Consider the following 57,671-nt stretch of genomic DNA (forward strand, 5'->3'; position numbering starts at 1 on the left):
CTCGCGGGAGAATCGCGTGTGCGGTGATCCTGGGTTCAGGCGCGCTTACGGCCTGTGGCACTGGGGAAGGGGTAACGGGAGAGGATGCTTCCGCTCAGGCGGAGGCGTCCGTGGCGTCTGCTACGGCGCAGCGCACCGAGGAGGAGAAACGAGGGGCAGAGACCTCGGCCACGGCGGCGTCGGTGGACACTGCGGGGAGCGGGACGGCTGAGCGGAACAACGCGGATGTGTGCGGAGAATTGGCTTCTTTGAGCGATACTGGCCGTATCGCTTGGAGCAGCAGCGATGCTCGAGTGGGAGACATCTTAGTGGAATACTGCGACGGGCAGTGGGCGCACCCGATGAAACCCAACACAAGCAGGGATTCCTCGCCGCGGCGTTGGGATGGCTCTGCATGGCAACCGGTGCCGAGCGCGGGTACGCAACAAACCACGGGTTGGTCCTGCTGGGATACGCGAGACCTTGCCGCTCAAGGCGCTCCCCAGGAGATCATCGACTCTGTCATCCCTTGCTCTGGGGAGCACAGCGCGCAGGAAAATGCGTCTCAATCCCGAAGGTCGAACCCTCTAGCCGGGGTGGAGAACCTGGCCGCCTACGAGCAGCCGCAGTGCGATGGCCGGTACATCACGATCGTGGACAGCGTGGTTCTCTCCGAGCGCCTTCCGGGCGAGGATCAGGTGGTGCAGCAACGCCTCGATAATTACCCGGGAGCCAAGACCACCACGCCGGGGGCATGCCCGTCCCTGCGCGCCACCAAGCCGGACAGCCAGGGGCGTTCCCTCGTCGATGCCGGGTACGACGGTGGGTACATTATCCCCATCTACTACGACTACGGCGCGGACCGCGCCGCGGCGTGCAGCGCGGCCCAGAGGTCCTCGGGCGCTTATGCGCGCCAGCTCACCCAGGTAGAGGGGGACTACAACAACCCCTGCGCCTGAGCCAGCCAGCGAACCAAGTCCGTGCAGCGGCCCCTACACCCGCACCGCCCCTGGCTGCCCGGCGAGCGCCTGGTAGCCGGGCCCGTCGAAGAAGGGGGCGTCGGGGGTGAGCACGTCGGCGGTAAAACGCCAGTCCGCCCGCACCCGCTCGGGGGTGACGTCGATGGTCATGTAGCCGTGATGCTCGAAGTCGATCATCTTGTACCAGGGGTCCATGAGCTTCAGCGCCTCCTGCGCCCCGCCCACCACGGCGCGCATGGGCTCCGCAAGCTCGGGGGAGGAGGCCACGCTCTCGAAGAATCCGGGGGCGCTGATGGAGGGGGCTACAAACTCGGTGGCGGCGGCCTGCCCGCCGCGCTGGGCGCGGTAGGAGAAGATGTCGCGGGGGATGTCGCTGGCCCAGGAGGAGTGGATGTCCCCGGTGAGCAGCACCACGTTGCGCATGTCGTTGCCCGCGATCAGGTCGATGATGCGCTGGCGCTCCGCCATGAAGCCGTCCCACTGATCCACGTTGAGGGGGAAGCCCTGGTCGGGCACCCCGAGCTTGTCCACGAGCCAGGAGTGGACGCGCGGGTCGATGCTGTCGGGCAGGGTCATGGGGGCGAACATCACCTCGTTGGCCACGATCTGCCACTGGGCCTGGGAGGCGGTGAGGGAGTCGGAGAACCACTGGAACTGCTCGGAGCCCATCATGGAGCGCTCGGGGTTGGCGGCCTGGCGCAGGAAGTCCGGGTTGGTGTTCTGCCGGTTGGCGTCGCCGTACTGGAGGAGCTGCACGTCGCGGTAGGAGCGCAGGTCGGGGATGATGAACTCGAAGAGGCTGCCGTAGCGCAGGGTGCGGTAGAGGCGCTGGCTGAGCCCGGAGGAGTCGGGGCCGCCGTCGCGCACCGGCATCCACTCGAAGTAGGCGCGGCTGGCCTCGGCCTTGATGGCGGAGAAGGCGTCGTCCTTCTCGGCGGAGTTGCCGCCCAGGCCCTCGCGCCAGGCGTTATCGCCAAACTCGTGGTCGTCCCAGATGGCGATCATGGGCTTGGCGGCGTGCAGGTCCGCCAGGTCCGGGTCCAGGTGGTACACGCCCTGGCGGATGCGGTAGTCGGTCAGGGTGCGGGTGCGGTTGGCGGGCTGCACCGTGCGCACCTGGGTGTCGTAGAGCCCGTTGTAGCCGCCGGCCTCGTACTCGTAGGTGTAGTCGCCCAGGTGGAGCACGAACTGGATGTCCTCGCGCTCGGCCATGTCGCGGTAGCCGCGGAAGTACCCGGACTCGAAGTTGGAGCAGCTCGCCACGCCAAAGCGCGCGTGGGCGGCGGGGGCGCCGTCGGCGGGCATGGTGCGGGTGCGGCCGGTGCGGGAGAGCGCGCCGGCGGCGGGGCCGTCGAGGACGCGGAAGCGGTAGAAGTAGGCGGTGTCGGGCTGGAGGCCCTGCACGTCGATCTTGACGGTGTGGTCCGTATCCGTGGTGGCCAGGTGCTCGCCGCGCTGGGCGAGGTGGGAGAACTCGGGGTCGGTGGAGACCTCCCAGGCCACGCGGGTGGCGGGGCCGAGGCCGGAACCGGGCAGCGCCTCCGGCGTGGGGGTGACGCGCGTCCAGATGATGACGGCCTGGGGCAGGGGGTCGCCGGAGGCCACGGAGTGCTGGAAGGGGCCGCCGGGCTCCTGGGCGAGGGCGCGGGGGAAGTTGCGGCCCACGGTGGCGGTGCCGAGGGTGGCCACGCCCAGCAGGCTTGCGCTTTTGAGGAAGGTGCGGCGACCGAGGTGCGTGCTCACGTGGCTCTCCTGGGAGGGGTTGAACGGGAAATAGCGAGAAAATAACGCCGGTAGAATAACCGCGCGCCGGACGCGCCGCCGGGAGATACGCGGCAATACCCCTCAATGTTCACGCAGATTTCATTCTCCCGTTATTCGCCATTTTCCTGGGCGGCCGGGGTTGGCCCGGGGTGGTCGGCATGGCTGGGGCCTGGTGTATCGTCGGGGCGGCAGTTGTGTAGAGAGAAAGGCGCATAAAACGCATATGGCACGCTTGGTTTCCCTTCTTCGACGCGCGGCCTCGGCCGTGGCGGCCCTCGGCGTGGCCGCCGGTGCCACTCTGGGCGCGGGCCCGGCCGTGGCGGCCCCGTCCTCCGGCCCCACCATCGACGTCCTGGTGCTCTACCCCGGGGAGGTGGTCGCCGATCGCGGTGGCGAGGCGGCCACTAAGGGGGCCATCGAGAAGTCGATGGCGTTGATGACGGACACGCTCAACCGCAGCGGTATCCCGGGGCGGATGAACGTTGCGCACGCCATGCGCGTGGACGCGCCGGGCAAGGACTACAAGAACCACCCGGACATGCTCTCCTGGGTGACGCAGAGCGAGCAGGTGCGGGAGCTGCGCGATCGCTACCGCGCGGACCTCGTCTCCTACGTGGTGCCGGGCGCCGCCGGTTACGCGCAGATCCCCTCGCTGCCGGTGGGCACCGGCACGCAGGACGCCGCCTTCTCCGTGGTGGGCAACGAGTGGCTGGTGCCGCGGGACGATCAGCCGGGCGAGGCCGGGGTGTTCGCGCACGAGCTGGGCCACAACCTGGGCGCGCAGCACGACTGGGCCACGGCCCCCAAGGTGACGAACAACCGCCCCGATCGTCACGGCTACGCCTCCGCCAGCGGGATGGTGGACATCATGGGCTACGGCAACTCCGCGATCTGCCCGCAGAGCCAGTGCGAGCGGCAGCGCTACTACTCCAACCCGGACCTGAAGGTCAAGGGCGAGGCCTTCGGGCAGCGCGGGGGCGAGCACCCCTCGGACCTGGCATCCCTGTTCAAGGAGACGATGCCCGTGGTGGCGCAGTACCGCTAGCGGCGGAACCGGGACGCGCCCCGGTTGATAGACAGATGAGTCTATAGCATTTATATTCACGCGCCCCTGCCGGGCAAAAGAGCCGGGCAGGGGCGCTTTTTGCTACCCGAAGAAGGGTAGGCAGAACCGATCTTTGTTTATAGACCGATCTGTATGTGTATGGTGGGCGTCACACACGAGCCGAGGGCCGGGGAACCGGCCCCGTCTCCCCCGACGCCGTCACACCAGAGGAGCCGCGCACCATGGCACCGACCACCGCCACCCGCCCCGCCCGACGCCGCCAGCCCAAGCCGGAGGGCCAGTGGAAGATCGACGGCCGCGCCCCCCTCAACGACGACGAGCGCATCAAGCAGGAGGAGGAAGCCCTCGCGGTGCGCCAGCGCGTCATCGACGTCTACTCCAAGCAGGGCTTTGACTCCATCGCCCCGGAGGACATCGCACCGCGCTTCAAGTGGCTGGGCATCTACACCCAGCGCCGCCAGGACCTGGGCGGGGAGCACACCGGGCAACTGGACAACTCCGAGCTGCAGGACAGGTACTTCATGATGCGGGTGCGCTTCGACGGCGGACAGGCCACGCCGGAGCGCCTGCGCGCCGTGGGCGAGATCTCCCGCGACTACGCCCGGGGCACCGCGGACTTCACCGACCGGCAGAACATCCAGTTGCACTGGGTCCGCATCGAGGACGTGCCCGCCATCTGGGACAGGCTCGACGCGGTGGGGCTGTCCACGCTCATGGGGTGTGGGGACGTGCCGCGCGTGATCCTCGGCTCCCCCGTGGCCGGGGTGGCCGCCGAGGAGATCATCGACGCCACCCCGGCGATCGAGGAGATCGTGCGGCGCTACGTGCGCAGCGAGGAGTTCTCCAACCTGCCGCGCAAGTTCAAGACGGCCATCTCCGGGCACGCCCGCCAGGACGTCACCCACGAGATCCAGGACGTCTCCTTCGTGGCCTCCGTGCACCCGGAGCACGGCCCCGGCTTCGAGTGCTTCGTGGGTGGCGGGCTGTCCACCAACCCCATGCTCGCGCAGCCGCTCGGGGCCTGGATTCCCCTCGAGGAGGTGCCGCAGGTGTGGGCCGGGGTGGCCCGGATCTTCCGGGACTACGGCTTCCGCCGCCTGCGCAACCGGGCCCGCCTGAAGTTCCTGGTGGCCTCCTGTGGCGTGGAGAAGTTCCGCGAGGTGCTGGAGCGGGAATACCTGGGGTACCGGCTCATCGACGGCCCCGAGGTGGTAACCAACCCCGGCAACCGGGACCACATCGGGGCGCACCCGCAGAAGGACGGCCTGTTCTACCTGGGCGTCAAGCCCACCGTGGGGCACACCACCGGCGAGCAGCTCATCGCCGTGGCCGAGGTGGCGGAGCGCTTTGGCATCCGCCGCATCCGCACCACCGTGGACAAGGAGCTGCTCTTCCTGGACGTGCCGCGCGAGAAGCTGGCGGACCTGGCCGCCGCCCTGGATGAGGTGGGCCTGTACTCCGCGCCCAGCGAGTTCCGCCGGGGGATCATCTCCTGCACCGGCCTTGAGTTCTGCAAGCTCGCGCACGTGACCACCAAGGCCCGCGCGATCGCCCTGGTGGACGAGCTGGAGGAGCGCCTGGGGGACGTGGACGTGCCGCTGAAGATCTCCTTAAACGGCTGCCCCAACTCGTGTGCCCGCACCCAGGTGTCCGACATCGGGCTCAAGGGCCAGACCGTGACGGACGCCGAGGGCAACCGCGTGGAGGGCTTCCAGGTGCACCTGGGCGGCTCCATGTCCCTGGACCCGAACTTTGGCCGCAAGCTCAAGGGCCACAAGGTGCTGGCCGAGGAGGTGGGCGACTACGTGGTGCGCGTGGTCACCGCCTTCAAGGAGCAGCGCCGCGAGGGCGAGCAGTTCCGGCACTGGGTGGTCCGAGCGGACGAGGAGGCCCTGAAGTGAGCCTGCGCCGCCCGCCCAACCCCAACCGCAACCACCCGCTGTACTGCCCGTACTGCGCGGGCGAGCAGCTCTTCCCCGACGAGCACACGGACTTTGCCTGGCTGTGCGCCGAGTGCACCCGCGTGTTCGAGGTCAAGTACCACGGGCAGGACGACCCCCCGCGTCGCCCGGCCCCCGCCCCGTCCACCGCCGAGGCGCTGCGCGCGTCGCTGCGGCGCCACAAGGAGGCACGATGAACGCACAAGTCAATCTCCTCGGCGGCCCCCGCCGAGCCCTGCGGGACCCCGAGGTCTCCCCCGAGGGACCGCGCACCACCCGGCCCCTGCCCGAGGCCGTGGCCCGCGCCAACGCGGAGCTGGTGGAGCGCCACGCCGCCGACCTCTACGAGGCGGACGCCCCCACCATCATGCGGTGGGCGCGCGAGCACGCCCCCGGCGCGGTGGCGGTCACCCTCTCGATGGAAAACACCGTGCTCGCGGAGCTGGCCGCCCGCCACTTCCCCGAGGCGGACCTGCTGTTCCTGGACACCGGCTACCACTTCCCGGAGACCCTGGAGGTGGCCCGCGCGGTGGATCAGCGCTACCCGCAGCGCCTGGTCACCGCCCGCCCGCTGCTGGATCGCGCGCAGCAGGACGCCGCCTACGGGCGCGACCTCTACCGCACCCGCCCCACGGCCTGCTGCCGGATGCGCAAGGTCGAGCCGCTGGCCCGCGCCCTGTCCCCCTACGCCGGGTGGGTGACGGGGCTGCGCCGCGCCGACGGCCCCACCAGGGCCCAGGCCCCGGCGCTCTCGCTGGATGACACCGGGCGGCTGAAGATCTCCCCGATCGTCACCTGGACGCTGGAGGGCACGCGGGACTACGCCGAGGAGCACGGGCTCATCGAGCACCCGCTGACCCGCCGGGGCTACCCCTCCATCGGCTGCGCCACCTGCACGCTGCCCGTGGCCGAGGGGCAGGACCCCCGGGCCGGACGCTGGGCACACTCCACCAAGACAGAATGCGGACTTCACTCATGAGCCTTTCCCCACACCTGCACGACCTGGAAGACGAATCCATCCACATCCTGCGCGAGGTCGCCGGGCAGTTCGACAAGCCCGCCCTGCTCTTTTCCGGGGGAAAGGACTCCGTGGTGGTCTTTGAGCTGGCCCGCCGCGCCTTCGCCCCCGCCGTGGTGCCCTTCGAGCTGCTCCACGTGGACACCGGGCATAACTTCCCGGAGGTCCTAGACTTCCGCGACGCCCTCGTGGAGCGCACCGGCGCGCGGCTGCGCGTGGCCCGCGTGCAGGACTGGATCGACCGAGGCGAGCTGAGGGAGCGGCCCGACGGCACCCGCAACCCCCTGCAGACCGTGCCTTTGGTGGAGACCATCGCCGCCCAGGGCTACGACGCCGTGCTGGGCGGCGCGCGCCGCGACGAGGAGCGCGCCCGGGCCAAGGAGCGCGTGTTCTCCGTGCGGGATTCCTTCGGCGGCTGGGACCCACGCCGCCAGCGCCCCGAGCTGTGGTCCCTGTACAACGGGGCGCACCTGCCCGGGGAGAACATCCGGGTCTTTCCCATCTCCAACTGGACGGAGAGCGACGTCTGGGAATACATCGGCGCGCGCGGCATCGCGCTGCCGCCCATCTACTTCTCCCACGAGCGCGAGGTCTTTCTCCGCGACGGCATGTGGCTGACCCCCGGGGACTGGGGCGGGCCGCGCGCCGGGGAGGCGCTGGAGCGCCGCCGGGTGCGCTACCGCACGGTGGGGGACATGTCCTGCACCGGGGCGGTGGAGTCCACCGCCGCCACCGTGGAGGACGTGCTGGCGGAGATCGCCACCTCCACCCTCACCGAGCGCGGGGCCACCCGCGCGGACGATCGCTTGAGCGAATCCGCCATGGAGGATCGCAAGAAGGAAGGGTACTTCTGATGAGCACCGCTACCGAGACCACCCCGGGCGTCGGCTCGCCGGACGTTGCGGGCGCCCTCGCCCGGAGGCAGACGCTGCGGCTGTGCACCGCAGGCTCCGTGGACGACGGCAAGTCCACCTTCGTGGGACGCCTGCTGCACGACACCAAGTCCGTGCTGGCCGACCAGCTCGCCGCCGTGGAGCGCACCTCCGCCGACCGGGGCTTCGAGGGCCTCGACCTCTCCCTGCTGGTGGACGGCCTGCGCGCCGAGCGCGAGCAGGGCATCACCATCGACGTCGCCTACCGCTACTTTGCCACCCCGCGCCGCACCTTCATCCTGGCCGATACCCCCGGCCACGTGCAGTACACCCGCAACACGGTCACTGGGATGTCCACCTCGCAGGCCGTGGTGCTGCTGGTGGACGCCCGCCACGGGGTGATGGAGCAGACCCGCCGCCACCTCACCGTGGCCGGGCTGCTGGGCATCCGGTACGTGGTGCTGGCGGTGAACAAGATCGACCTCGTGGGGTACTCCGAGGAGGCCTTCCGCGCCATCGAGGCGGAGTTCACCGGGCTTGCCGCCGGACTCGGCATCACCGACACCCGCGTGGTGCCCATCTCCGCGCTGCACGGGGACAACGTGGTGGAGCCCTCCGAGCGGATGGGCTGGTACCGGGGCCCCACTGTGCTGAGCGTCCTGGAGTCCCTCCCCGTGGGGGCCGGGCGCGCCCGGGAGCTGCCGCTGCGCTTTCCCGTGCAGTACGTGATCCGCGAGCACGCCCGGGACTACCGGGGCTACGCGGGCCGCGTGGAGGCCGGAACCGTGGCGGTGGGCGATACCGTGTCCACCCCCGGCGGGCGGCTCACCCGGGTCAGCCACATCGACACCGCCGACGGCCCCGCCGAGCGCGCCGCCGCCGGGCAGTCCGTGGTGCTGCGCCTGGCCGACGAGATCGACCTCGTGCGCGGCGACCTCGTGGCCGCCGCCGAGCACCCGGGCGATACCCGATCCTTTACCGCCACGGCGGTGGGGCTCTCGGAGATCCCGCTGCGGCCGGGCGCCCTGGTGAAGCTGCGCTACGGCACCGCCCTGGTCAAGGCCCGGGTCATCGCGGAGAAGCCCGTGGGCCTCAACGACATCGCCCGCGTGACCGTGGAGGTGGCCCGGCCCCTGCCGGTGGAGGCCTACGCCGCCCGGGGCGCGGTGGGGGCCTTCCTGCTTATCGACGCCTCCTCCGGGGACACCCTGGCGGCGGGATTGGTGGAGCAACCATGACGCTGATCACCCTGGCCCACGGCTCCCGCCACCCCGCCGCCGCGCGGGCCATCGAGGACCTCACCGCCGCGGCGGGCGCGCTGCTCGGCGTGCCCGCGCGCGCCGCCTACCTCGAACTCGCGGAGCCCGACCTGCCCACGGCGGCCCGGGAGGCTCCCCGCGCGGTGGTGGTTCCGCTGCTGTTCACCCGCGCCTACCACGCCCGCCACGACGTCCCCGCCGCCGCGCGCGCCGCGCGCGAGTCCGGCGCCAGCCTCGCCGTGGCCGAGCCGCTGGGGCTGGGCCCGGACATGGAGGAGGCGCTGGTCCGGGTGGTGGCCTCGGACGCGGAGCCCGGAGCGCACCTGGTGGTGTACGCCGTGGGCTCCTCCCGGCCCGGAGCCAACGCCGAGGTGGCGGCCCTGTGCTCGCGGGTGGCGCGGCGCGCCGGGCGCGGCCACTCGGTGGTGTTTGCCACCGGAAAGGGGCGCAGGGTGGGCGTGGCGGGGCTCGACGAGGCCGCCCGCCACCACCGGCGCCTGCACCTGGTGCCGCTCTTCGTGGCACCGGGGCTGCTGCTGGAGAGGGCCCTGGACGCGCTGCCTCAGATCGCGGCGCGCCGGGGCGCGGTCGTGGGGGCGTCGGCACCGCTGGGCGCGAGGCTGGCTCCCCTGGTGGCGGGCCGCTACCACGCCGCGCGAGCGTCCGGGGCCAGGGAGCGGAGGGCCGCCTGATGAGGACCCTCATCCTGGTGTGCCTGGGCGGGCTGGCCGCGCAGCTCGTGGACGGCGGCCTGGGCATGGGATTCGGGGCCACCTCCACCACCATCCTCATCGCGCTGGCCGGGATCGGCCCCGCCCAGGCCTCCGCCGTGGTGCACACCGCGGAGCTGGGTACCACCCTGGCCTCAGGGGTGGCCCACTGGCGCTTCGGCAACGTGGACTGGCGCGTGGTGGGACTCCTCGCCGTGCCCGGCGCGGTGGGGGCCTTCGCGGGGGCCACGCTGCTGACCTCGATGTCCACGGCGGCCGCCCGCCCCGTCACCGCCGCGATCCTGCTGCTCATCGGGCTCAACCTGCTCTGGCGCTTCTCCCGGGGCCGGGTGCGGGGCGCGCGGGCGGACCGGCCGCACCACCCCGGCTTCCTCGCCGGGCTGGGTCTCTTCGGCGGCCTCATCGACGCCTCCGGGGGCGGCGGCTGGGGTCCGGTGACCACCTCCACCCTGCTGGGGCTCGGGCGCACCGAGCCGCGCCGGGTGGTGGGCACGGTGAACACGGCGGAGTTCCTGGTCACCCTCGCCGCCGTCGCGGGCTTCGCCCTGGGCCTGTGGGAGGACCTGGCGGCCAACGCGGTGCTGGTGCTGGCGCTCCTGATCGGCGGCGTGATCGCCGCGCCGATTGCGGCCTGGATGGTCAGCCGCCTCAACCCCGCCGCCCTGGGGGCGGTGGTGGGCACGCTGCTGGTTGTGCTCAACGCGCCCACGGTCCTGGGCCTGGTGGGCGCAGGCGGGGCGGCGGTGCTCGTGGTGCAGGCGCTGGTGCTGTTGGGTGGGGTGGCGCTGGCGCTGCGCGGGTGGCGCCGGGCCGCCCGGGAACGCGGCCCCGCCGCGCGCGTGGTGGCCGAGCAGGAACCCGTGCGGGCGGAGGGCGTGCCCCAGCCCGCGCGGTAGGGGGCTAGTCCTCTGCCTCGCCCTGCTCCGCAGCACTGGACCGGCGGCGCGTGATGGAACTCAGCCGCTCGCGCACGGCGGTGAAGCCCTCGCTGGCGGTCAGCGCCTCCCCCTTGGCGGTGGCGATGTGGATGTCGTCGATGGTGATCTCCCCGGCGCGCAGCGCCACCATCTCCGAGTGGTAGCGGAACCACACGGCGAACACGGCCGCCACGGGCACCGCAAGGAAGGCGCCGATGATGCCAAAGAGCGTGGAGCCCACCGTCACGGAGAGCAGCACCACGGCGGCGTGCAGGTTCATGGCCTTGGACTGGATGATGGGCTGGAGGATGTTGCCCTCGAGCTGCTGCACCGCGATGATGAGCGCGAGCACCAGCACGGCGTTGGTCACGCCGTTGGACACCAGGGCGATAATCACGGCCAGCGCGCCCGCCGTGAAGGCGCCCACGATGGGGATGAACCCGGCGAAGAACGTCACGATGGCCAGCGCCAGGGCCAGCGGCACGTGCAGCAGCACCAGCCCCAGGCCGATGAAGAAGGCGTCCACGAAGGAGACCAGCGCCTGCGCGCGCACGAACCCGGCCAGGGTGTTCCAGGAGCGGGAGAGAACCTCGGTGAGGTGCCAGCCGACGTTGCCGCCGGTGTACTTGCGCATCCAGGGCAGGAAGCGGGTGCCGTCCTTGAGGAAGAAGAACGTGAGCACGAGCGCCACCACCATCGTGACCAGCGCGGAGGAGGCGGAGGACAGCCCGGAGAACACCCCCGAGGCGATCTTGGACCCCTGGGACTGGATCATCGAGGTGACCTCCTGGATCACGCCGTCGAACTCCCCGAGCTCCAGGTTCAGCGGCGGGCCCTGAATCCAATCCTCCAACCGGGTGATGCCGTCCGAGGCGCGGTTGACCAGCTCGGGTATCTGCTTGGCCACCGAGGGCGCGATGGCGGCAAAGACGCCAGCCACGAGCGCGCCCGAGCCCACCATCGTGAGGACGGTGGCAAGGGCCGCGGGCACGCGGCGCTTGCGCAGGAAGGACACGGGCGGCCACAGCACGGTGCACACGATGAGCGCCAGGATCACCGGGAGCAGGCCCACCCAGATGAAGCCCAGGCCCTGCCACACGATCCACCCGGCGGCCACGAGCACGATGAACCGCATCGCCCACCCGGCGAGCCAGCGGCCGTCCCTGCCCAGGATCACGGAGCGGTCGGTGACCTGCTCCTGGGGGGCCTCGTCCGGGGCCTCGCCGGAGAGGCGCTCCATGACGGCGGGCAGTTCCTCCATGGCCTGCGCGGAGGCGGTCTTGTCGGGCTGCTGCGCGGGAGACACCCGGGCCGCGTGGGCCGCCCCGGGCGTTGCGCTCTCATTGCTCTTGCTCATAGTGTGATTAGGTTACGGCAATGAATCGCTTTTGGATAGGAGCGTAGCCACACCGGCCGCGAGGCAGCCCAGCGCCGCTGCCGCGATGGGCGCGGCCCACCACAGGCCCGGGGCGAGGATGCCGCCGGGATCGCGGAGGAAGGCCGCGTCCTGGGTGCCCAGGGCCCCCGCGAGGGACCCCGTTACGAGGGCGAGCGCCCACGGACCCACGGTGGGGAAGAGGAGGGCGACCACCGGATAGCCGCCCGCGTGGGAGTCGGACAATACCCGCCGCAGCGGGCGCTGCTGCTGGCGGCGCAGCACCACCAGGGCGGCCAGGGCCACGAGCGCTATGCCGCTGGCGGCGAGCGGGTGCATGATCTGTTCCGTGCGCAGCGCCTGCACCTGCGGGCCGTGAGCCTGGGCGAGGTTGCTATAGCTGGCCTGGCCGATGAGCACCGCCTTGAACTCCCGCTGTTGATCCGGGGAAAAAGAGGAGAACTCGGGGATAATCACCCTGGCGAGGGCGGAGGGCACCAGGCCCAGCGCGCGGGCTTCGGGGGAGTCGAGGCCCAGCACGATGTTGGGGGTGAGATCGCTATCTAATAGCGGGGCGCCGGTCAGCCCCGGTATCGCGGCGGCGCCCTCAAGGGTGCCGGTGGTGGAGCGAAAGAACACGAGGCCCCCGCCGCCGGAGGTAATGTATTGCTCCCCCGCGTGGTTGATGAGTTCCGCCGCGCGGGGAGAGGCCGCCAGCCCCAGCAGGCCCAGCGGGGCATCGCCGCACAGCGGACCCTCGATGGGCTCCCCGGCGTGCCGGGGGAGGCATTCCGCCCCCTTGCCGTTGGTGGCGCGCGGGTAGTCCTCCGGGTGGCCGGGAGCGATGGGGTCGAGAAAGACGAGGGCCGTGGACATGATCTCGGGGAAGCGCTCGGTGAGCATGCCCACCTTGTTGGAATCCACGTGGCTGGCCGCCAGGTACCCCTCCGCGCCGGGGATGGCGTTTTTGATGTGGCTGATGTGCACGCCGGCGGCGGCGCTGGTCAGCGCCGCGTGGCCCACCATCCCCGTGAGGATCGCCGTGGAGAAGAACGCGAGCGCTGGCCTGGGCAGGCGGGCGCGGTAGCGCAACTCGCTGCGCGACCAGCGCAGCCCGAGGGCGAGCGCCCCGGCGGACATGGCCGCGCAGCCGAGGGCATAGCGGTGCCCGGAGAGGAGGACGAGGCCCCAGCGCAGGTACAGGAAGAATCCGCAGAGGCCCAGGGCGGTGAGCCCTACCGCGAGCCAGGCTATCCGAGCGCGGAGGGAAAGCGGATGGGGGCGGTGCGTGCGGCCCCGGGGCCGTCGTGCGCGCAGCAGGAGGACCGCGCCCAGGGCGGTGAGCCCGCCGACCAGGCACAGGAGAACAAACCCCAGCGCCGGGCCGGGGTGCGGAGGCTCCCACCGCTGGTTCCACCACCGGCCCATTTCCGCCGACCAGCGGCGGAACGTCAGGAGGGAGGCGGCCATGCCACCGGCGATCCCCGCCGAGGAGAGCGCCAGGGCGGGCAGCCCTAGCCACAGAATCCCCGCGGCGGTGCTCCCGCCGCTGGCGCGATAGGCCCGGAGCCCGGCGGCGTGCCGATGCAGGTAGGCCAGCCCCAGGGCGGCTGTCCCCGCCACCACGATCGCGGCGAGGACCCTGTGCAGCGCGCTGAGGCGGCCAAGATCGGCGGCCTGTGCCTCCTCGAGCAGGCCCCGGCTGGCCAGGTCCTCCGTGCCCGCGCGGATCGCTCCCGTGGCGCTGGCCTGGGAGAAGAAGGGCTCGTTTTCCACGTCGCTAGAGACGAGCCACGCCACGGCCTCCTCGTGGGCGGCGGCAACGTCGCGGGGCGCCACGGCGTCGATAAGCATCTCCGCGGTGTCCGCGGGGTTGGTGGTCAGGCCGGTGATGAGGAGGGAAAGCGGGGCGAACTCGGAGCCTTGCGGGGTGAGCGTGACGGTATCCCCGGGCGAGGCGCCAAGCGCCTCGGCCAGCGCGGCGGAGACCGTGGCCTCGCCGGGCCGCCGGGGATACGCGCCGGAGGTGAGCGCGCCGAGGTCGGCGGGCCCGGAACTTAGGCGAGCCTGCGCCTCGGCGCCGCGATCCTCGGCGTCGCGCACCACGGATTGGGCGGTGGCGATCCCCACCGCCCTGCCCTGCTCCACCATCTCGCGCAGGCTGTGCTCCACCTCGGGAAAGGCGGCGGTGACCTGCTCGTGGTAGCGGCCAAAGTGCGTCTGCGTGGAGGCGGCGGTGGCCTCCCGATAGGTGCTGAGGCACAGGCCCAGGGAGAGCAGGCAAAACGAGGACATCGCGCTCAACAGCATGAGGCTTGCGGCCAGTCCCGGCGCGGAGCGCAGCGCGCCGAGCCCGAAGCGCAGGCGGATCATGCGGCGGCCTCCACGCTCACGGAGCCGTCGCCGCGCAGCCGCCACAGGGTATCCGCGCGTCCTGCCACGGCGGGATCGTGCGTGGCCACGATCACGGCCGCGTCGTTGCTCCTGGCCAGGCGCAGAAAAATGTCCATGACCAACGCGGAGTTGGCGGAGTCCAGCGCGCCGGTGGGCTCGTCAGCCAGCACCAGGCGCGGGTGGTTCACCAGCGCGCGGGCGATGGCCACCCGCTGCCGCTCGCCGCCGGAGAGACGGTGCGCCGGGGAACCCATGCGCGGCCCCAGGCCCACCTCCTCCAGCAGTTCCGTCGCGCGGTGCGGCTCCGCGCGCAGTGTTCCCGCGATGTCCTGCGCCAGCCGCACGTTGTCCAGGGCGCTGAGGTACGGCACCAGGTGGTAGTCCTGGTACACGCGCGTGATGATCCCGCCGCGTAACTCCCGCGCGGGAATCTCCGCCACGGGGCGCTCGCCCAGGGCAACGGCGCCCGAGGTGGGGGTGAGCCGCCCGCTCAGTAGGCCGAAGAAGGTGGTCTTTCCGCTGCCGCTGGGTCCCATGAGGGCGCAGACCGATCCCGGGGCGGCGGTGAGGCTTATCGACGACAACAGCGGATGCCCGGCCTCCTGGCCGGGGTAGGAGAAGCTGAGTTGGGATACCTGTAGGTGCATGGTGGTGGCCTCGAGTAACGATGAAAGGAGGGGCCTGACTGTTCTCAGGCCCCTCGGAGAGACGGATAAAGGCTGTGGTGTATCTATCGCGGGGCGAGGTCCACGCGGGCGGAACGGGGCCAGCCGTTGGGTGGGTAATTGGGGTTGAGGGACCACTTGCGGGTGGAGTGGTGGACGCCGATGTCGTAGAACCAGTTGGAGTGGTAATCCGGGCCGCCCTCAAGATCGAGGGTGACGCGTGCTTTGGTGTCCCGGCCGAGCGAGTGGCAGACGCCCACCGCGTGTGTGCTGCCGACGTTGTTCACCAGCCATGCGTTGCAGTTGCCGGAGAGGGCCGTGGCGGTGGTGGGGGCCGCGATGGCGATGCCGAGCGCCACGGCGGCGGAGCCAAGGAGGGCGAGGGGCCTTCCGGTGGAGAGTTTTACCTTACTCATTTTCCATCCTGTGATTTGAGATACTTAAAAACGGGTAAGGGTAGGGTAACTGCCCCCTTGCGGTCTGGTTGGAAAATCCGCAAAAAGTGCTATAGATCACATGTAACGGGTGTGGCCTCTGCCGGAAAGCGATCCGGGTGCGTATCCGGGTTGTGGGGCAAGCCCGCTAAATACAGCAATGGCCCCCGCCGGCGACAAAGCCAACGGGGGCCACGAGTGTTTCTTTTGGCCTCCTACACGGCGGCGACCTTCATCTCCGCGAGGTCGTTGCCGTCCGCGTCGTCGAGGTCGATGTCCCACTCCAGGGAGCCGTCCTCCTCGTCCAGGGAGAGGCTGTCGATCACGCCGCCCTCGTGCGCGTCGAGGGCCTGCTGGGCGGCCTCCAGGGCGGTGATGGTGGCGGCCTTGGCCTCCGCGATGTCGTCGGCGTCGTCGTCGCTCTCGCGCTCCGTCTCGGTGACCTTGCCCTTGGCGTCCACCGTCAGCTCCACGTGGTCCTCGCCCTCCACGAGGTCGATCTCGTAGGAGTCGCCCTCGCGGTCCAGGTCGGTGACGATGCCCTCCGGGTGCGCGGCCAGGGCGTCCTGGATGGCGGCCAGCGCTCCGTCGGTGGTGGCGGCCGCCGGGGCGTCGTCCTTATCGTCGCGGTCGTCCGTGGCGGAGGCCTCCGAGGAGGCCGCCGGGGTTTCCTTCTCCACGGTGACAAACTCGGTGGTCACCGGGTTGTCGTCCTGGTCGCTGCCGCAGGCGGTCAGGGCGAGGGCGGCGCAGGCGGCGGGGATGAGTGCAAGGCGGCGGTACATGGGGCTCCTTTAGTCGTCAGGGTCAAGGAGCCCCAGCCTACCTTAACGCTCGATGTGGCCCACCTGGGTCGGAATGCCAAAGCGGTGCATGGTCACGGACACCGCCTGCTCCAGCAGGAAGGGCAGCAGCTCGCGGCGGCCGTCGGCCACCACCGGGTGATCCAGCACCACGGACTGCGACTCCGCGGCGGCCACGTACAGCCCCGGGTCCACCTCGCCCAGGGTGCGCACCCGCGCCGAGGAGGCGCGGGCGATGCCCCGGGCGTAGGCGTCGTCGCTGGCCACCCGCACCTCGGCCCCGGCGCGGCGCAGCTCGTCGGCCAGCTCGCTGGGGGCGGAGACGTCCAGGGCCACGCCCGTCACGGCGGAGGCCAGGAGCAGGCGCACCACGTCGCGCAGCGCGTAACCCCTGCCCACGCGCAGGCGCAGCGGCTCCAGCAGGCGGCGGTAGCGGAAGATGTTGGCCTCGGAGACCAGGCCGGTGGGGTCGTGCTGCACGCCGAACTCCTCGCGCCAGGCCACGGCGTCCAGCTCGGCGGCGCGCCACAGCCAGGCACGATCGGCCTCGGAGAGGTCGTCGAACTGGTCCAGCAGCGCCACCACGGCGGGGGAGACGCTGACGTTGCGCGCGAGCAGCGGGGTCTCCGGGTCGGACCAGGTGCCAAACTGCGCCACGTAGTTGGGGCCGCCGGCCTTGGCACCCGGGCCCACCACGGAGTTCTTCCAGCCGCCAAAGGGCTGGCGCTGCACGATGGCGCCGGTGATGCCGCGGTTGACGTAGGCGTTGCCCACCTCCACGTGCTCCATCCAGTACTCGATCTCGTCGTCGTCCAGCGAGTGGATGCCGCCGGTGAGGCCAAAGCCGGTGGAGTTCTGCCACTCCACGGCCTCCTCCAGGGTGTCCGCGTACATGATTCCCAGCACGGGGCCGAAGCACTCGTGGGTGTGGTACCAGGAGCCGGGCTTGACGTTATCGCGGATGCCGGGGGACCACAGCAGGCCCTCCTCGTCGAGCTGCCGGGGCTTGACCAGCCAGGTCTCGCCCGGCTCGAGCTGGGTGAGGCCGCGGCGCAGCTTCTCGCTCGGCGGCTCGATGAGCCCGTTCATGGTGGTAGAGACGTCGGTGCCGTGCCCGACCTGGAGCGTCTCCACCGCGTCCACGAGCTGCCCCAGGAAGCGCTGGGAGCGCCCCTGCGGCCCCACCAGGATCACTAGCGACGCCGCCGAGCACTTCTGCCCGGAGTGCTTGAAGGCGGACTGGTAGAGGTCGGCCACCGCCAGGTCCGGGTCTGCCGAGGGGGTCACGATGATGGAGTTCTTGCCCGAGGTCTCCGCCGAGATCGCCATGCGCGGGTTCCAGGAGCGGAACAGCGCGGCGGTATCGGAGGCGCCCGTGAGGATCACCTGATCCACCTGGTCGTGGCTGATGAGGGCCTTGCCCGCCGCGCCCTCGTCCGTGCGCAGGAGCTGCACCAGGTCCGGGTCCTGCCCGGCGGCCTCCAGCCCGCGCCGGATCGCCGCCACCGCCACCTCGGAGCAGCGCACCACCTGCGGGGCGGGCTTGATGATGACGGCGGAGCCCGCCGCCAGCGCGGAGAGCATGCCGCCCACGGGGATGGCCACGGGGAAGTTCCACGGCGGCACCACCACGGTCACCTTGTGCGGCGTGAACACCCCCGCGTAATCGTCCAGGGCCGCCGCGCTGTGCCCGTAGAAGGAGGCGAAGTCGATGGCCTCGGAGATCTCCGGGTCGCACTGGTCGATGGTCTTGCGGGCCTCGTGGGTCATGGTGGCCAGCAGCTCGCCGCGGGCGTCGGCCAGCGAGTCCGCGATGCGGTAGAGCACCTCGGCGCGCTCCCGGCCGGTCAGGCGGCCCCAGGGGGCTGCGAGCTCGGCGGCGCGCGCCACGGCGCCGTCCACCTCGGCGGGGTCGGTGATCTCGGGCGCCTGGATGGGCTCGGCGCCGCGCTGCAGGGCCTCCAGCGCCCACCGGCGGTTGGCGGACATCGCGGGGTCCGTGTCCGGCTCGTTGACGAAGCGCCCGATCCTGGGGGCCTGCGTGCCGCTTTCCTCCAGGCGGTTCTGGGTGCGGCGCTCCCCGGCGAAGGTGGTCCAGCGCTCCGCCACCGCGCGGCGGAAGCGCTGCTCCTGCGAGCCCATCGGGGTGAGGTGGTCGGGCCCCTCCACCTCGGGGGCGAACAGGGAGTAGAGGAAGTTCTGCTTCTCGCTGTTCTCCTCCAGGCGGCGCACCAGGTAACTGATGGCCACGTCGAAGTCCTCCGCGTGCACCACGGGGGTGTAGAGGATGAGGTCGCCAAAGACCTTGCGCACCGCGCGCGACTGCGCCGGGGCCATGCCCTGCAGCATCTCCGCGTCGAGCTGGCGCTCCACGCCGCGCGCGGCGGCCAGCTCCCAGGCCAGGGCCAGGGTGTAGAGGTTGTGGCTGGCCACGCCGATGCGGATGGCGTCCGCGTACTCGGGCTGCAGCACGTAGTCGAGCAGGCGCAGGTAGTTGGCGTCCACCTCGTCCTTGGTGCGGTAGGGGGCCTGCTTCCAGCCGTGGCTCTCCGCGGCCACCCGCTCCATGGAGAGGTTGGCGCCCTTGACCAGGCGCACCTTGATGGGGGCGCCCCCGGCGGCCCGGCGGCGCAGGGCGAACTCGGTGAGCTCCTCGAGCGCGGCGAGGGTGTCCGGGAGGTAGGCCTGCAGCACGATGCCGGCCTCCAGGTCGGTGAACTCCTCCTCGCTGATCAGCTCCGTGAACAGGCGGATGGTCAGGTGGAGGTCGTGGTACTCCTCCATGTCCAGGTTGATAAAGACCTTGCTGCTGCGGGCCTTGGCCTCCTGGTACAGCGGGCGCAGGCGGTCCTTCAGGCGCGCCACCGAGCCCTCGTAGTCCCAGTGGTTGAGCTGTGCGCACAGGCTGGAGGCCTTGACCGACACGTAGGTCACGCGCGGGTTGCGGATGAGCTGCCGGGTGCGCTCCGTGCGGGCCTTGGCCTCCTTCTCGCCCAGCACCGCCTCGCCCAGCAGGTTGAGGTTGAGCTGCGTGCCCTGCTCGGCGGCCTTATCCAGCAGCTTGTTGAGGGCGTCGCCCTCCGCGTCCAGCACCAGGTGCCCCACGAGCTGGCGCATCCGGGCGCGGGCCACGGGTATCACCACGCCCGGCAGCGCGCGGCTGGCCAGGGCGCCCAGCCCCATCATGGCCTTGTTGGCGGGGCCCAGGAAGTCCGGGATCTCGCCCAGGCTGCGCAGGCTGGCCGCCGCCACCTTGTTGTCCTCCGGGCGAGCCACCCGATCCACAAACTCCATGGTAAAGCGCACGCCCTCCGGGTCGCGCACCATATCGGCCAACTGCTCCGTGGCGCGGGTCTCCTTGCGGGAGGACTGGGAATCGGTCTGCTTGAGCCAGTCCTCGGCGCGACGCAGGGCCTGGGGTACAACGGCCTCCACGTCCGCGGAGTTGGCGGGGACGGGCAGCTCGGTGATGCTCACGGTGTGTTCCTTTCTTGATATATAGGCGCGATGCCTAGGGAAGAGGGGCGAAGGTCGGGATGAGGGAGAACAGGTCCTTGGGATCGTCCGGGTCGGCCACCAGGTCGAGGTGGGCCTCCAGCCCGGTGCCCGCCACGGAGTCGCGCAGGTAGCGCAGGGCGGCGAAGTCGTTGATGGCGAAGCCCACGGAGTCGAACAGGGTGATCTGCTCGGCGGAGGTGCGGCCCTCGCGCTTTCCGGCGATGACCTCCCACATCTCGATCACGGGGAAGTCCTCGGGCATCTGCTGGATCTCGCCCTCGATGCGGGTCTGCTCGGGGAACTCCACAAAGACGTCGGCCCGGTTGAGGATCTCCGCCTCCAGCTCGGTCTTGCCGGGGCAGTCGCCGCCCACGGCGTTGAGGTGCACGCCGGGGGCCACGTGCTCGGTGCTCAGGATGGTGTTCTGGGCCTTGTCCGCCGTGCAGGTGGTGATGACGTCCGCGCCCGCCACGGCGTCGCTCACGGAGGAGGCCTTGTGGATCTTAAAGCCCAGCGGCTCGATGTTGCGCACGAACTTGTCCACGGCCGCCGAGTCGATGTCGTAGATGCGGATCTCCTCGATGCCCAGGGCCGCGCGCATGCCCAGCGCCTGGAACTCGGACTGGCTGCCCGCGCCGATCATCGCCATCACGGAGGAATCCTTGCGGGCCAGGTGGCGGGCCACCATGCCGGAGACGGCCGCGGTGCGCAGGGCCGTCAGCAGCGTCATCTCCGCCAGGAAGGTGGGGTAGCCGTTATCGACGTCCGCCAGCATGCCAAAGGCCGCCACCGTCTGGAACCCGCGCGCCGGGTTGGAGGGGTGCCCGTTGACGTACTTGAAGGCGTACTCCTCGCCGTCGGAGGTGGGCATCAGCTCGATCACGCCGAGGGGGGTGTGGCTGGCCACGCGGGGGATCTTGTCAAAGCGCTGCCAGCGCTCGTAGTCGCGCTCCAGGTAGTCCATCATCCCGGTGATGATGTTCTCCACGCCTTCTCGCTGAATCCATTCCGTCATTGCCTTCACATCGACGAAACCGGTCATAAAAAACAGTGCTCCTTAAGAAAAACTCGTAGGAATAGGTGTGATGCCGTGGCGTCTGCGCACCCTGTGCGCCCTGCGCGCCAGCGGAACACGGGACCGCAACTGTACGTGAACCGTTGCGTGCGCCGTGTCCCCCGGTGCCCGCAGGGCACGCGGCCGGCATTAGCGCTCACCGGGGTGCGCGCTCGGGCCCTGCTGGCGGTCGTGGGCGTGATCCTGGAGGCCCGCCGTGCGGTCCGCCTGGCGGGCCTCCAGGGCCTCCATGATGCGGCCCCGGTTGACCCGCCACCCCAGCGCCAGGGCGGGGAAGAACAGCAGGGACACGATGAGCGTCCAGGTGCCCACCGGGTAGTCGAAGGCCATGAGCAGGATCACGCAGCCCAGGAAGGCCAGGGTGAGGTAGTTGGTCCAGGGCGCGAGGTGCGCCTGGTACCCGGGGCGCTCGTACACGCCCCTCTTGGCCAGCGCCACGAACTTCATGTGGGAGAGGGTGATGGCCGCCCAGCTCGCCATCGTGCCCAGCGCGGCGAGGTTGAGCACGATCTCGAAGGTCTGCTCGGGCACCACGTAGTTCAGCGCCACGCCCGCCAGCGCCACCGCCGTGGTGAGCAGGATGCCGCCGTAGGGCACTCCCGAGCGGGTGAGCTTGGCGGCAAAGCGGGGCGCGGACCCGGCCAGCGCCAGGGAGTGCATGATGCGCCCCGTGGAGTACAGCCCGGCGTTGAGGGAGGACAGCGCCGCCGTGATGACGATGAGCTGCATGATCGGGGCGGCCACGTCCACCCCGATGGAGGCGAAGAACGTGACAAAGGGCGACTCCCCGGCGGAGTACTCCGTGTAGGGCAGCAGCAGACACAGCAGCAGCACGGAGCCGAAGTAGAACACGGCGATGCGCAGGATCACCAGGTTGATGGCCTTGGGGATCTCCTGGCGCGCGTTCTTGGCCTCGCCGGAGGTGGTGCCCACCAGCTCGATGCCGGCGTAGGCGAACACCACGCCCTGCACCACGATCAGGGCGGGCAGGAGCCCGTTGGGCAGCATGCCGCCGCTCTCGGAGAGCAGGTGCAGGCCCGTGGGCTGCCCGCTGGGGCTGCCGAAGATCACGAAGAAGATGCCGATGATGAGGAAGAAGATGAGCGCGCCGATCTTCACTGCGGAGAACCAGAACTCCAGCTCGCCAAAGACCTTCACGGAGACCAAGTTCAGCCCCAGCACGCCGAGCACCACCGCCAGGGCCAGGAGCCACTGCGGCAGTTGGTTGACGAACTCGCTGTACTGGCCGAACCACTTGATGTAGATGGCGATGGCGGTGCCGTCCGCCACGGCCGTCATGGCCCAGTTGAACCAGTACATCCAGCCCGCCGTGTAGGCGGCCTTCTCCCCGAAGAACTCCCGGGCGTAGGACACGAAGGAGCCCGAGGTCGGGCGGTACACGATCAACTCGCCCAGGGACCGCAGGATGAGATAGCCAAAGAACCCACACACGAGGTAGAGCAGCGCCAGGGACGGGCCGGCCTGCTCCAGCCGGGCGCCCGTGCCCAGGAACAGGCCGGTGCCGATGGCCGAGCCGATGGCGATCATCTGAAGCTGACGGCGGCTCAGCGACTTTTGCAAGCCGGTGTGCTCGTCGGGATGAACGTGCCCGCGCTCCTCGTGGGTTCGGTGTGGCGTTTCTGACGTCATACTGAATCCTCCCTCGGGGCGGACGCCGTGGTGCGGCGCCCGCGCTCTATGTGGTGTGCCATAGGGAGGAACCTATATGAGAGATCGCATAGTGTGAACCTGAACCTCGGCCAGGGAGGGGGAGAGGTGGGTCATTGTGAGGGGTGGCGACCGAGGGGTATGCGGGAAAGATCGGGCGGTACCTGGGGTGATATGGGGGTAGCGTGCGGGGCCGTAGGGGTGTCAAGCCGGGCAGGTGTGTTATTTCTCTCCCCTACGCCACCCCTGAAATGGGGGTGGTGCGCCGGAGCCGCGCGGACCAAGCCACGCGCACCACCGGGCAAGCAAGGCGTCCTCGGGGAGGGGGTCGCGGCGGTGTGGGCGGCCTGGACGGCCCGCCCGCCGTCGAGGGGCGTCGGCAGTGGCGGGCGCCCGCCGCGACCTGCGAAAACAAAAAAGTTGAGCCGCATGGGAACAACTTCGCGCGGCGCGGCGTTGGGTGGTGTGTAGGCTTGAGTGACATCGGCTCAAAGGCGTCTGTTAGTGTGGGTTCCGGAATTGAGCGGCCCGCCGTCAAGGCGGGTGGGGCTCGGGCCTGAAGAAGATACGCAACAGAACAATTCAGGAGGAAACAATCATGGGACGTGCAGTAGGAATCGACCTCGGTACCACGAACTCGGTGGTGTCGGTGTTGGAGGGCGGCGAGCCCACCGTTATCGCTAACTCCGAGGGCTCCCGCACCACCCCGTCGGTGGTGGCCTTCGCCAAGAACGGCGAGGTGCTGGTGGGCCAGTCCGCCAAGAACCAGGCGGTGACCAACGTCGATCGCACCATCCGCTCCGTGAAGCGCCACATCGGCGAGAACGACTGGCACGTGGACATCGACGATAAGAAGTACACCCCGCAGGAGATCTCCGCGCGCACCCTGCAGAAGCTGAAGCGGGACGCGGAGGCCTACCTGGGCGAGGACGTCACGGACGCCGTGATTACCGTGCCCGCGTACTTCGAGGACGCCCAGCGCCAGGCCACCAAGGAGGCCGGGCAGATCGCGGGCCTCAACGTGCTGCGCATCGTCAACGAGCCCACGGCGGCCGCCCTGGCTTACGGCCTGGAGAAGAACGACGAGGAGCAGACCATCCTGGTCTTTGACCTCGGCGGCGGCACCTTCGACGTCTCCCTGCTGGAGATCGGCGACGGCGTGGTGGAGGTCCGCGCCACCGCGGGCGATAACCAGCTCGGCGGCGACGACTGGGATCAGCGCATCGTGGACTGGCTGGCGGAGAAGTTCAAGAGCAGCAACGGCATCGACCTGACCAAGGACAAGATGGCCCTGCAGCGCCTGCGCGAGGCGGCGGAGAAGGCCAAGATCGAGCTGTCCTCCTCCCAGCAGGCCACCATCAACCTGCCCTACATCACCGTGGACGCGGAGAAGAACCCGCTCTTCCTGGATGAGACGCTCTCCCGCGCGGAGTTCCAGCGCATCACCCAGGACCTGCTGGACCGCACCAAGAAGCCCTTCAACCAGGTGCTCGCGGACGCGGACATGAAGGTCGCGGACATCGACCAGGTGGTGCTCGTGGGCGGCTCCACCCGCATGCCCGCCGTCACCGAGCTGGTCAAGGAGCTCACCGGCGGCAAGGAGCCGAACAAGGGCGTCAACCCGGACGAGGTCGTGGCCGTGGGCGCCGCCCTGCAGGCCGGCGTGCTGCGTGGCGAGGTCAAGGACGTGCTGCTTCTCGACGTCACCCCGCTCTCCCTGGGCATCGAGACCAAGGGCGGCGTGATGACCAAGCTGATCGAGCGCAACACCACCATCCCCACCAAGCGCTCCGAGACCTTCACCACCGCCGAGGACAACCAGCCCTCCGTGCAGATCCAGGTGTTCCAGGGCGAGCGCGAGATGGCGGCGGCGAACAAGCTGCTGGGCTCCTTCGAACTGGGCGGCATCGCCCCGGCCCCGCGCGGCGTGCCGCAGATCGAGGTGACCTTTGACATCGACGCCAACGGCATCGTGCACGTGACCGCCAAGGACAAGGGCACCGGCAAGGAGAACACGATCACCATCCAGGACGGCTCCGGCCTCTCCCAGGAGGAGATCGACCGCATGGTCAAGGACGCCGAGGCCCACGCCGAGGAGGACAAGAAGCGCCGCGAGGAGCAGGAGACGCGCAACGCCGCGGAGTCCACCGCCTACCAGACCCGCAAGTTCCTGGAGGACAACGGCGAGAAGGTCTCCGAGGAGATCAAGACCAAGGTCGAGGCCGCCGTGTCCGAGGTCGAGGAGGCCCTCAAGGGCGAGGACCTCGAGGCGATCAAGGCCGCCGTGGAGAAGCTCTCCACCGAGTCCCAGGAGATGGGCAAGGCCATCTACGAGGCGGAGGCCGCGAAGCAGGGCTCCGAGGGTGCCGAGGGCACGAACGCGGGCGACGACGTGGTGGACGCGGAGGTCGTGGACGAGGAGGGTGACAAGAAGTGACGCAGCCCGAAGAGCAGGCGGATCAGGTTGACCAGGAGGTGACCACCGAGGCCCCCTCGGCCCCCGAGGGCTCCGAGACGGTCGAGGACGCCCCGGCCGACGCCTCGGAGCAGGGCACCCCCGCCGAGGATTCCCCGGACTCCTCCGAGGAGGCCCCGAGGGACCCCGTGGAGGAACTCACCGAGGATCTCAAGCGCGTGACGGCGGAGTACGCCAACTATCGACGCCGCTCCGCGCGCGAGCGCCAGGCGGCCGTGGACGGCGCCCGGGCCTCAGTGGTATCCGAGCTGCTGCCCATCGTCGATGATCTGGCGCTGGCCAAGCAGCACGGCGACCTGGAGGAGGGCCCGCTCAAGGCCTTCGCGGAGAAGTTCCGCTCCACCCTGGACTCCCTGGGCGTTAAGCCCTTTGGCGAGGAAGGCGAGGCCTTCGACCCGGAGATCCACGAGGCGGTGCAGGACAGCTCCTCCGGCGATGTCAAGGTACTGGGCACCGTCCTGCGCCAGGGCTATCGCCTGGGCGAGAGGACCATCCGCAACGCCATGGTGATGATCGCCGATCCAGCAGAATAGGTGAAGGCACGGGAAACCGTGATGTTCATGGCACCGCTGTTCGCTCTACCTCGATCAGCGGTGCCATTTGTCTAAGCGCACGAGGAAGGAGGGATGCCCAGTGGCGGAACGCGAATGGGCAGAAAAAAACTATTACGCGGATCTGGGGGTTACCTCGTCCGCGAGTCAGGAGGACATTAAAAAGGCGTATCGCAAGATCGCCCGGGAGAACCACCCGGACAAAAAGCCCGGGGACAAGGTGGCCGAGGAGCGCTTTAAGAAGGCGGCCGAGGCCTACGACGTTGTGGGCGACGAGCACAAGCGCAAGGAATACGACGATTTTCGCGCCATGATCAGCGGCGGCGGGTTGGGAGGTTCCGGGTTTCCGGGCGGGTTTCGCCCGTCCGGGACGACGGGGAACTTCAACCCCTCCGACTTCTTTGGACAAGGCGGAACATATTCTCCAGAGGGCGGTCTTGGTGACATCTTCGGTAGCTTCTTTGGTCGCGGCGGGAATCCTCGCCAGTCAGCTCGGCCGACCCGGGGAGCGGACGTGGAAACGGACATCACGCTCGAGTTCCGGGAAGCGGCGAAGGGGACCACTCTTCCCCTTCAGCTAAGCGGTGACGCCCCCTGCAGCGCCTGCCACGGCTCCGGCTCCACCTCCGGCAAGCCCACCACCTGCTCGGCGTGCCAGGGTTCCGGCTTCACCTCGGAAAACCGGGGGGCCTTCGGGTTCTCCTCCCCCTGCTCGGAGTGCGGGGGAACCGGGGAGATCGTCACGGACCCCTGCGGCACCTGCCACGGCAGCGGAACGGTGCACCGCACCCGCTCCATCACGGTGCGCATCCCCGCCGGCGTGGTGGACGGGCAGAAGGTGCGCCTGGCGGGCCAGGGGGAGGCCGGGCCCAACGGAAAACCCTCGGGCGATCTCTTTGTCACCGTGCACGTGCGCCCGGACGCGGTGTTCACCCGCTCCGGGGACGACCTGGCGGTCACCGTGCCCGTCTCCTTCGCGGAGCTGGCCCTGGGAGACACGATCACCGTCCCCACCCTGGACGCCCCCGTGCGGGTCAAGGTGCCCGCCGGTACACGCGACGGCCGCACCCTGCGGGTGCGCGGGCGCGGCATCAAGAAGGGCGACCTGCTGGTGACCGTGCAGGTCACGGTGCCCACCAACCTCGACGCCGCAGCCACCAGCGCCCTGCGCACCTACGCGCAGGCGGAACGCGAGTCCGGCTTTGACCCCCGCGAAGGCTGGGAAGGGGTGAAGTAGCATGTCCAGCGCGCAGCACCCGCCCGCCGGGGAGGAAACCCGCGTGGCGGAGGACGTCGCGGAGGAGGTCTTTGTCATCTCCGTGGCGGCCGAGCTCTCGGGCATGCACGCCCAAACCCTGCGCACCTACGATCGCCTGGGCCTGGTCACCCCCGCCCGCACCAGCGGCGGCGGGCGGCGCTACTCGCGCGCCGACGTGGCCATGCTGCGCCGCATCCAGCGGCTCAGCCAGGAGGACGGGGTGAACCTGGCCGGGATCAAGGCCATCATCGAGCTGACGAGGGAGAACGAGGACCTCAAGGCGGAGGTGGCGCAGTTGCGCGCGGACAACGCCCAGTTGCGCGAGCGCCGGGCCGCGCGCGGCGGCGAACTCGTGCACGTGCCGCGCTCTACGGCGGTCGTGATGTGGACCCCGAACGCGCGGCGTCGGGGGACGGCGCGCCGGGCCCCTCGGGATTAGCGATGGCGCGCAGCGCCCGCAGCACCAGGGGATCGTCCCAGTAGGAGGAGTGATCCCCGGGGCGGGTGGGCCACACGGTGGCCCCGAATCCGGGAGCGGCGGGGTCCACCCCGTGCACCCCGCCGTGGCGGGTTGCGGTGAGGTCGATGAGGTCCCCCGTGGCGGTCAGCGCGTGCACCGATCCCCGCGACCGGGGCCGGGTGCCGTGCAGCCGGAACTCCGAGGCGTGCCCCACGGGCACGCCGGGAGAACCCATGAGGATCACGGCGTCCGCCAGCAGCCCCGAGGATGCCGCGCGGCCCACCACCACGGAACCGTAGCTATAGCCCAGCACCACCCGCCGCTGGGCGGGATTGCGCGCGGCGAGGTCCCGTTGAAAGCGCCGCAGCGCCTCCGCACCGGCCTTGGCGGGGTTCGCGGCGATGGCCTGCGGGAGCGTGCCGGGCGCCCGATAACCCAGCCACACCACGGCCGCGCCCCCGGTGGCCTGCGCGATCGTGCGGCCGCGTTCTAACTGGGCGGGCCAGCCCGCCGTCTCGGAGGAGCCGGTCCCGGCCACGAAGGTGGTCACGCTCGCGGCGGAGTCGAGGTCGCCAAAGGCCACCGCCACGGTGTGCTCGCCGGCCTCGAGAAAGCGCGCCTCCGGGAACCGCGCGGCGAGGTCGCGCCACTGTGGGGCGGCGGCGAGCGTGGACTCGTGGATGGCGTCGAGGGAAAGGTCGGACATGGCGCCGAGGCGATGCAGGGGCGGGGCAGCCACCGGGGTACACAGGCGGGTGATCTCCCGGGCGCAGTGCCAATCCAGGGCCGAGCCCAGCGCGGCCACGGCGCGGGCGAGGCCGGTGAGGAACACGGAGTTGTTGCTCAAACCCCGGAGGCGCTCTGCGGCGCGATCGATCTCCTGCTGGAGCGCCCCGGCGCGCGCCAGGACCTCGGCCACGGCCCTCATCTGCGCCGCCTCGGCGGCCCAGGGGAGCGCGGCGCTCTCGAGCCGTTGCAGCCCGAGGAGCGCCGCCCCGCGCACCCCGCTGGCGCGCAGCGCGATGTTTTCCTCTTTCTGCCGGGCGGCGGCCCCGGCGGTGCCCTCCGCGAGGGCGAGCGTGGCGCGCGCGGCGTGGTCGAGTTCGCGCGGATCGAGCGGGGAGAGGGGAACGGGGACGGGGGCGGCGGGGGAGGTTAGCGCAGGCATCGGGCCGTCTCCTCGTCCACGGCGCGGGCGCGTGAGCATAGGCGGGCAAGATCCCGGAGCACGTCCGTGCGCCCCCGGGCGGCCTGCGCCAGTGTGTGATCCCACGAGGCAGCGGCGGCGTGCAGGGCCGAGGCGGTGAGGGAGGGCGAGCCGAGCCGTGGCGGCGGGCCGGGGGTGGGGACCGTGCTCGCCCGGAGGCGGCGGGCGAAGGAATCGGTGAGAAGCAGCTCATTCATGCCTACGAGTACAGCGCCCCCGGGCGGGATGGGGCGAGGAGGGCGGCGCGGGCCTGTGGATAAACCGGGGTTATCCACATAGGCTGGCCTCATGCGCATCGCACTGGCACAGATACATGCTACGGGGCACCCCGAGGAGAATCTCCGCACGGCGCGGGACTACACTCGGCGCGCCGCCGAGCGCGGCGCCCGCATGGTGGTGTTCCCGGAGGCCACCTCCCAGGCGTTTGGCACGGGGCGGCTGGATACCCACGCGCAGGACTACGACGGCCCCTTTGCCACCGGCGTGTGCGACCTAGCGCGGGAGCTGGGGATCACCATCGTGGCGGGCATGTTCCGGCCCGCGGACCGCACCGAGGAGGGGATCAACAGGGTGTGGAACACCGCCCTGATCGCTCGCGGCGCCGCCACGGCCGGTTCCCCCAGTACAGGCAGCCCAGGCAGCCCAGGAAGCACAGACAACACGAGCAGCACAGACGCCAGCCCCGGGGCCTGGGCCCCAAGGGGTTACGACAAGATCCACACCTATGACGCCTTTGACACCAGGGAATCGGAGACGGTGCGGCCGGGCACCCAGGCGGTGACCTTCGAGGTGGGGGACGTCACCGTGGGTGTGGCCACCTGCTTTGACCTGCGCTTTCCCGCCCTCTTCCAGGACCTGGCGCGGGCGGGGGCGCAGATCATCGTGGTCCCCGCCTCCTGGGCGGACGGCCCCGGAAAGCTGCACCAGTGGCGCGTGCTGACCGCCGCCCGGGCCCTGGATACCGGGGCGTTCATCGCGGCGTCGGGAATGGCCCGCCCCGGCGGCGCGGAGCGCGCGGGGGAGCCCTCGGGGCCCACCGGGATCGGGCACTCGGCGGTTCTTACGCCCCTGGGCCAGCGCCTCGCGGAGGCGGGGTACGGGGAGGAGCTTCTGGTGGCGGACCTGGACTTAGGCGAGGTGGCCTCAACCCGCCGCAGCCTGCCCATCCTGGGCGGCTAGCCGACGGGGGCGGTGGGTCTACCGGTAGGTGGAGGCCACGCCCCGGTCGGGCCACTCCTCGACCTGGATGTGCGGCGCCCCGGTGGCGCGCAGTGCCTCGGCGCTGCGCCGGGCGCCCTCCTCGGGGCCCGCGATGAGGATGTCGTGGTTGTGCCAGCTTCCTCGGCTCGCGGCGAGGGCGCCGGGGGAGTCGGAGACGGCGATGTAGAGGTCGGGCAGGGTGACCTGGGAGTTCACCCACCAGGCGTCCTCGTGGGTGGTGGCGCAGGGGACCACGGTGAACCAGGAGCTGGCCTGGGAGAGAGCCCAGAGGCGGGGCAGCTCGTAGAGCTCGCCGGGGTAGTCCGCCCCCAGGAAGAGGGTGACGTTGGGCTGGCGCTCCCAGGTGAGGATGTCGAAGAGGAGGGATCGCAGGGGCGCCCAGCCGGTGGCATTGGCCACGAGGAGGACGTCGCGCTCGCCGCTGACGGAGAGGGTGCCGCTGGGCTGACCGAAGCTCCAGTGATCGCCCACCTTGGACTTAGCCAGGCGCTGGGCGGCGGTGTCGTCCTCGCCGAGGACGTGGAACTCGATCTGGCCGAACTCCGAGGGCGGGGTGGCGGGGGACATGGGTAGCCAGATTCCCGGCAGTATGGAGGAGGAGGTCAGCATGTGCTGGCCGGGGGTGAAGGGGATGGCCAGTCCGGTATCGAGGGTCACCACGCTGATGCGTCGGCTCATCCGCTGTACGTCGATGACCTCGCCGGAGTAGGCCGGGGGCACGCCCTGCTGGTCCGCCTCCACGGCCGCCGCGGCCATCTCCACGCACATGCCCTCCATGAGGTGTTCCGCCTCGCGGGCGGCCACCGTGTACTGCTCGTCCGCTACGCGCAGCACCTCCCGCAGACCGAACTTCATGGCCTGGGCGAAGGAGGCGTAGGCCACGGGCGGGAAGCCGTGGCGTCGGTGGTCGAGTCCCATCTGCTGCACGCGGCGCAGGACCTCGGGGGCCAGCGCCGCGGGGCTGCTTTGCTCCAGCGCCCATGCCACGGCGGGGGCGAGGTCGAGGTGCGACTTGCTCATCTTGAGGGGAAAGACCGACCGTGCCTCCAGATGCTCCACATAGAAGCGACCGTGAGCGGCATCGCGGAAAGTGCCGGGGTGGTCCCGGATCAGATGAGCTATCTCGGCGAGCGTGGCGGCGGGCATGGCATCTATATTAAAGGCCAGGGGCGAGTTTGTAGAGGGCGGCCCGTACCAAAGGTGGTTCCGCGGGTGTGTCCTTTCGTATAAAGAAGGCATAAAAGCGGAGGAAAACGGGCAAATAGCGGGAGATTGGCGGCCCCGCACCGGGGGTAAGGGACGGCGGTGTTCCCATAAGGTCTATACGGCTGTGTCGCGGGTGCCGCGGGTGTGGCGGGCGGTGCTGGTGCCCTGTGTTCTGCGAGTCGCGCGGGACGCGCGCTGCCCGGCGAGCCGGCCCGCCCGCACCGCCCCCACGGTGGAGGCGGACGAGGCATACCCCACGAGCAGGAGCCGGTGATCGCGGCGCGGCGTCACCTCGTCGCGCATGGCAATCCCGCGCGGACCGCGCAGCCGGAGCGGGGCGAGGTGGCGCAGCGCGGCGCGAAAGCCCGTGTTCCAGAAGATCACGTCCACGCTTTCCTCGCGCCCCTCCGGCCAGGGTTGCCAGCTCTGCGGCAGCGCCAGGCCGGGGCCCCGCGAGGGGCCGAGCCCCTGCGCCCGCTGGGCGGCGGGCGCGCCGAAGCGCACCCCATCGGCGGTGATGGAGCGGAGGCGTCCCCGGGAGACCAGCGTGCCGTTGCGCACCGCCTCGACGTACTCGGGGAGCATCGGGATGCCGGTGGTGCGCACCACCGACGCCGGGGCCCGGCCGCTCCTCGCGCGCTCGCGCACGGCCTCCTCCACGCTGAGGCCCCACGCCTGGTCAAAGGGGCGTCGGGTGAAGTTGGGCGGGCGCCGGGTGGACCACAGCGTCTCCGTGACCGCCGAGAGCTCCAGGAGAAACTGCACGGCGGACAGGCCCCCGCCCACCACGAGGGTGCGCCTGCCGCGAAACTCCTCGGCGCTGCGATAGTGCACCGTGTGCAACTGCTCACCGTGGAAGCCACGCGCCCCCGGGACGAAGGGGATGAAGGGCTGCGTCCAGGTTCCCGTGGCGTTGACCACGCGGCGCGCGTGCCAGGAGCGGCCGTCGGCCGCCGTCACCTGCAGGGGCGCCTCCGGGCTTCTCGAAGCCCCCATCACCGAGACCACCGTCACCGGGCGCACCACGCCGAGGCCCAGGTGCTCCTCGTATTGGTCGTAGTAGTCGGTGACCACGGAGGAGGCGGGGACGGCGGGGTCGGGCTGTGGCAGCGGGAGCCCGGGAAGGGGAGCGATCCGGTGGGCGCGGCCGAAGGTGAGGGAATCCCAGCGGTGGCGCCACGCCCCGCCCGGCCCGGGATTGGCATCGAGCACGATGAAGTCCTCGCCTGGGGATAGGCCGCGATGGACTAGCTCGTGGGCGCACGCCAGCCCCGCCTGTCCGGCCCCGATGATAAGGACGCGCAGGGGTGTGTTCATCACCCCCATTGTTTCACGAGGTGATGGAGAAACCGGGGGTAGCCGTTAAAATGATCCAGTCATATACGTCGCATTGAAGGAGCCGCTGTGGAATACACCCCCTTTTCCCTGCTGGTTGACGTCGGCTGGATTTCCGTATTGATGGTGGTGGGTAACGTCCTGCGCCGCAGGGTTCCGGCGTTTCAGGCGTTGTTGCTGCCCGCGCCCATCACGGCGGGCCTGCTGGGGTTGATCCTGGGGCCGGGCCTGCTGGGGTGGATCGGCTTCTCGGACAAGATGGGGGCGTACACCACGCTGCTCATCGCGGTGGTCTTTGCCGCCATGCCGTATTCCATGCAGTTCGACCGCTCCGTGCGCTCCGGCGCGCGCACCATGTGGTCCTACTCCACGGGCATGTTCATGGGGCAGTGGGGCCTGTTCATCCTGCTCGGCATGTTCCTCTTCGAGCCCATCTGGGGCACCGAGGACTGGTTCGGGATGATGCTCCCCGTGGGCTTCGTGGGTGGCTTCGGCACCGCCGCCGCGGTAGGTTCCTCGCTCGAGGCCACCGGGGCCACGGCCGCGAGCACCCTGGGCTTTACCTCCGCGACGGTGGGCACCCTGGCCGCCATCGTGGGCGGCGTGATCTTTGCCAACTGGGGCATCCGCACCGGCCGCACCGCGGACATGCCCAAGAAGCTCCCGTGGGACATGCGCTCCGGGTACATCGACGAGGAATCCTCCCGCCCCTCCATCGGCAAGGCCACCACGAACCCCTCCTCCATCGAGCCGGTGGCCCTCCACGTGGGCGTGCTTGCGCTGACCGTCATGTTTGCCTACCTGATCAACCAGCAGATTCAGAAGGTGTTCCCGGAGGTCTCCATCCCGCTGTTCATCATGGCCTTCGCCGTGGGCATCGTGGGCAAGCTGATCCTCAACCTCTTCCGCAAGCCCAACTACGTGGACCGGGACACCATCAACTCCCTGTCCGGCGCGGCCACGGACTACCTCATCGCCTTCGGCATCGCGGCCATCGTGCCGTCCGTGGTGGCGGACTACTGGGTGCCGCTCGTGGTGATGTTCGTGCTCGGCACCATCTACTGCCTGGTGTTCTTCTTCCTCGTGGCGCCCACGTTCTTCGGCCTCAAGTGGCTGGAGCGCGCCATCTTCGGCTGGGGCTGGGCCACGGCCGCCGTGGCCACCGGCATCGCCCTGCTGAAGATGGTGGACCCCAAGCTGAAGTCCGGCACGCTGAACGAGTACGGCGTGGCCTACGTGGGCTTCGCGCCCTTTGAGATCGGCATGACGGTGATCGCCCCCATCGCGGTGCTCACAGGGTGGACGATGGGCCTGGGGTGGATCGCCACGCTCATCGCGGTGATCGTGCTCGGCGTGGCCATCGTCCTGAGATGGGTGCCGGGACGCGGCGTAGAGGTGAAGAACTAGGGGCTAGCGGGGCCGGGGGCTGAGGGGTGCGTATCGACGCCCCCTCGGCGGGGATCTCGGGGATCGATGGTTGGGGGGAACAACTTTCCAACAACTCCGCAACAACTATTTTTGCGCCCTGATCTGCGTTTATGCGTGTGGGCCCGGAGAAAGTTGTTGTGGAGTTGTTTCAGAGTTGTTGAAACAACTCCGCCCCGAGCGGGCGCCTCGCCGCACCCAAACCCATACCTGAGCCGACCTTGCGCAACTTTTTACCCTTGAGCGGAACAAACTCAACCCTGCGCGCGTTGGACTGGGTGGAACACACAACCGCCCTGCACCGGGGAGTGTCCCGGGCCGTGGCCCCGCTCCGGCGGCCCACGGCGGGCGAGATGAAGAAAGGCGTAAACGGCAATGAACTCTTTTAACCCCACCACCAAGACCAGCGAGGCCCTGCAGGCGGCCCTGCAGCGGGCCTCGTCCTTGGGCAACCCCGATATTCGCCCGGCGCACCTGCTGGTAGCCATCCTCGAGCAGAGCGAGGGTATCGCCTCCCCGGTGCTGCAGGCCGTGGGCGTGGACACGGCGTCGGTGGTCAGGGAGGCCACCCGCCTGGTGGAGGGCTATCCCAGGGCCCAGGGTTCCAACATGGCCAACCCGAACTTTAACCGCGACGCCCTCAACGCCCTGACGGCCGCCCAGGAGCTGGCCGGGGAGCTGGGCGATGAGTACGTGTCCACGGAGGTGCTGCTGGCGGGGATCGCCGGGGGTTCCTCGGACGCCGCCGAGCTGCTCAAGGGCAAGGGGGCCACGCACGAGGCGATCGTGGCGGCGTTTCCCTCGGTGCGCGGGCACACGAAGGTGACCTCGCAGGATCCGGAGGGGCAGTTCCAGGCCCTAGAGAAATACGCCACGGACCTCACGGCGCGGGCGCGCGAGGGCAAGATCGACCCGGTGATCGGCCGCGACGCGGAGATCCGCCGCGTGGTGCAGGTGCTTTCCCGCCGGACCAAGAACAACCCGGTGCTCATCGGTGAGCCCGGCGTGGGCAAGACCGCGATCGTGGAGGGGCTGGCGCGGCGCATCGTGGCCGGGGACGTCCCGGAGTCGCTGCAGGGCAAGACGCTGTTGTCCCTGGATCTGGGCTCGCTGGTGGCGGGCGCGAAGTATCGCGGCGAGTTCGAGGAGCGGCTCAAGGCGGTGCTCGATGAGATCAAGGAGTCCGAGGGGCAGGTCATCACGTTCATCGACGAGCTGCACACCATCGTGGGCGCCGGCGCCAGCGGGGATTCCGCGATGGACGCGGGCAACATGATTAAGCCGCTGCTGGCGCGCGGCGAGCTGCGCCTGGTGGGTGCCACCACCCTGGACGAGTACCGCAAGTACATCGAGAAGGACGCCGCGCTGGAGCGGCGCTTCCAGCAGGTGTACGTGGGCGAGCCTTCGGTGGAGGACGCCGTGGGCATCCTGCGCGGCCTCAAGGAGCGCTACGAGGTGCACCACGGCGTACGCATTCAGGACTCCGCCCTGGTGGCGGCCGCCGCGCTCTCCGACCGCTACATCACCAACCGCTTCCTCCCGGATAAAGCCATCGACCTGGTGGACGAGGCCGCCTCCCGGCTGCGGATGGAGATCGATTCCTCCCCGCAGGAGATCGACGAGGCCCAGCGCGTGGTGCGCCGCCTGGAGATCGAGGAGCTGGCCCTGCAGAAGGAGACGGACGCGGCCTCGAAGGAGCGCCTGGAGAAGCTGCGCGGCGAGCTGGCCGACGAGAAGGAGAAGCTGGGCGAGCTGACGGCGCGGTGGAACAACGAGAAGGGCGCCATCGACGAGGTGCGCGCGGCCAAGGAGGAGCTGGAGCGCCTGCGCGGGGAGTCCGAGATCGCGGAGCGCGAGGGCGATTACGAGCGCGTCTCCGAGCTGCGCTACGGCAAGATCCCGGCCGCCGAGCGGGCGGTGTCCGAGGCCGAATCCAGGGTGAGCAACGGGGCCAACAACTCCATGCTCACCGAGGAGGTGACCCCGGACACCATCGCGGAGGTGGTCTCCGCGTGGACGGGCATTCCCGCCGGAAAGATGCTCCAGGGTGAGACGGAGAAGCTGCTGCGCATGGAGGAGGAGCTGGGCGCCCGGGTGGTGGGCCAGCGCGAGGCGGTGGAGGCGGTGTCCGACGCGGTGCGCCGGGCCCGCGCCGGGGTGGCGGACCCGAACCGCCCCACGGGTTCCTTCCTCTTCCTCGGGCCCACGGGCGTGGGCAAGACGGAGCTGGCCAAGGCGCTGGCGGAGTTCCTCTTCGACGACGAGCGCGCGATGGTGCGCATCGACATGTCCGAGTACGCGGAGAAGCACTCGGTGGCCCGCCTGGTGGGTGCGCCCCCCGGATACGTGGGCTACGACGCGGGCGGCCAGCTCACGGAGGCCGTGCGGCGACGCCCCTACACGGTGGTGCTCTTCGACGAGGTGGAGAAGGCTCACCCGGACGTGTTCGACGTGCTGCTTCAGGTGCTTGACGACGGCCGCCTCACGGACGGCCAGGGCCGTACCGTGGACTTCCGCAACACCATCCTCATTCTCACGTCCAACCTGGGCGCGGGCGGCGAGCGGGATCAGGTGATGGAGGCCGTGAAGCACGCCTTCAAGCCGGAGTTCATCAACCGCCTGGACGACGTGGTGATCTTCGACGCGCTGAGTCACGAGCAGCTCACGCACATCGTGGACATTCAGGTGGGGCAGCTCTCGCGCCGCCTGGAGCAGCGCCGCCTGCGGCTGCATGTTTCCGACGCCGCCCGCGACTGGCTGGGCGAGCGCGGCTACGATCCGGCCTACGGCGCGCGCCCGCTACGCCGCCTGATCCAGCAGGCCATCGGCGATCAGCTCGCCAAGAAGCTGCTGGCGGGCGAGGTCGCGGATGGCGATAGGGTGGCTGTGGACGTGGCCGAAGGTGGCGCAAAGTTGGAGATAGCACGCGGGTAGCGTCTACTTTCCGGCCTTATTTAGGGCACGAAAGTGGATTGCTATTGCCCGCCGCTTGGCGGGTTCTTACACTCACCCTTACCCGTTGCATTCGAGTACAGAAAGGAAAACGCGATGTTTTCTCGTAAGAACCTTGCCGCTGCGGCGGCCTCTGCCGTGATCGCCACCGGCGTGGTGGCAGCCCCGGCCTTCGCCGAGGAGACCGTGGACCCGGACTACAGCGTGGCCACCGTGGAGACCCAGCCCGGCGCCGAGGTGGACCCGGACTACAGCGTCACCGAGACCAAGGACATCAAGGACGAGGGCTCCTCGGACTTCGACCTCTCCGAGCTCTCCTCCGGCTCCTCTTCCGAGGATGAGGCCAAGGGCGACTCCGAGGGCTCCGTGTCCGGCGACACCCTGAGCTTCCTCGGCAAGGCCATCGAGTTCATCAAGGGGCTCCTGGGCTAAGCCGCTAAGGCACAGCCTTCCACATTCTCAAAGAAGGGACGCGCCGCGTAGGCGCGTCCCTTCTTTGTTGCGCTTATGGTGCGTCGGCCCGCCTGCGCGCGGGTAAAAGCGCCGCGCGGTGGGGGTAGAGGCGCGCGTAGGTCTCCTTACTATTAGAGTAAAGGCGTGTCCGTAACACTAATTTTCGCGTTCGCCGCCGTTGCCCTCGTGATCGCCGCCGCCTTGTGGTGGCTCGATACGCGGGGCCGCAGGGATCATTCTGCGGTGCCGGATTCCGCCGAGGCCGCCCGGGAGGTGGCCCCCGAGGGCGAGGCGGAGCCCGAGACGGAGCGGCGCGCGCCGTCGCGCCTGGCGATGCCGGGGCAGGGCCGCCGCGAGCGGCGCGCCTGGGCCCAGGAGGCGGGCTTTGACTTTGCCCGCACGGATGACGCCCTGGCGCAGGAGTGGCGGCGGGGGGCCGCCGCCTCCGGGGCCACCGCGCATGACGTGGTCACGGGCGTGAGCGAGGGGCACGAGTTCACCCTGGCGGACCTGGGCTCCACCACGGTGCTGGCGGTGCGCCGAGGCGCGTTCTCCGACGTGGTGGTGGACTTCCGCCGCCCGGACGTGACCTGGGACGCCTCGGAGGATCTCAAGGAGTGCGGCGAGGTGGAGGGCTTCGCCTGCTTTAGCACGGACGTGGAGGCCGCGCGCCGCCTGAACGACGAGCGCGTGAGCGCGGCGCTGGAGGCCATGCCGGACTTTGTGCGCGCCGTGTGGTGCGAGGCTAACTGGGCCCTGGCCCAGCTCGATCGCGGCACGCACGGGCACGACTGGGAGGCCATCATCGCCCCGATGACCTGGCTTGCGGACGCCGCCCACGCCCTTCCCCCGCGCTCCGCCGCACCCCTGGCGCTGGACGAGGCCCTGCCCTCCCGGCTCATGCCGCCCCCCGAGGCCGCCCCGGCCCCGGAGCGGGAGCGAGAGCCCGAGGACGGCGAGCAGGAGGAGAAGGAGAAGCCCGCCGTGCTGCGCCCCGAGGAGCCGGTGAGGCTGCCCACCCGCACCCGGACGCAGTCCCGGGGCGTGGTGGAGCCGCGCCCGGTGGGCGGGGACGAGGTGCCCGGCATCGCGGACCGCGCCGAGGAGCCCTCGGACTACCGGGGCACCAGGGTGCTGCGCCTCAACGACGGCGGCCCCTCCATCTTTGACGACCTGGCGGAGAAGCTGGGGCGCGATCCCCTGGAGCATCTGCGCGGCCACAATCTCCCGGAACAAAAGGAAGGTAAGTAGACGATGTCCCCTCAGGTATCGCAGGAGGCCCGCGCGGAGCTGGCCGGGCTGGTCAAGGAGCTGGCCGTGGTGCATGGCCGCGTGACGCTCTCCTCCGGCAAGGAGGCCGATTACTACGTGGACCTGCGCCGCGCCACGCTGCACCACCGCGCCTCGCGGCTCATCGGCTCCCTGCTGCGGGAGCTGACCGCGGACTGGGACTACGTGGCCGTGGGCGGCCTGACCCTGGGCGCGGACCCGGTGGCCGCCTCCGTGATGCACGCCGGGGGCCGCGAGATCGACGCCTTCGTGGTGCGCAAGGAGACCAAGAAGCACGGCATGCAGCGCCGCATCGAGGGCCCGGACGTGACCGGAAAGAGGGTGCTGGTGGTGGAGGACACCACCACCACCGGAAACTCCCCGCTCACGGCGGTGGAGGCCCTGCGGGAGGCCGGGGCCGAGGTCGTGGGCGTGGCCACCGTGGTGGACCGTGCCACGGGCGCGGACGCGGTGCTGGCGGACGCGGGGCTGGAGTACCGCTTCCTCCTGGGCCTGGAGGACCTGGGGCTTGACTGACGCGCCCGCGCCCGGCCCCACGGAGTGGGGCGAGGGCCGTCACGGGGTGGGGCCCTGGGAGGGGCCGCCGCCCGAGGACCCCCGCCTGGACCCGGAGCTGCTGGCCCAGGGGGATCGCCGCAACGTGGTGGACGCCTACCGCTACTGGCGCCGCGAGGCCATCGTGGCGGACATCGATACCCGCCGTCACCCGCTGCACGTGGCGATTGAGAACTTTGAGAACGACGCCAACATCGGCACCGTGGTGCGCACCGCCAACGCCTTCGCCGTGGATACCGTGCACATCGTGGGGCGCAGGCGGTGGAACAGGCGCGGGGCGATGGTCACGGACCGCTACCAGCACCTGCGCCACCACGCCACGGTGGAGGATCTGATGGGGTGGGCCGCCGGGGAGAAGATCGCGGTGGTGGCGATCGATAACACTCCGGGAAGCGTGCCCCTGGAGACCGCCGAGCTGCCCCGGCGCTGCGTGCTGCTGTTCGGGCAGGAGGGCCCCGGGGTGACCCCGCAGGCGCAGGAGGCGGCGGTGATGACCTGCTCGATCGCCCAGTTTGGCTCCACCCGCTCCATCAACGCCGGGGTGGCGGCGGGCATCGCCATGCACGCCTGGGTGCGGCAGCACGCGGATCTGCGCCGCGCGTGGTGAATCTTGGTTAGGATCGTGGGGGACAACACCACCGAGACACAGTGTGAGGCTTAGGGATAGTGCTGGAAAAATGGTCGCACCGGGCGGATCTGGCGGAGACCGCCATGAACGATCGTCACGCGAGCCGTCTGTGGGGTATTCCCCGCACCAATCTCGCGGTGGTGGCCTGGCCCCCTACCTCCAAGGACAAGCTCTTTATCCGCTGGCACTACTGGTGGCAGGCCCATTACCTGGATTGCCTGCTGGACGCCTACTCCCGCCGCAGCACCAACGCGCGGCGCGTGCGCATCCAGGAGACGATGCGCGGGATTCGCTGGCGCAACCGCAACAAGCTGGTGCGCAACCGCTACTACGACGATAAGGCGTGGCTGGCGCTGGCTCTGGGCCGGGCCGAGGGCATGAAGAAGATGAAGCGCCCCAAGCAGCTCGAGGCCCTAGAGTTCAACATCCTCAGCGGCATCGACGGCCTCACCGGGGTGCTGCCCTGGCGCACCGGGGAGACCTTCTACAACGTCCCCTCCAACGGCCCGGCCGCGATCATGATGGCGCGCACGGGACGCCTGGAGCAGGCGATGTCCGTTGTGGACTGGATACTGGACACGCTCATCAACGACGACGGCCTCATCATGGACGGCCTGCGGATGCGCATGCACGGCCCCGAGCTGGTGCGCGATATTCACCCCTACTGCCAGGGCGTGACCATCGGCGCCTGCCTGGAGATCGCGCTGCGGCTGCGCGAGCGCGCGGGTTTTACCCAGGACGAGGTGGTGGCCTACGAGGATGCCGAGCGCGTGGACGACTCGATGAAGTACATCACCGCCCTGCGCTCCATCGTGCAGGCCGTGGCCAGGGGCATGGCCACCCCGCAGGGCGTGATCGACTGGGACACCGGCGAGGGCGACGGCGGGCTGTTCAAGGGCATCCTGGTGCGCTACCTCGCGGACGTGGCGGTGCGCCTGCCCGCGGATTCCCCCACCAACCGGGCCACCAAGAAGGTGGCCGCGAAGCTGGTGCTGGCCTCGGCGGAGAGCGTGTGGAACCACCGCCTGGAGGTGGACGGCCTGCCGATCTTTGCCACCGACTGGACCGACGACGCCCGCCTGCCGCACAACTTCGGCCTGGGGCCCAAGAGCCTCGCGGAGACGGCCGGGGTGATCCGCATCGACGAGCGCGACCTCTCGGTGCAGCTCTCCGGCTGGATGCTCATCGAGGCCGCCGCGCGGGTGCAGGAGCACCTGGAGGAGGGCGGCGCCCGCTAGGCGTCGGCAGGGCCGTGCTGGTGGTGCCGCCTGTGCTGGTTCGTGCCACCCGCGCCGCGCGGGGGCTTAGCGGCGGCGCGAGGCGAGGAACTGCTTGCCCGCCCCGATGATCCCGGGCAGCACGGAGAGGAACACGATGAGCAGGAAGATGGCCTCGATGTTCTCCCGGATGAAGGTGTACTGCCCCAGCCAGGCGCCCAGCAGGGTCACGCCGCCGCCCCAGAGCAGGCCGCCGAGGACGTTGAAGGTGATAAAGACCCGGTAGCGCATGCCGGACATGCCCGCCACGAGGGGGGCGTAGGTGCGCACGATGGGCACGAAGCGGCAGATGATGACGGTGATGGGGCCGTGCTTTTCAAAGAACTCGTGGGACTGGGCCAGGTACTCCTGCTTGAAAAAGCGGCCGTCGGGGCGCTTTTGGAGGGCGTGCCCGAAGCGGGAGCCGATGAGGTAGCCCACCTGATCGCCCGCGATGGCGGCGATCACGCACACGAGCACCACCAGCCACAGCGGTGCGAAGGGGTCCGGCTGCACGGAGAGCATGCCGCCGGTGAAGAGGAGGGAATCCCCGGGCAGGAGGGGGAACAGGAGGCCGGACTCGATGAAGACCACGAGGGCCATGCCGGGGAGGATGAGGGAGCCGAAGGGGCCCGATCCGCTGAGCAGGTACATGGGGTCGAGCCATTCGGGGCCGAGCGCCAGGGTATCCACGGTGCCAGCGGCGGCGAGGGTGCTTATCATGGTCCTTAGCGTAGGCGGGGCGGCGCGGGGCCCACAATGCGCCCCGCAGGGGGCGGCGTGCCGACGGCGCGCGGGGCGTAGAGAAGCGAGAGGCGATGCCCGATGGTTTTTGTTTTCGCCCGAACGTGTGGCTTTCTCTCGGGGTCGAGGGCCGAGGCGGAGTACGATGGTTGTTGGCATAATCGGTAGAGAGATCACGCGCCTGCGGCGTGTGCGACGATCACGACATCTGAGGAGTTTTCATGCCCATCGCAACCCCTGAGGTTTATAACGAAATGCTCGATCGCGCGAAGAAGGAGGGCTTTGCCTACCCCGCGATCAACTGCACCTCGTCGGAAACGATCAACGCAGCGCTCAAGGGCTTCGCGGAGGCGGAGTCCGACGGCATCATCCAGTTCTCCACCGGCGGCGCGGAGTTCGGCTCCGGCCTGGCGGTTAAGAACAAGGTGGCGGGCGCCTGCGCGCTGGCCGCCTTTGCCCACGAGGCCGCCAAGCACTACGGCATCAACGTGGCCCTGCACACCGACCACTGCCAGAAGGAGGTGCTGGACGAGTACGTGCGCCCCCTGATCGCCATCTCCCAGGAGCGCGTGGATCGCGGCGAGCTGCCCCTCTTCCAGTCCCACATGTGGGACGGCTCCGCCATCCAGATCGACGAGAACCTGGAGATCGCCCAGGAGCTGCTGGCCAAGGCCAAGGCCGCCAACATCATCCTCGAGGTGGAGATCGGCGTGGTCGGCGGCGAGGAGGACGGCGTGCAGGCCAAGGCCGGCGCCAACCTCTACACCACCCCGGAGGACTTCGAAAAGACCATCGATGCCTTGGGTACCGGCGAGAACGGCCGCTACCTGCTGGCCGCCACCTTCGGCAACGTCCACGGCGTGTACAAGCCCGGCAACGTGAAGCTGCGCCCCGAGGTGCTCCTTGAGGGCCAGCAGGTGGCCCGCAAGAAGCTGGGTCTGGCGGACGACGCCCTGGCCTTTGACTTTGTGTTCCACGGCGGCTCCGGCTCCGAGAAGGAGAAGATCGAGGAGGCGCTGCGCTACGGCGTGATCAAGATGAACGTGGACACGGACACCCAGTACGCCTTCACCCGCCCCGTGGCCGGCCACATGTTCTCCAACTACGACGGCGTGTTCAAGATCGACGGCGAGGTGGGCAACAAGAAGGTCTACGACCCCCGCTCCTACATGAAGAAGGCCGAGCAGTCCATGTCCGAGCGCGTGGTGGAGGCCTGCCAGGACCTGCACTCCGTGGGCACCTCCGTGAGCAAGTAACCCTCGCCTGTTGCGCGGGGCAGAGAATCCCCGCGCAGCGATGAGCGCCACCGGCGCGGGCGGCTATGGTAGAGGGCATGCCCAAGCAGAAGATGAGCACGCTCGCCCGGCTGCGCGCGGTGGATCAATCGCTCCACAGCCGGGCCCTGCGCGTGCGCAAGCGCGCATGGCCCATCGTGCAATCCGCCGTGGCCGCGGGCCTGGCCTTCTGGGTGGCGCAGCGGATATTCGGCCACCCCGTTCCCTTCTTCGCCCCCATCGCGGCGGTCATCATCCTCGGCCTTGAGGGCGGGGACCGCATGCGGCGCGCCGTGGAGATGTCCATCGGCTGCATCGTGGGTGTGGCCCTGGGGGACCTCCTCTTCTTCTACCTCGGCCCCGGCCCCTGGCAGATCGCCGTGGCCGTGGCCTTCTCCCTGCTGCTGGCCTCCTTCATCTCCAAGTCCCCCCTGGTGAACAACCAGGCGGCCATCGGCTCCATCCTGATCGCCACCATCATGCCGCCCGGCACCGTCTCCGCGATTACCGGCACCGGCAGCACCGGCCGCGTGGTGGACGCGATGGTCGGCTCGGCGGTGGGGCTGCTCGTGGTGGCCTTCATTCCCAGCGACCCCCTCACCGCCGGGCGTCAGGAGGTCTCCAACGTGCTGGGTATCGCCTCCTCGGTGCTCCAGGACGTCTCCCAGGCGCTGCGCACCGGGGACGTGGAGCTGATGAAGAACACCCTCGACGCCGTGCGCGGCACCCAGGGCAAGATCAACGCCATGCTCGCGGCCGCCAAGACCGGCCGGGAATCCACCACCCTCTCCCCGCTCATGTGGAGCAACTGGCGGCGCGTGCGCAGCCTCGAACGCCTGCTCATCCCCGTGGACAACTCCATCCGCAACGTGCGCGTGCTCGCGCGGCGCGCCCAGGTGCTCATCGAGGACGAGGACGCGGTCTCCCGCGAGCAGGTGGCCATCATCGACGAGCTGTCCGACGTCGCCCTCCAGCTCTCCGAGATGTACGAGCGCGGCGCGGAGATCAACGAGGCCAGGGAGATACCCGTGCTGGTGAACCAGCTACGCCGCCTGGGCGGGCGGGCCTCGATGGAGGTGGTGGGGGGCCGGGTGCTCTCCGCCCACGTGGTGCTGGCACAGTCCCGCTCGCTCATCGTGGACTTCCTCCAGATCTGCGGGATGTCCCGGGAATCCGCGCTGGCGGTGCTGGCTCCTACCTCCTCCACCCCGGCGTATCCGCCGGAGGTGTGGGAGTAGGGGGAGGGGTTGTACGGCTTGGGGCGGAGGAGTATTCCTATCTTTAGGATCTCGTGGTTATCTCCACGAACCAACCCCGCCGCAACCCCTGTCATGGACGGGGGTTGACGTGCTTTACCAGGTTCGGCAGCGGCCGTTTTTACAGAGTGGTTCTATCTTTTTCCATAAATCCATAAAAACTTTTTGCGCTCGTGGGTCTGTATATCCTTGAATGAAGTTCCTGCGGTAGACGCGGCAGATAATCTCAATTACTTGGCACTGTTTGTGGTCTTTTCCCTGTTTTGGAAATGTCTTTCCGATTCCAGATAGGGTGTTCGCCATGAACATTTTTCTTCTCATCCTCGCCATCGCCTTCCCCCTGTGGCTCCTCTTCGTGGTCTGGTACCAGCGCAAGCGCCTCAACCGCCGCAGGAAGTATCACGCTATGGGCGCGGACTGGCCTGTGGAGTGGTATGGCGGCAAGGGGGCAGAGGAGGTCGTGAGGGAAGACACCACCGCCCAACCGTTCTCCGGCGACCAGGAAGATTCTGGCCAGGAAGATTCACGGACGCGCGATCTGTAGATCCCGTAGGTGCCGGTAGAACGTCACGCGCTTCACGGGGCGCTTGGCGCTCACCCCGTCCACGGTCACGCGAATGTTCTCGCCCCCGGACTGCACCGCGCGCCCGGTGGCCAGCGTGGCGGGGTCCACCACGCCCACGGGTTGCTCCGCGCCGCGCACCAGCCAGCGGGTGCCGGGGGAGTTCCACAGCCGCTCCACCCCGCGTGGCCCCACGCGGCGTCCCACCAGCGCTCCGAGCCCGGAACCGCGCCGTCCGGCAGCCCCTTCGGCAGGCGTACCCGCCGCCGGCGTGCGCAGTTCCACGGCGGCGATGCCGGGGGCCGTGGTCATGGGCACCAGCCGCGCGCCGTAGTGCCCAAAGAGGGGGCGCTCGTTGTCCCCGTGGAGGAGCAGGCGGTGATCGTCCACGATGATCTCCCCGGTGTATTCCGTATTATCCCAGTGCGTGAGGGTGGCGCTGCCCGCCACCGCTAGCCCGGAGTCGGTGCGGATCAGGGGGGCGGGGCGCACCGGGGCTTCCGTGGCGAGCGCCAGGGCGTCGGAAAGCGCGGAGCGTCCGCCGGGCAGCCCCCAGTTGGTGGCGGCGGGGGAGTCCCCGGTGGGAACGTAGCCGAACTCGGCCCAGAGATAATCGGCGCGCATGGCGCGGGTGAGCACGGCGGACAGGGCGGCGTCGGAGCCGATGACCACCACGCGCAGGGGTTCGGTCAGGGCGCCCGCCTGCGGTGCGGGGCGGGGCTCGGCCAGGTGGGCGACGTCGGGCTGCGCGGCGATCTCGTCGAGCGAGGGGGTGGGGTCGTGGGGGAGGGCCTGGGCCGCGGCGGCGTCGATAAGCGCGAGTTCCTGCCGGGTGGGCACCTCGGAGAGCCGGTGGGCGTCGGGGCCCAGGGGCAGGGGGGTGGGGCCGCAGTGCAGGAAGATGGTCCGCATGGTGCTCATCTTAGGATTGCATGGGGCGGGTGGGTACAATTTGGGCTTGTTGTGTGCGCCCCGCTGGGGCGGAATCTACGTGTAGCGGAAGTGTGATGCCAGTATGGCTGCGATTGTGATCGTCGGGGCTCAGTGGGGCGATGAGGGCAAGGGCAAGGCCACCGATATTCTGGGCGGCCGCGTGGACTACGTGGTCAAGCCCAACGGCGGCAACAACGCCGGGCACACCGTGGTGGTGGGCGGCGAGAAGTACGAGCTGAAGCTCCTGCCCGCCGGGGTGCTCTCGGAGAGTGCGGTGCCGGTGCTGGGCAACGGCGTGGTGATTAACCTGGAGGCCCTGTTCTCCGAGATCGACGGCCTGGAGGCGCGCGGGGCGGACGCCTCCCGCCTGCGCATTTCCTCCAATGCGCACCTGGTGGCCCCGTACCACCAGGTGCTGGATCGGGTGCAGGAGCGGTTCCTGGGCAAGCGGGCCATCGGCACCACGGGGCGCGGCATCGGCCCCGCGTACGCGGACAAGGTCTCCCGCGTGGGCATCCGCGTGCAGGACATCTTTGACGAGTCCATCCTGCGGCAGAAGATCGAGTCCGCCCTGGACGTGAAGAACCAGATCCTGGTGAAGATGTACAACCGCCGCGCCATCGAGGCGGAGGAGGTCGTGCAGTACTTCCTCTCCTACGCCGATCGCCTGCGTCCCATGGTGATCGAGGCGGAGCACGAGCTGAACAGGGCCCTCGACGCCGGAAAGCACGTGCTCATGGAGGGCGGGCAGGCCACCATGCTGGACGTGGACCACGGCACCTACCCGTTTGTGACCTCCTCGAACCCCACGGCGGGCGGGGCGTGCGTGGGCGCGGGCATCGGCCCCACCCGCATCACCTCCTCCCTGGGCATCATCAAGGCATACACCACCCGCGTGGGCGCGGGCCCCTTCCCCACGGAGCTCTTTGACAAGTGGGGCGAGTACCTGCAGACCACCGGCGGCGAGGTGGGCGTGAACACGGGCCGCAAGCGCCGCTGCGGCTGGTATGACTCCGTGATCGCCCGCTACGCCTCCCGCGTCAACGGCTTCACGGACCTCTTCCTCACCAAGCTGGACGTGCTCACCGGCATCGGGGAGATCCCCATCTGCGTGGCCTATGACGTGGACGGGGAGCGCTTTGACGAGATGCCCCTGAACCAGTCCCAGTTCCACCACGCGGAGCCGATCTTTGAGACCATGCCCGCCTGGGAGGAGGACATCTCCTCCTGCCGCAGCTTCGAGGAGCTGCCGCAGCGCGCCCAGGACTACGTGCGACGCCTCGAGGAGCTTTCCGGGGCGCGCATCTCCTACATCGGCGTGGGGCCGGGGCGCGATCAGACGATCGTGCTGCACGACGTGCTGGCGGGCTAGGCCGACGCCGTCCTACCCCGCTGGTGCGGCGTTGGCGCCATATTGGTGCCGCGTTGATGCAGGTGGGGCGCATGTGACGGGTGTGAAAACCTTGGGCGCGGCTAAAACGGCTGTGTTTTTGGTAGGTTTGGGGCGAAATATCCCCGCACACCCCACCGAGAGGCAGCGCAGTGAACCTCCGTACCGTGGCCGCCGCGATCACAGCGGCCAGCACCATCCCGCTCACCGTCCTCGCCGCCCCGGCGCAGGCGGACACCCTGGCCTGGGGAGAATGCCCGCTCGGATCGCTGGCGGACTCGCAGGCGCAGTGCGCCACCTTCGAGGTGCCCCGGGACTACGCCCAGCCGAATGGCGAGAAGATCACGCTCACCATGAGCAAGCTCCCGGCCAAGGGGCAGTCCCGTGGGGTGATCGCGGGCAACCCCGGCGGGCCGGGTGGCTCCGCCCTGGGCATGTTCCGAGGGGATGACAACCTGCCTGACACGGTGAAGCTGCCCGACGCCGTGCGCGAGCACTACGACCTCGTGGCGGTGCAGCCGCGCGGCCTGGCGTGGGGCGAGCCGCTGGAGTGCCTCTCGGAGGAGGCGGAGAGTCTCTTTGCCGGATGCGAGGCCAACAAGCCCGGATACACGCGCACCGTGAACACGGAGAGCACGGCCCGCGACCTGGAGGAGGCCCGCAGGGCGCTGGGCCAGGACCGCCTGAACCTCTACGGGGTGTCCTACGGCACCGTGCTCATGTCCACCTACGCCACCCTGTTCCCCCAGCACACGGGCAAGATGATGCTGGACTCCTCCATGAACCCCGACGACGTATGGTTCCACCTCGGCTCCAGCCGCAAGCAGGTGCGCGTTGACGCGATGAACGCGATGTTCGCCTGGATCGCGGAGCGCGACGCCGAGTACGGGCTGGGGGACACCCCGCTCAAGGTGTACAGGGCGTGGGTGCGGCGGGTCAACGAACACACGGGGCTATCTGCCGCGCCGATCACCCCGCCGCCCGTCACGGAGGCGGACATCCCTGTGGGAAGCTCCGTGGGCGAGCTGGCCCTGACCGGTGCGAACATGGTGGAGGAGGCGCGGTGGCGCTTCCAGCGCCTGCTGGCGCTGCCGGAGTCTATTGCGGCCCTGGCGGAGGAAAGGGAGGTGGACTCCGCTTGGCTCGACCTCGTGGCGACGGAGGCGCTATACAGCGAGAAGGCGTGGCCGCGCGTGGCGGAATCCATCAGGAGCAACGCTATCGTGCCGGATCCCTTGGCGGCGAACCTTGAGGCTCGGCTTGCCTCCCTGAGCGAGGAGCAACGGGAGCAGTTTGTGCAGGATCAGGTTGATGTAGCGATGGGATTCCCCCTCGTGGACAAGGCCGTGATATGCAATGAGAACCGCAACCCGGCTGATCCCTCCCGGACGGTGCCGCTGATGGTGGAATCCCTCGCCGGCGATCAGTGGCGTGCCAACGGAGACCTGCTCGCCTCCGGCCAGCACTGCGCGGGCTGGCCGGAGCCTAACCCGCTGCTGTGGGCCAACGGCGACGCCCTGGAGACCAAGCCGCTGCTGGTGGGCTACGACCACGACAGCGCCACCACCGGCGAGGGCACATACGCGATGCAGCGCGCGATGGGCGGGGAGACGCACGTCCTGCCCGGGTATAGCCACGGCGTGATGCTCAACGATCCGGAGGCGGTCGAGGAGCAGGTCGCGGCCTATTTCTCCTAGCCGGTGGCCAGGCTGCGGGGCGCTTATGTTTAGAGTCCCCAGCCACCCATCAGCTAGGCTGTAACGGAGCGTATCCAAAAGTAGATAGAGAACGTGTATGGGCTCTGGCGTGCTGTGGCGCTGTGGGGCCAGTTCACGCTTGAAGATTGGACATGTACATGAAGAAGAACATTGCCGCCCTGCGCGCGGCCGTCGTCGGGGCCGTGGCCGTGCTGGGCATGGGCCTGGCTGCCGTTCCCGCCACCGCCGCCCCGCTGGTCCCGCTGACCGCCCTCCCGGAGCTGCCGGGTACCGCCCCGCAGACCACGCCGAACGGCAAGCAGATCGTGGCCTTTGGTGATTCCTACACCGCGCACGCCGGCAAGGGTGGCCCGCGCGGGGTGGAGCCCGCCCAGACGCCGTGGGCCGGGAAGTGCGCCACGGACCGGGAGAACTGGCCCAAGCTGGCGGGCGAGCACCTGGGCAAGACGGTGGGTGACTGGTCCTGCAACGGCATGAGCGTGGACCTGGCGCTCTACCTCGAGATGGCCATCCAGTACGGCGACCTCGGCCCGGACACCGAGGAGGTCGTGATCATGTACGGCGGCCTGGACCCCTTCTATTGGGTTGACGGCGCGGTGCAGATGGTCAACCCGGGCGCGGTGAACAACTCCTCCGCCTTCCGCCAGTTCCTCATCCGGGTCAAGGATCGCATCCGCGAGGTGGCGCCCCAGGCCCGCCTCACCCTGGCGAGCTACCCGGAGTACATCTCCGGGGAGATGTACTGCCCGGTGAACTTCAACGGCGTGGCCACCCCGATCGCGGTTCCGGGTGCCTCGGCGGTGCAGACGGCCATGCGCGATACGGTGCGCGAGGCGGCCGCCGGGATCGGTGCGAACTTCATCGACGTCTTTGCCCAGTCCATCGGGCACGGCACCTGCACCCCGGACCCGGCGCAGCGCTGGACGGTGGGCTTCATCGACAGCGCCGAGCACACCATGCCCTCGCACCCCTCCAACGCGGGGCAGCAGGCGATGGGCAACATCGTGGCCGAGGGGCTGCGCGGCTAGCTCCCTGGCCTGTGCGCCGGTAGGCGCGGCGGGCCCTGTTTACGGCGGGGCGCACACCATCCAAGGCGGCGGTGTGCGCCCCGCCGCGCGTCATCGTTGGGCGTCGTGGTCGGACAGAGTGAAGGAGCCGGGCGGCGAGGGAGAAGTATCCCCGAGGTCACCCCAGCCACACGCGCCACAGAAATAAACAAAAATACCCGTTATGGGGTAACGTGTGGGCATAGTGTGCCGATACACCTGGAAGATACAGGTGATGGCTTGTGCGTATGTGAGAGTGGGAAACCGGAACTTATGAAGAACTTTTCCAGGAGTATGAAGGCGGCGGTGCTCGTGGCGGCGTCGGCGGTAACGATGTCGATCGCGGCCCCGGTGGCCGGCGCGGTGCCCGCCCCGCCTCTCTCCTCGTCTCCCTCGGCCCAGCAGGACCAGAACCCGGGCCAGGAGCTGGTGGTCTTTGGCGATTCCTTCGCGGCCCACGCGGGCAAGGGCGGGGAGCGCTGGCTGGAACCCTCCCGATCCCCGAAGTATCCCTTCTGCTCCACGGACAAGCAGAACTGGCCCAAGCTGATCGGCCAGCAGACGGGCAAGAGCGTGGCCGACTGGTCCTGCAACGGCACCGGCCGCGTGCCCGTGATGGACCTGTCCAACTACGTGGAGGCGGCCATCTCCCGAGGCGACCTGGGCCCGGGCACCCAGGACGTGGCCATCATGTACGGCGGCATCACCATGCTGCAGTGGGCCGAGCTGCCCGTGGAGGCCGTCACCCCGCACGGCCTGGACTTCACCCCGTTCCGCATGGAGCTGCGCGCGATCAAGGATCGCATCCACGCCGTGGCGCCGCAGGCCCGCGTGACGCTCACGAGCTACCCGGAGCTGCTCAGCGGCGACTTCTTCTGCGGGGCCAACATGGGCTCCGCGCAGGCTCCCATCATGATCCCCGGCGGCAAGTTCCTGCAGGACACGATGCGGGATAACCTGCGGGACGCCGCCCGGTCCATCGGCGCGAACTTCATCGACGTCTACCAGGCGTCCCTGGGGCACGGCATGTGCAACCCGGACCCCGCGCAGCGCTGGACCGTGGGCTTCGTGGACGACTCCACCCACACCATGCCCATGCACCCCTCCGACGAGGGGCAGCGCGCGATGGCCGCCATCATCTCCGCTGGGCTCTACTCCTAGTCCGGGCGCACCGGCCCTGCCCGGTTCCGCCGTGGGTGGCTCCGTGGCGCGGGCCGGGGCGGGCGGCGCGGGCAAGCCGCATTCCCTCGGGGCGATTCTTCCGCCCGGTGCCCGCGCCCTATCATGGAGCGCATGGCACAGCCGGAATTAATCGGAACACCGCATACCCCCACGGCCACCAAGGTCATGCTCCTGGGCTCCGGCTACCTCAGCCGCGAGCTGGCGATGGCCTTCCAGCGCCTCGGCGTGGAGGTGCACGCCGTGGACCGGGTGCTCGGCGCCCCCGCGCAGCAGGTGGCGCACGCGGCGCACATGGTAGACGTCACGGACGCGCAGGCGGTGACCGACCTCATCGCCCAGGTGCGCCCGGACTTCATCGTCCCCGAGGTGGAGCGCGTGGCCGTGGACGTGCTCACCGCCGTCGAGGCCACCGAGCAGGCCACCGTGGTGCCCAACGCCCGGGCGGCGGAGCTGTCCCTCAACCGGGAGGGCGTGCGCAAGCTCGCGGCGGAGGAGCTGGGCCTGCCCACCACGAACTACCAGTTCGTCTCCGAGTACACGGAGTTTGAGGTTGCGGTGGGGTCCATCGGCTATCCCTGCATCGCCAAGCCGGACATGGGCGGCCCCGGGGCCAAGGACCACCGCGTGATCCGCAGCGAGGCGGAGGTGGAGCCCGCGTGGCGCTATCTCACCTCCGGCGCGCCGGTGGAGGGCGCGATGGAGGAGGGGCGCATCGTGGTGGAGCGGGTGATCGACTTTGACTACGAGGTCACCCTGGTTGCGGCCCGCTCCATCGATCCCGCCACCGGCAAGCTGGCCACGTGGTTCTGCGAGCCCATCGGCTGCTCCTACCGGGGCGGCGAGTACACCGAGGCCTGGCAGCCGGTGTACATCGAGCCCGCGGCCTTGGATAACGCGCGCTCCGTGGCCGCCCGCGTGTCCAACGCCCTGGGCGGGCGCGGCGTGTTCAGCGTCAAGATGTTCGTCTCCGGGGAGGACGTCTACTTCTCCGAGGTGCTGCCGCGCCCGCACTGCACCGGGCTGGTCACCCTGTGCTCCCAGCGATTCTCCCAGTTCGACCTGCACGCGCGCGCCGTGCTGGGCCTGCCCCTGGACGTGACGCTGGTGTCCCCCGGTGCCGCCGCGATGGTGCTCAGCCCCGTGGAGTGCGAGGCCCCTCAGTACGGCGGGCTGGATCTGGCCTTCGCCGTCCCCGAGGCCACGGTGGAGTTCTTTGGCAAGCAGCGCGCCCGCGTGGGGCGGATCATGGCCACGGCCCTGGCCACGGGGGAGGACGCGGAGGCGGCCCGGCAGGCGGCCCGGCAGGCGGCGGGGGTAATCACTGTGAGCGCCCCGGAATGAGGGCCTAGTGTAAGGGCATGAGTGCCCAGAGCGATCCCCTCATCCTGGCCGTCACCGCCTGCCCCACGGGCATAGCGCACACCTACATGGCGGCGGAGAAGCTGCAGGCCGCCGCCGAGGAGGCGGGAGTGCGCCTGCGGGTGGAAACCCACGGTTCCATCGGGGTGGAGGGGGCCTTTAGCGAGGCCGAGATCCGGGAGGCGAGCGCCGTGCTCATCGCCGCCGACGTCGCCGTGGCCAAGGACCGCTTCGCCGGAAAGCGGGTGCTCGCCACGGCGGTGGACGAGGCGATCAAGCACCCGGTCCGGGCGCTGCGGCGGGCCCAGGAGGCCCCGGCGTTGGCCGGGGGCGCGCCGGGCGGGGCGCCCACCGCCGCCGCAGGCGCGGAGGCCGGGGCCGGTGGGGGTAGTGGCGCCGGTGGGGCTGGTGGGGAGCTGGCACGCGGCGCACGCCCGCTGCACGCGGTGTACCAGGCGCTGATGAACGGCGTGTCCCACATGATCCCCTTCGTGGTCACCGGCGGCCTGCTGCTGGCGGTGGCGCTCTCGGTGGGCGGGCAGCCCACGCCCGAGGGGCTGGTGATCCCGGAGGGGTCCTGGTGGGCCACCATCGAGCAGCTTGGCGTGCTGGCCTTCGGGCTCATGGTGCCGGTGCTCTCCGCCTACATTGCCGCGGGCATCGCGGATCGCCCGGGGCTCGCGCCGGGCTTTATCACCGGCACGGTGGCGGTGACGGGCTCGCTCTACGGCTCGGAATCGGGCGCGGGGTTCATCGGCGGCATCATTACCGGCGTGCTCTCCGGCTACGTGGCGCTGGGGATCAGGCGCATTCCGGTGAATAAGTTCGTGGCCCCGATCTGGCCCATCATCGTCATCCCCATCCTCACCAGTCTCATCGTGGGGCTGCTGTTCATCTACGTGATCGGGCACCCGGTGGCGGCCCTGTTCGAGGCGCTCACCCAGGGCCTCCAGGGCCTCGACGGCGGCTCGGTGATCCTGCTCGGCGCGGTGATCGGCGGGATGATCGCCTTTGACATGGGCGGGCCCTTCAACAAGACGGCCTTCCTCTTCGGCGGCGGGCTCATCGCGGCGGGCAACCCCTACCCGATGGGCATGGCCGCCGCCGCGATCTCCGTGCCCCCGCTGGCGGTGGGCCTGGCCACGCTGGCGCGGCGCCGGTGGTTCAGCGCCGCCGAGCGGGAGGCCGGGGCGGCCTCCCTGGTCATGGGGTTCTTCGGCATCAGCGAGGGCGCGATCCCGCTCGCGGCGGCCCGCCCCCTTCAGGTGATCCCGGCCAACGTGGCGGGCGGTGCGGTGGCGGGCGCGCTGGCCGGGTGGTGGTCCGTGGCCGACCACGTCATGCACGGCGGACCCATCGTGGCCCTGCTGGGTGCTGTGGACGGCGTGGCGTGGTTCTTCCTCGCGCTGGCCGCCGGAGTGGCGGTGACCGCCGGGCTCATCGTGCTCCTGGTGGGCCTGCAACGCCCCCGCCGCGAGGGCCTGCTGCGCGAGGGCGCGGTGCTGCTCGACGCCCACCCGGGGGATCGGGAGGAGGCGATACGCCTGCTGATCGACGCCGCGGGCTCCCGCATTACCGACCCCGCCGCCGTGCTGCGCGCGGCCCTGGACCGGGAGGAGAAGGCGACGACCGCCGTGGGCGAGGCGGTGGCCATCCCGCACGCGCGCTGCGCGGGCGTGGCCGAGCCCGTGGTGGCGATGGCCCGCATTCCCAAGGGCGTGGATTGGGCGGCCCCGGACGGCAAGCCGGTCCGCCTGGTGTTTCTCATCGCGGTGCCGCAGCAATCCGGCAAGCAGCACCTGAAGATCCTGGCGGCCCTCGCCCGGGCGCTGATGAGGCAGGACTTCCGCGAGGAGCTGCTGCGGGCGCGCACCGCGCGGGAGGTCGTGAAGCGGGTCGAGGGGGCGCTGCCCCCGAAAGAGGGGGACGGGACCAGGGGCCTTGTGGCGGTTACTTAACGGGACTTACTGTGATCCGTGACCCTAAAAAGTGAAGAGCGAAAAGAGCGCATAGATGAGGATACGGCGTGCAACGCTGGCGATGTTGGCTTCCCTGACCTGTGTCTCCGCCGTGGCGGGTGCGGTGGGCCAGGCTTCCGCCGCCGAGGTGGCACCGGGGGCTCCGATGAGGACCTATCTGGATATTCCCGAGGGGGACCCGTTGGCGGAGGCACCCCGAGAGGTCACGACGATGGCGTGCACGCAGGGCATCCCCGGAACGGTGACGCTCCCAGACGGTTCGCGGAAGGACGTGATGGTTACGGCCGGGCACTGCGTGTGGGGGACCACCGAGACCCCCTATGAGACGCAGCCGGAGGTGTACGTGCCGCTGCGGGAGGGAGATCGGCTCGTCGGCCTGCGCGAGGGCGGGCGTGCGCCCTACGCCGTGGGCAGCGAGGATGACGTCGCGGGGCTGTATCGGCAGTGGATAGACGATGACTGGGCCACCATCGAGCTCGCCGAGGGGGAACGACCCACCCGGGTGGCGGATTCGGTGGATCAGTTCGGGCAGTCTCACGGTGAGCCGGTGGTGCTCACCGGGGTGCGCGACTACCCCGACCTGGCGCCGGGGGAGCTGGCCTTTGACAATCTTGGCCAGCCCATCTGCAAGGACGGCCAGACCACGGGGCGTAGCTGCGGGATACAGTTTATGCGGACGGGGAACCGCCTGTGGAGCGTGAACACCATGATTCCGGGGGACTCCGGCGGCGTGAATTTTGACCCGGTGACCGGGGAGGCGCTGGGTGTTTCCACCAACACCTTCTTCGGGGTGGTGGGCATCACCCAGGGGGCCGACGTTGCCCTGGAGGAGACCTACGGCATTCCCGATGGGCAGGTCAATGACTACTTTGCGCTGCCGGACTCCACCGAGGAGCACACCGAGATGCGCACGTTCGGGGAGGATATGCAGGCCGCTTACGAGTGGGTGGAGGAGCAGCAAGAGGCTTCCGCCGACCCCGCCGATGTTGCCCTGGATACCGCCTATGACAACGCGGAGGCCGCGGTGGATGAGGTGAACCAGTGGAGCGAGGCGACCGCGCAGCAATTGGTACAGGACCCGGCGAACGTACCGGCGTTGGTGGAGCGCACCCAGGAGACCGCCGAGAACCTGGGGACGCTGGCGCAGGAGACCCTCGACGTCCTCGACTACGCATCCCAGGAGGCATAACGCGATGACGATGCGCAACGTTGTGGGTGGCGTGGGGGCCGTGATGGCGGCGGCATTGATGAGCCTTCCTGCCGCCTCCGCCGCGGAGGTGGCACCGGGGGCTCCGATGCACCTCTTCCCGCCGATACCGGCGGACGTGCCCCAGGAGATCCCCACGGAGGTCTTCACCCAGTATTGCTCCCAGGGTGTGCCGGGCACGGTGACCCTGCCCGACGGCTCCCGCAAGGACGTGATGGTCACCGCGGGCCACTGCCTGTGGGGCATCGAGGGGGCGGGGGAGATCGATCCCGAGGTGTACGCCCCGCTGCGGGAGGGCCGCCAGCTCATCGCGGTGCGGGACCAGGGGCGGGCCGTGCACCCGGCCCTGGACGAGCGGGACCCGGAGGAGCTGCGCCTGATGTACGACGGCGACGACTGGGCCACCGCCGACCTGGTGGAGGGCGCGGAGATGACGCGCGTGGCGGACTCGGTGGATCAGTTTGGGCAGTCTCACGGCGAGCCGGTGGTGCTCACCGGGGTGCGCGACTACCCCGACCTGGAGCCCTGGGATGTGTCCTTCGATAACCTCGGCCAGCCCATCTGCAAGGACGGACAGACCAGCGGCCGCACCTGCGGCGTGCAGGTGCTGCGCTCCAGCAACGGCCTGTGGTATCTGGGGCTGGCCCTGGGGGGAGACTCCGGCGGTGTGAACTTTGACCCGCAGACGGGCGAGGCCCTGGGGGTTACCTCCATGAGCGTGTACGGGGTTGTGGGGCGCGCCCAGCCGCTGGACGTGGCGCTGGAGAAGGCCTACGGCATCCCGGACGGGCAGGTCAACGAGCACTTTGCGCTGCCCGAGTCCACCGCCGAGCACTCCGACATGCTCACCCTCAGCGAGAGCGAGGCCGTCTCGCGGGAGTGGGCCGTGGACACCCTCACCCAGGAGATGGCCACCCCGGAGGAGGCCGCGGCGGTGACGCAGGCCAACGCGGAGACCGCCGCGCAGGAACTCTACGGGCTGGCCGAGGACTCTGTGAGCGCAATCATAGAGAATCCGGGGCAAACCGAGACCATTCTCCAGAACGCGGAGTCCACCGCTGATAGCCTGGAATCGTTGGCCCAAGACACTGCGGACACCATCCTGGAAGCCGGGCTGGGAACGGCCCTTCACGAGCTCAGCTAACGGGAACTGCAAGGATAGTAAGGACAGATAACGTGAAGATTCGTACCTCCGCCGTCGCGTTGTGCGCGGCCGCGATCGCGGCTCCCGCGTTCGCCCCCACCGCCGGTGCCGCCGAGGTGGCCCCCGGCTCCCCGATGCGCATGGACGACTACAGCGAGATCACGGCCTCGCTGCCGGAGACCATGCCGGACGAGTACAAGCGCTCCGTCTGCTCCCAGGGCGTGCCGGGCACCGTGACCCTTGAGGACGGCACCCAGAAGGACATCCTCGTCAGCGCCGGGCACTGCGTGTACGGCATCGAGGGCTACAGCGAGGTCGGGGAGACGGTGTACGTTCCCACCCCCGAGGGCGACGTCGTGGTCGGCTACGCCGACGAGGGCGGCCCCATCGTCGTGGACGAGGAGGACCCGAACCTCCTGAACGGGATGAACAGCGCCTTCAACAGCCCGGACTGGGGCACCGTGGAGCTGGAGCCCGGCGTCACCACCACCCGGGTTTCCGATTCCGTGGACGCCAACGGCAACTCCTACGGCGAGCCCGTGGAGCTGACCGGCGTGCGCGACTACCCCGACCTGGCCTTCTGGGAGGCCTCCGCCGATAACTTCGGCCAGCCGATCTGCAAGGACGGCAACACCGGCGGCCGCGCCTGCGGCACGCAGCTCTTCCGCACCCAGAACGGCATCTGGAGCTTTGGGCTGAACTACGAGAACGGCGACTCCGGCGGCGTGAACTTCGACCCGGAGACGGGCGAGGCCTTGGGCGTGACCTCCATGGGGTTCGGCCCGATCGGCCGCGCTCAGCCGGTGGACCTGGCCATCGAGGAGGGCTACGGCATCCCGGACGGGCAGGTCAACGACTACTTCGCCCTCCCGGAGTCCACGGAGCCCGCCGATCCCACCCGCACCCAGGCGGACGACGTGCAGGGCGCCGTGGAGTGGTACGACGCCAACCCGGAGGAGGTTCCGGACTTTCCGGACCCGCTGGACCTGCTGAGCGAGGAGCTGCAGGGCAGCCTGGACGAGGCCCTGGCCGGGCTGTTCTAAGCCCGAGCTCGCACGCCGAACCGGTGCCGCGCCCCGCGACGATGAAACGGGGAGCGGCGCCGGTCGTGTTTTTAGCGAGAGGGGGCGGGGTCCTAGCCGCGCGAGAGCGAGCACTCGCCGGGC

49 protein-coding genes (1 of these 49 only partly in view) are annotated in these 57,671 nt (G+C 69.8%); 33 read left to right on the forward strand and 16 right to left on the reverse strand.

Translation table 11 applies throughout. The features are described from left to right. The first annotated feature begins 575 nt into the window (after positions 1-575). A complete protein-coding gene (locus B140_RS0102905) occupies positions 576-938 on the forward strand; it encodes a hypothetical protein (RefSeq protein ID WP_018117852.1) in 363 nt (120 codons plus the stop codon). A 33-nt stretch (positions 939-971) separates the two neighbouring features. Here B140_RS0102905 and B140_RS0102910 read toward each other — a convergent pair whose 3' ends face one another. Further along, positions 972-2,702 carry an alkaline phosphatase D family protein gene (locus B140_RS0102910; protein ID WP_018117853.1) on the reverse strand — a complete coding sequence of 577 codons (1,731 nt, stop codon included), beginning with the start codon at positions 2,700-2,702 and terminating at the stop codon, positions 972-974. Positions 2,703-2,946: 244 nt separating this feature from the next. On the opposite strand from B140_RS0102910, the gene B140_RS0102915 reads away from it, so the two are divergent. The 8 genes from B140_RS0102915 (at position 2,947) to B140_RS0102950 (ending at position 10,505) form a co-directional block, all read left to right on the forward strand. Next, positions 2,947-3,768, forward strand: a complete 822-nt coding sequence (locus B140_RS0102915) for a M12 family metallo-peptidase (RefSeq protein ID WP_083912214.1) — start codon at positions 2,947-2,949, stop codon at positions 3,766-3,768. A 242-nt stretch (positions 3,769-4,010) separates the two neighbouring features. Next, positions 4,011-5,690 (forward strand): nitrite/sulfite reductase, encoded by a 1,680-nt coding sequence (locus B140_RS0102920; RefSeq protein WP_018117855.1) that lies wholly within the window; start codon positions 4,011-4,013, stop codon positions 5,688-5,690. After that, on the forward strand, positions 5,687-5,926 hold the full coding sequence (locus B140_RS0102925; protein WP_018117856.1) for a hypothetical protein: 240 nt from the start codon (positions 5,687-5,689) through the stop codon (positions 5,924-5,926). The genes B140_RS0102920 and B140_RS0102925 overlap by 4 nt, the downstream gene beginning before the upstream one ends. Then, positions 5,923-6,708, forward strand: a complete 786-nt coding sequence (locus B140_RS0102930; RefSeq protein ID WP_018117857.1) for a phosphoadenylyl-sulfate reductase — start codon at positions 5,923-5,925, stop codon at positions 6,706-6,708. Before B140_RS0102925 ends, B140_RS0102930 begins: the two co-directional genes overlap by 4 nt. Beyond that, complete coding sequence (cysD, locus tag B140_RS0102935) at positions 6,705-7,601, forward strand: sulfate adenylyltransferase subunit CysD (RefSeq protein ID WP_018117858.1); 897 nt, start codon at positions 6,705-6,707, stop codon at positions 7,599-7,601. Before B140_RS0102930 ends, cysD begins: the two co-directional genes overlap by 4 nt. Next, complete coding sequence (locus tag B140_RS0102940; protein ID WP_018117859.1) at positions 7,601-8,857, forward strand: sulfate adenylyltransferase subunit 1; 1,257 nt, start codon at positions 7,601-7,603, stop codon at positions 8,855-8,857. The genes cysD and B140_RS0102940 overlap by 1 nt, the downstream gene beginning before the upstream one ends. Further along, the gene (locus B140_RS0102945; RefSeq protein ID WP_018117860.1) at positions 8,854-9,570 is read left to right on the forward strand and encodes a sirohydrochlorin chelatase; all 717 of its coding nucleotides are present in this window, start codon (positions 8,854-8,856) and stop codon (positions 9,568-9,570) included. Before B140_RS0102940 ends, B140_RS0102945 begins: the two co-directional genes overlap by 4 nt. Next, a complete protein-coding gene (locus tag B140_RS0102950; protein WP_018117861.1) occupies positions 9,570-10,505 on the forward strand; it encodes a sulfite exporter TauE/SafE family protein in 936 nt (311 codons plus the stop codon). The genes B140_RS0102945 and B140_RS0102950 overlap by 1 nt, the downstream gene beginning before the upstream one ends. A gap of 4 nt (positions 10,506-10,509) precedes the next feature. Here the strand turns inward: B140_RS0102950 and B140_RS0102955 are convergent, their stop codons facing one another. From B140_RS0102955 to B140_RS11735, 8 genes are all read right to left on the reverse strand, one after another. After that, positions 10,510-11,787, reverse strand: coding sequence for an AI-2E family transporter (locus B140_RS0102955; RefSeq protein WP_026165925.1), 1,278 nt, complete (start codon positions 11,785-11,787; stop codon positions 10,510-10,512). A 108-nt stretch (positions 11,788-11,895) separates the two neighbouring features. After that, complete coding sequence (locus B140_RS0102960; RefSeq protein ID WP_018117863.1) at positions 11,896-14,274, reverse strand: ABC transporter permease family protein; 2,379 nt, start codon at positions 14,272-14,274, stop codon at positions 11,896-11,898. Next, complete coding sequence (locus tag B140_RS0102965) at positions 14,271-14,942, reverse strand: ABC transporter ATP-binding protein (protein ID WP_026165926.1); 672 nt, start codon at positions 14,940-14,942, stop codon at positions 14,271-14,273. The genes B140_RS0102960 and B140_RS0102965 overlap by 4 nt, the downstream gene beginning before the upstream one ends. A gap of 83 nt (positions 14,943-15,025) precedes the next feature. Continuing rightward, the gene (locus tag B140_RS0102970; RefSeq protein ID WP_018117865.1) at positions 15,026-15,376 is read right to left on the reverse strand and encodes a hypothetical protein; all 351 of its coding nucleotides are present in this window, start codon (positions 15,374-15,376) and stop codon (positions 15,026-15,028) included. Positions 15,377-15,609: 233 nt separating this feature from the next. Next, on the reverse strand, positions 15,610-16,179 hold the full coding sequence (locus B140_RS0102975; protein ID WP_018117866.1) for a PepSY domain-containing protein: 570 nt from the start codon (positions 16,177-16,179) through the stop codon (positions 15,610-15,612). A gap of 42 nt (positions 16,180-16,221) precedes the next feature. Next, positions 16,222-19,674 carry a proline dehydrogenase family protein gene (locus tag B140_RS0102980; protein ID WP_018117867.1) on the reverse strand — a complete coding sequence of 1,151 codons (3,453 nt, stop codon included), beginning with the start codon at positions 19,672-19,674 and terminating at the stop codon, positions 16,222-16,224. A 34-nt stretch (positions 19,675-19,708) separates the two neighbouring features. After that, positions 19,709-20,737, reverse strand: a complete 1,029-nt coding sequence (locus B140_RS0102985) for an ornithine cyclodeaminase (RefSeq protein WP_026165927.1) — start codon at positions 20,735-20,737, stop codon at positions 19,709-19,711. A gap of 162 nt (positions 20,738-20,899) precedes the next feature. Next, positions 20,900-22,420, reverse strand: a complete 1,521-nt coding sequence (locus B140_RS11735; protein ID WP_083912216.1) for an amino acid permease — start codon at positions 22,418-22,420, stop codon at positions 20,900-20,902. 616 nt (positions 22,421-23,036) lie between these two features. Between B140_RS11735 and dnaK the strand changes: the two genes are divergently transcribed. From dnaK to B140_RS0103010, 4 genes are all read left to right on the forward strand, one after another. Further along, positions 23,037-24,875, forward strand: a complete 1,839-nt coding sequence (dnaK, locus tag B140_RS0102995) for a molecular chaperone DnaK (RefSeq protein WP_026165928.1) — start codon at positions 23,037-23,039, stop codon at positions 24,873-24,875. Next, the gene (gene grpE, locus B140_RS0103000; RefSeq protein ID WP_018117871.1) at positions 24,872-25,447 is read left to right on the forward strand and encodes a nucleotide exchange factor GrpE; all 576 of its coding nucleotides are present in this window, start codon (positions 24,872-24,874) and stop codon (positions 25,445-25,447) included. The genes dnaK and grpE overlap by 4 nt, the downstream gene beginning before the upstream one ends. Before the next feature lie 100 nt (positions 25,448-25,547). Further along, positions 25,548-26,702 (forward strand): molecular chaperone DnaJ, encoded by a 1,155-nt coding sequence (dnaJ, locus tag B140_RS0103005; RefSeq protein ID WP_018117872.1) that lies wholly within the window; start codon positions 25,548-25,550, stop codon positions 26,700-26,702. 1 nt (position 26,703) lies between these two features. Then, on the forward strand, positions 26,704-27,162 hold the full coding sequence (locus tag B140_RS0103010) for a heat shock protein transcriptional repressor HspR (RefSeq protein ID WP_018117873.1): 459 nt from the start codon (positions 26,704-26,706) through the stop codon (positions 27,160-27,162). Here B140_RS0103010 and B140_RS11740 read toward each other — a convergent pair. Both B140_RS11740 and B140_RS13680 read right to left on the reverse strand, forming a co-directional pair. Then, positions 27,092-28,351: an alpha/beta hydrolase gene (locus B140_RS11740; RefSeq protein ID WP_018117874.1), complete on the reverse strand. Its 1,260-nt coding sequence runs from the start codon at positions 28,349-28,351 to the stop codon at positions 27,092-27,094. The genes B140_RS0103010 and B140_RS11740 overlap by 71 nt on opposite strands. Then, complete coding sequence (locus tag B140_RS13680; RefSeq protein WP_018117875.1) at positions 28,339-28,587, reverse strand: hypothetical protein; 249 nt, start codon at positions 28,585-28,587, stop codon at positions 28,339-28,341. Before B140_RS13680 ends, B140_RS11740 begins: the two co-directional genes overlap by 13 nt. Positions 28,588-28,678: 91 nt before the next feature. Here B140_RS13680 and B140_RS0103025 point away from each other — a divergent pair, with 91 nt between their 5' ends. Continuing rightward, positions 28,679-29,569 (forward strand): carbon-nitrogen hydrolase family protein, encoded by an 891-nt coding sequence (locus B140_RS0103025; RefSeq protein WP_018117876.1) that lies wholly within the window; start codon positions 28,679-28,681, stop codon positions 29,567-29,569. Between the two features lie 18 nt (positions 29,570-29,587). On the opposite strand, the gene B140_RS12905 is transcribed toward B140_RS0103025, so the two are convergent. Together B140_RS12905 and B140_RS0103035 are read right to left on the reverse strand one after the other, a co-directional pair. Beyond that, positions 29,588-30,757, reverse strand: coding sequence for a hypothetical protein (locus B140_RS12905; RefSeq protein ID WP_018117877.1), 1,170 nt, complete (start codon positions 30,755-30,757; stop codon positions 29,588-29,590). Between the two features lie 174 nt (positions 30,758-30,931). Beyond that, on the reverse strand, positions 30,932-32,134 hold the full coding sequence (locus tag B140_RS0103035) for an NAD(P)-binding domain-containing protein (protein ID WP_083912224.1): 1,203 nt from the start codon (positions 32,132-32,134) through the stop codon (positions 30,932-30,934). Positions 32,135-32,221: 87 nt separating this feature from the next. Here B140_RS0103035 and B140_RS0103040 point away from each other — a divergent pair, with 87 nt between their 5' ends. The 7 genes from B140_RS0103040 (at position 32,222) to B140_RS0103070 (ending at position 40,693) form a co-directional block, all read left to right on the forward strand. Beyond that, positions 32,222-33,559 (forward strand): sodium/glutamate symporter, encoded by a 1,338-nt coding sequence (locus tag B140_RS0103040; protein WP_018117879.1) that lies wholly within the window; start codon positions 32,222-32,224, stop codon positions 33,557-33,559. Positions 33,560-33,952: 393 nt separating this feature from the next. Next, positions 33,953-36,511 carry an ATP-dependent chaperone ClpB gene (gene clpB / locus B140_RS0103045; protein ID WP_018117880.1) on the forward strand — a complete coding sequence of 853 codons (2,559 nt, stop codon included), beginning with the start codon at positions 33,953-33,955 and terminating at the stop codon, positions 36,509-36,511. A gap of 114 nt (positions 36,512-36,625) precedes the next feature. After that, positions 36,626-36,961, forward strand: coding sequence for a hypothetical protein (locus tag B140_RS0103050; protein WP_018117881.1), 336 nt, complete (start codon positions 36,626-36,628; stop codon positions 36,959-36,961). A gap of 165 nt (positions 36,962-37,126) precedes the next feature. Further along, complete coding sequence (locus B140_RS11750; protein ID WP_156801633.1) at positions 37,127-38,233, forward strand: type III secretion system chaperone family protein; 1,107 nt, start codon at positions 37,127-37,129, stop codon at positions 38,231-38,233. A gap of 3 nt (positions 38,234-38,236) precedes the next feature. Further along, positions 38,237-38,788: an orotate phosphoribosyltransferase gene (gene pyrE / locus B140_RS0103060; protein ID WP_018117883.1), complete on the forward strand. Its 552-nt coding sequence runs from the start codon at positions 38,237-38,239 to the stop codon at positions 38,786-38,788. After that, complete coding sequence (locus B140_RS0103065; protein ID WP_026165930.1) at positions 38,781-39,434, forward strand: TrmH family RNA methyltransferase; 654 nt, start codon at positions 38,781-38,783, stop codon at positions 39,432-39,434. Before pyrE ends, B140_RS0103065 begins: the two co-directional genes overlap by 8 nt. A gap of 59 nt (positions 39,435-39,493) precedes the next feature. Beyond that, positions 39,494-40,693, forward strand: a complete 1,200-nt coding sequence (locus B140_RS0103070; protein ID WP_018117885.1) for a glycoside hydrolase family 76 protein — start codon at positions 39,494-39,496, stop codon at positions 40,691-40,693. Between the two features lie 66 nt (positions 40,694-40,759). Here the strand turns inward: B140_RS0103070 and B140_RS0103075 are convergent, their stop codons facing one another. Beyond that, positions 40,760-41,434, reverse strand: a complete 675-nt coding sequence (locus tag B140_RS0103075) for a VTT domain-containing protein (protein ID WP_018117886.1) — start codon at positions 41,432-41,434, stop codon at positions 40,760-40,762. A gap of 242 nt (positions 41,435-41,676) precedes the next feature. On the opposite strand from B140_RS0103075, the gene fbaA reads away from it, so the two are divergent. The 3 genes from fbaA to B140_RS0103090 all read left to right on the forward strand — a co-directional run bounded on the left by fbaA (position 41,677) and on the right by B140_RS0103090 (position 44,529). Next, positions 41,677-42,711: a class II fructose-bisphosphate aldolase gene (gene fbaA / locus B140_RS0103080; protein WP_026165931.1), complete on the forward strand. Its 1,035-nt coding sequence runs from the start codon at positions 41,677-41,679 to the stop codon at positions 42,709-42,711. A 77-nt stretch (positions 42,712-42,788) separates the two neighbouring features. Beyond that, complete coding sequence (locus B140_RS0103085) at positions 42,789-43,967, forward strand: FUSC family protein (protein ID WP_018117888.1); 1,179 nt, start codon at positions 42,789-42,791, stop codon at positions 43,965-43,967. Positions 43,968-44,286: 319 nt separating this feature from the next. Continuing rightward, entirely contained in the window at positions 44,287-44,529 is a 243-nt protein-coding gene (locus tag B140_RS0103090) for a hypothetical protein (protein ID WP_026165932.1), read from the forward strand. Here the strand turns inward: B140_RS0103090 and B140_RS0103095 are convergent. Beyond that, positions 44,509-45,468 (reverse strand): hypothetical protein, encoded by a 960-nt coding sequence (locus B140_RS0103095; RefSeq protein ID WP_018117890.1) that lies wholly within the window; start codon positions 45,466-45,468, stop codon positions 44,509-44,511. The genes B140_RS0103090 and B140_RS0103095 overlap by 21 nt on opposite strands. A 94-nt stretch (positions 45,469-45,562) precedes the next feature. Here B140_RS0103095 and B140_RS0103100 point away from each other — a divergent pair, with 94 nt between their 5' ends. The 9 genes from B140_RS0103100 (at position 45,563) to B140_RS14170 (ending at position 57,548) form a co-directional block, all read left to right on the forward strand. Continuing rightward, entirely contained in the window at positions 45,563-46,852 is a 1,290-nt protein-coding gene (locus B140_RS0103100) for an adenylosuccinate synthase (protein ID WP_026165933.1), read from the forward strand. Between the two features lie 170 nt (positions 46,853-47,022). Continuing rightward, positions 47,023-48,567 carry an alpha/beta fold hydrolase gene (locus B140_RS11755; RefSeq protein ID WP_018117892.1) on the forward strand — a complete coding sequence of 515 codons (1,545 nt, stop codon included), beginning with the start codon at positions 47,023-47,025 and terminating at the stop codon, positions 48,565-48,567. A gap of 158 nt (positions 48,568-48,725) precedes the next feature. Further along, positions 48,726-49,616 (forward strand): GDSL-type esterase/lipase family protein, encoded by an 891-nt coding sequence (locus B140_RS0103110; RefSeq protein ID WP_026165934.1) that lies wholly within the window; start codon positions 48,726-48,728, stop codon positions 49,614-49,616. Positions 49,617-49,907: 291 nt separating this feature from the next. After that, complete coding sequence (locus B140_RS0103115; RefSeq protein ID WP_026165935.1) at positions 49,908-50,795, forward strand: SGNH/GDSL hydrolase family protein; 888 nt, start codon at positions 49,908-49,910, stop codon at positions 50,793-50,795. A gap of 132 nt (positions 50,796-50,927) precedes the next feature. Beyond that, positions 50,928-52,157, forward strand: coding sequence for a formate-dependent phosphoribosylglycinamide formyltransferase (gene purT, locus B140_RS0103120; RefSeq protein ID WP_026165936.1), 1,230 nt, complete (start codon positions 50,928-50,930; stop codon positions 52,155-52,157). Between the two features lie 17 nt (positions 52,158-52,174). Then, the gene (locus B140_RS11760; RefSeq protein ID WP_018117896.1) at positions 52,175-54,133 is read left to right on the forward strand and encodes a fructose-specific PTS transporter subunit EIIC; all 1,959 of its coding nucleotides are present in this window, start codon (positions 52,175-52,177) and stop codon (positions 54,131-54,133) included. A gap of 55 nt (positions 54,134-54,188) precedes the next feature. After that, positions 54,189-55,343: a chymotrypsin family serine protease gene (locus tag B140_RS11765; protein WP_040425887.1), complete on the forward strand. Its 1,155-nt coding sequence runs from the start codon at positions 54,189-54,191 to the stop codon at positions 55,341-55,343. Between the two features lie 4 nt (positions 55,344-55,347). Then, a complete protein-coding gene (locus B140_RS11770) occupies positions 55,348-56,505 on the forward strand; it encodes a chymotrypsin family serine protease (RefSeq protein WP_018117898.1) in 1,158 nt (385 codons plus the stop codon). A 32-nt stretch (positions 56,506-56,537) separates the two neighbouring features. Further along, positions 56,538-57,548 (forward strand): chymotrypsin family serine protease, encoded by a 1,011-nt coding sequence (locus B140_RS14170; RefSeq protein WP_018117899.1) that lies wholly within the window; start codon positions 56,538-56,540, stop codon positions 57,546-57,548. Between the two features lie 92 nt (positions 57,549-57,640). Here the strand turns inward: B140_RS14170 and B140_RS0103145 are convergent, their stop codons facing one another. Then, on the reverse strand, positions 57,641-57,671 hold the final stretch of the coding sequence (locus B140_RS0103145; RefSeq protein WP_018117900.1) for a hypothetical protein. 359 nt of this gene lie beyond the right edge of the window; 31 of the gene's 390 nt are visible here — the last part of the coding sequence; its start codon lies beyond the right edge, outside the window; its stop codon occupies positions 57,641-57,643.

The organism is Corynebacterium mastitidis DSM 44356 (assembly GCF_000375365.1).
Taxonomy (GTDB): domain Bacteria; phylum Actinomycetota; class Actinomycetes; order Mycobacteriales; family Mycobacteriaceae; genus Corynebacterium; species Corynebacterium mastitidis.

Excerpts from the sequence above, each read along its gene's own strand:
- B140_RS0102915 (WP_083912214.1), top strand. The coding sequence starts at position 2,947 with ATGGCACGCTTGGTTTCCCTTCTTCGACGCGCGGCCTCGGCCGTGGCG.
- B140_RS0102920 (WP_018117855.1), top strand. The coding sequence starts at position 4,011 with ATGGCACCGACCACCGCCACCCGCCCCGCCCGACGCCGCCAGCCCAAG.
- B140_RS0102930 (WP_018117857.1), top strand. The coding sequence starts at position 5,923 with ATGAACGCACAAGTCAATCTCCTCGGCGGCCCCCGCCGAGCCCTGCGG.
- cysD (WP_018117858.1), top strand. The coding sequence starts at position 6,705 with ATGAGCCTTTCCCCACACCTGCACGACCTGGAAGACGAATCCATCCAC.
- B140_RS0102940 (WP_018117859.1), top strand. The coding sequence starts at position 7,601 with ATGAGCACCGCTACCGAGACCACCCCGGGCGTCGGCTCGCCGGACGTT.
- B140_RS0102945 (WP_018117860.1), top strand. The coding sequence starts at position 8,854 with ATGACGCTGATCACCCTGGCCCACGGCTCCCGCCACCCCGCCGCCGCG.
- B140_RS0102950 (WP_018117861.1), top strand. The coding sequence starts at position 9,570 with ATGAGGACCCTCATCCTGGTGTGCCTGGGCGGGCTGGCCGCGCAGCTC.
- B140_RS0102955 (WP_026165925.1), bottom strand. The coding sequence starts at position 11,787 with ATGGAGGAACTGCCCGCCGTCATGGAGCGCCTCTCCGGCGAGGCCCCG.
- B140_RS0102960 (WP_018117863.1), bottom strand. The coding sequence starts at position 14,274 with ATGATCCGCCTGCGCTTCGGGCTCGGCGCGCTGCGCTCCGCGCCGGGA.
- B140_RS0102965 (WP_026165926.1), bottom strand. The coding sequence starts at position 14,942 with ATGCACCTACAGGTATCCCAACTCAGCTTCTCCTACCCCGGCCAGGAG.
- B140_RS0102970 (WP_018117865.1), bottom strand. The coding sequence starts at position 15,376 with ATGAGTAAGGTAAAACTCTCCACCGGAAGGCCCCTCGCCCTCCTTGGC.
- B140_RS0102975 (WP_018117866.1), bottom strand. The coding sequence starts at position 16,179 with ATGTACCGCCGCCTTGCACTCATCCCCGCCGCCTGCGCCGCCCTCGCC.
- B140_RS0102985 (WP_026165927.1), bottom strand. The coding sequence starts at position 20,737 with ATGACCGGTTTCGTCGATGTGAAGGCAATGACGGAATGGATTCAGCGA.
- B140_RS11735 (WP_083912216.1), bottom strand. The coding sequence starts at position 22,420 with ATGACGTCAGAAACGCCACACCGAACCCACGAGGAGCGCGGGCACGTT.
- dnaK (WP_026165928.1), top strand. The coding sequence starts at position 23,037 with ATGGGACGTGCAGTAGGAATCGACCTCGGTACCACGAACTCGGTGGTG.
- B140_RS0103010 (WP_018117873.1), top strand. The coding sequence starts at position 26,704 with ATGTCCAGCGCGCAGCACCCGCCCGCCGGGGAGGAAACCCGCGTGGCG.
- B140_RS11740 (WP_018117874.1), bottom strand. The coding sequence starts at position 28,351 with ATGCCTGCGCTAACCTCCCCCGCCGCCCCCGTCCCCGTTCCCCTCTCC.
- B140_RS13680 (WP_018117875.1), bottom strand. The coding sequence starts at position 28,587 with ATGAATGAGCTGCTTCTCACCGATTCCTTCGCCCGCCGCCTCCGGGCG.
- B140_RS0103025 (WP_018117876.1), top strand. The coding sequence starts at position 28,679 with ATGCGCATCGCACTGGCACAGATACATGCTACGGGGCACCCCGAGGAG.
- B140_RS12905 (WP_018117877.1), bottom strand. The coding sequence starts at position 30,757 with ATGCCCGCCGCCACGCTCGCCGAGATAGCTCATCTGATCCGGGACCAC.
- B140_RS0103035 (WP_083912224.1), bottom strand. The coding sequence starts at position 32,134 with ATGAACACACCCCTGCGCGTCCTTATCATCGGGGCCGGACAGGCGGGG.
- clpB (WP_018117880.1), top strand. The coding sequence starts at position 33,953 with ATGAACTCTTTTAACCCCACCACCAAGACCAGCGAGGCCCTGCAGGCG.
- B140_RS0103050 (WP_018117881.1), top strand. The coding sequence starts at position 36,626 with ATGTTTTCTCGTAAGAACCTTGCCGCTGCGGCGGCCTCTGCCGTGATC.
- pyrE (WP_018117883.1), top strand. The coding sequence starts at position 38,237 with ATGTCCCCTCAGGTATCGCAGGAGGCCCGCGCGGAGCTGGCCGGGCTG.
- B140_RS0103075 (WP_018117886.1), bottom strand. The coding sequence starts at position 41,434 with ATGATAAGCACCCTCGCCGCCGCTGGCACCGTGGATACCCTGGCGCTC.
- fbaA (WP_026165931.1), top strand. The coding sequence starts at position 41,677 with ATGCCCATCGCAACCCCTGAGGTTTATAACGAAATGCTCGATCGCGCG.
- B140_RS0103085 (WP_018117888.1), top strand. The coding sequence starts at position 42,789 with ATGCCCAAGCAGAAGATGAGCACGCTCGCCCGGCTGCGCGCGGTGGAT.
- B140_RS0103090 (WP_026165932.1), top strand. The coding sequence starts at position 44,287 with ATGAACATTTTTCTTCTCATCCTCGCCATCGCCTTCCCCCTGTGGCTC.
- B140_RS0103095 (WP_018117890.1), bottom strand. The coding sequence starts at position 45,468 with ATGAGCACCATGCGGACCATCTTCCTGCACTGCGGCCCCACCCCCCTG.
- B140_RS0103100 (WP_026165933.1), top strand. The coding sequence starts at position 45,563 with ATGGCTGCGATTGTGATCGTCGGGGCTCAGTGGGGCGATGAGGGCAAG.
- B140_RS0103110 (WP_026165934.1), top strand. The coding sequence starts at position 48,726 with ATGAAGAAGAACATTGCCGCCCTGCGCGCGGCCGTCGTCGGGGCCGTG.
- B140_RS0103115 (WP_026165935.1), top strand. The coding sequence starts at position 49,908 with ATGAAGAACTTTTCCAGGAGTATGAAGGCGGCGGTGCTCGTGGCGGCG.
- purT (WP_026165936.1), top strand. The coding sequence starts at position 50,928 with ATGGCACAGCCGGAATTAATCGGAACACCGCATACCCCCACGGCCACC.
- B140_RS11760 (WP_018117896.1), top strand. The coding sequence starts at position 52,175 with ATGAGTGCCCAGAGCGATCCCCTCATCCTGGCCGTCACCGCCTGCCCC.
- B140_RS11765 (WP_040425887.1), top strand. The coding sequence starts at position 54,189 with ATGAGGATACGGCGTGCAACGCTGGCGATGTTGGCTTCCCTGACCTGT.
- B140_RS11770 (WP_018117898.1), top strand. The coding sequence starts at position 55,348 with ATGACGATGCGCAACGTTGTGGGTGGCGTGGGGGCCGTGATGGCGGCG.